Here is a 57671-nt window from a genome sequence, read left to right on the forward strand (position 1 = left end):
TTCCCTCTACCACGTCCCGTAGTGAGGCCTGTGTGTTTTTGGACACCTCTATCCATTTATAGGATTCTTTTTCTTCTATGGGCAGTTTACCGTACTGTCTTTCATGCTTTGATTTGAACTCTAAGGGCCTGTTCCAAACTTTAATATCAGAATAGCCGTAGGGGGTACCAGTCACGGCATCCAAGACCAAACTTGGATGAATAAAGAATCCCAATCCTTGGGAGCCCTTTGCATTGGTAGTGCCCACAAAGCTATCTTTATTGATCCTTTTACCATGGCTGCTTAAGTTGATTTCTGTGGTATCTTGGATACAGACAACGAATCTGCCGGCACATGCCGTCCGGCAATTATGAATCAGATTTTCTATAATATCTTTTTCACTGACCCTGTCGTTCTGCAAAAAACGGTAAACCGCTTTTGCCTCTGATTCATTCCTGCTAATCTGACGGATTGAATGGACGCTCTTACTGAATAAATCCGATAAAATCTTATTGCCTCTATAAACTAAACGTTTATCCTCTAGGTCTGTGAATCCCCTTTTCATTTTATTAGCAAAACTATTATTAGTCAGCTAAAATATTAAAAAATTGTGTCCACACGATAGGATGGTTCGGGAGGAAATTCTTTTAAAAATTCGAGGCAAGCCCGCCTGAATGAAATTCTTTTCGGGCAGGCCTCGGGGAATTGAACCCTCAATGAGGGATTAAACGAACATCGCCATTAAGCTACCACCAATAGCTCCAGAACTAACACCTGTAATAATTCCTAATACTGGAACACCAATTACATCTCCTAAAACATATCCTATGCATAATCCAAATATGCAGCCTATACACAAGCCAATAAAAATTCGAAGTTTATTCTTGTGAAACTTTTTCATAATCAATTAAATAATATAAATAAAGGGGTTGGTTAAACCTTTAATTAATACTATTAGATCACTTAATAAATCTTAGGGAACAATTTATTCTTAGGGAGACCTCAAAATATTAAACAAAAGCGAATTCCATAAATTCATCTTTTAAAAAATAATCTCGAAGGAAGGGCATTCGTGAATGGAAATTTAAAATTAGTTTATTTATTTTGACAAAAAAAATACATTTAATTATTTAAAGAGTTTTACAAAAACAAACACTGCTTTTTACTTCTGCGTACTGGCCGTAATTTTTAGAGATCTCATATCCATTTTTAAGATATAGCCCGACAGCCTCTTTAAAAGTTGTTCCCGTTTCTAAGATACATTTTTTGTAACCTAGCTCCTTTGACCATTGCTCCAACTCGGCTAACATGTTACTCGCTATCTTCTTTCCTCTTCCTTCGGGCAACACAAACATTCGTTTTATTTCTAGGGTCTCTTCATCATACTTCTTAAAAGCTCCACAACCAAGTGGTTCCTCACCATCATAAGCAACAATTACATGATTTATAGTATCAATTTTATTGAATTGAGCAAAAAACGCATGCTCATCTCCATCTCTTATCACCAGTTCTTTATCGAGCATTTTATTCAGGAAATTAAAGTCTACATTCTCTGAGTTGGTTCTTTTTAATTCTATCATAATTTGATCTTAAGCTCAAAAATACTTTTATCTAATTCTCTTCCGGTAAATTTTCATCTTTAAAAATTTCTCCAGAGATATCATGCAAAATGCAAGGTATTTTACTAGGACTAGCCAAATTGGCCATTAGTAATACAAGCATACATTTAAATAATAGCTTCTTCATACCAATTCGCTTTCCATTTATAAAGCAATAAGGGCTCCTTGCTATTTGGCAGGCTAATTTCTTCTAAATACTTAAAATCCAGTTTTTCGAGTAATTTTTGTAAACCCAGATTCATCCTATTTGTTATAGCACAAAGCCTTTCCAACTTAAACTCCAATAAAGCGATCTCTTTAATTTTAAAAGCACTTTCAAACGCATAACCTAGCTTTTCATATTCAGGTAAAAATGCGAATCCTATATCTATACCTTCCACCCCTTCCCTATCATACAATCCGCAACAACCAATCTTTATATTATCAGATTTTCTTGATACTGTAAAATTACAATAGCCATTTTTCTTGATCACGGGTAATATATCATTGTTAATATAGGTTTCAGCATCTTGTATATTACTAATATTTCTATCTCCAATAAATTTGCTCCATTTTGGAGTATTCAATAATTCGAAAATAAAAGCAGAATCATCCAAAGTGGTTTGTCTGAGTACTAACCGCTCAGTTTGGTAGGTTAAGTCTCGATTCATATAGATATTTTAATCAGCTAAAGATCGAAAATATATAGTTTAAATCACAACTTGTTTTTCTAAGACCTTTATATTCCAATTCGCAAGTTCTGCAGCGTTAGTATAGGTGCTATGTAAAAAAGCTAGTAACATTTTAGATAGATCTTCAGATTGTTGGACGTCTTTATAAGGCAAAATAAATTCTCCCATATCTTTAAAATAATAACCGCTCTTAGGTCTTATATGTGCGCTATTAAAACCTTTTGGTTCTGGATATATATTATTATAGATAGCGGCAAATGGCAACATTTCATTTCCAGGCCAAATTCCGCTAGTGCTTACTTCATGAGAGTATGCTTTATGGTTATCCCCATCTGGTAAATTAGGAATTCCTGCAGGATGTTTAGGGGTCTCCTTCCCAGAAAAACGGGAAACAGCTAGATCAAAACAGCGCCAAAAGAAATATACAGGACTTGATTTTCCAATAAATTCTGCACGAAACTAATTAAAAACCTCGGGGCAGGCCCACGAGGTATGTCCCGATGGTTCGGGAGGAAAATACTTTTAAAAATTCGAGGCAAGCCCGCCTGAATGAAATTCTTTTCGGGCAGGCCTCGGGGAACCTGCCCAGCCGGTCAGGCGGGTTAAACCCTCAATGAGGGATTAAAAACCTCATCTACATTTAACAACACGGTATACCAATTAGAAGCATGTACAGAATGAGATTCGTTATGCTTTTCATCTTTATCGAATGGGATGGGATCTACCATTTTATTAGGAGTCCTATTCATTTTCTCCTCGATCCCAAATTCCTTCAAAAATTCTGCTACATTTTTCCAACAATTAACAACGGACATATTCTTTAAACTGAAAGACCTATTTTCTCCTTTACTTGTTACAAAAGTCGCCAGTTTTATGGATATAATAAAAAACTAGAAATCAAGAACCTCGTGGCAGGCCCACGAGGTATGTCCCGATGGTTATGGAGGAAAATACTTTTAAAAATTCGGGGCAGGCCTTGGGGAATTAAACCCTCAATGAGGGATTAAATCAGTAAAAATTGAAATAATCGAGGATAAGAAACCTATTGAGTGATGTATTATCTACCTCTTAGCGTTTCTATTCTTTAGTCATCATAAATGCTGAAGAATAATTATAATAGTGTGAAACTGGGCAATTGTTTATAGCAATTCCTATGCATTGCCTTTTATAATCTGAAAAATCAAAAAAGGTTAAGGTGGCTGTTAATATTCGTTAAGCAGATAAATTATGTTTAAATTTTACTATAATTTTAATATAGAAAAAAATTAATGAACCCATAAAATACCGCACAGCGGAAAACGATATGAAAGCAAAAGACAAAAACTCAGAAAAGAAAGAAAATTTAAAATACAATCCAGAAATTACCGAGCACGATAAGGACGTTCTTAACCAAGACAACATCCACGGCGATGGAGGCGATGACCAGGAATTGAAAGACAGAAAAAGAAAAGTAGATTTTGCTGGTGAAGATCTAGATGTTCCTGGACGTAATCGAGCAAAAAAAGGAAACGGACCCGGAGGTATTAATGACGAGGAAAACAAACTCTTTAGCCAAGGTGGTGATTCTAAAGATAACTTAGAACGAGATGACGCTGCGAATCAAAAAAAGAAGTAATAGTTTAAAGAATTATTTTTGATACTTCTCAAAAAGACATAAATCTATAGGAAATTACCAAAGCAGTAAAAAACCATTTCTGTTTTATCAATTGGAAACTCTTGTTGGAAATGAATATAGGAGATAAAACTAGACCAATTATAAAAATGATTTAAACTATTAAATGGATAACAAAGCTAGATTAATTTATTTCAAGTTCTAATTGCTTGTTGTTTTCTAGTGATCTTTTATCCATTTCTGTACCAACAGCAAGACCTATTGCTAAGCCAATAGGAAGCCCTATTGCTATAGACGCTGTATTATCTAGGATTGCAGAGAGTATGATACCCAATGGAAGTCCAAATACAGACATTCCAAGAGCCGACCACAAATTGCGATAATAGTTCTTAGGTACGATCTCTAGATCGTTATGAAGTGTTTTTAAGACCTTCTTTTTAACCAGCCTAACATAGAAATTTAATTTAAGATCATGATCTGAAACAGCGTTTAGACGAAATATTTCCTCGTTTAATTCCACGACTACTTCGGGAGGTAGCTCTCTATTTTGTAATTCTTGAACAAGTTGTTCAAGCGATGAATAATCCTTATTTAACGCCTCTTTCTTTTCAGAAAAACTGCGGATCTTTAAGCCTTCTAGTTCCATGCTCTAAAATTTTATCACTGTACTTGCAAATAAATTGTAGGGAACTTATTACTGCTTTAATTATATAAGACGTTAGTTTTAATTTTTGTTACTGCTAAATTCACACTTTTTGTGAAAAGAATTGAAATCTATTTCTAAATCATTGTGGATCTTAAAACTACAGCAAAAAAAATTTGCCAGTTTATCCTTTTGGCGCGTAGGATTTACCATAAATACTTTTTCAAATAGAAGACATTTCGAAAGCTATGGGGAAGGGGAATTAAACCCTCAATATGGGCTATGCTTTTGCAACTTCTTTAATGTTCTTACTGATATAAAAGCTTAATAAATAATATGAGAATATCAAGATCAAGAACTCATAACTACTCTTCATCTCGAACGAATCCCCTGAATAAAATATAGCCGATAAGGAGTCAAAAATTACTACAACTACTCCAAAACCCAAAGATTCAATTAATTTTTTAGCTCTTATTTTTTGTATTCGTGGAGTTTCAATTTTCTCTTTAGAAAAAACGAAAACAATTAATGATAGCAGTATGAAGTCTTTTAAAATCCAATTTAGTCTGATAACCTCTAGATTAATATAGTCTGCTATAGGATCAGAAAAAACGAGCCCAATAATTAAAAATAGCAGAATGGCGAGCACAATTTTTCTCAAAGAATTAGGCAATAGTTTTTCGTTCATTTTTTTGTTTTAAAATATGAGTTCTTTAGGATTTCTTATGCTAAGGATATTATTAAGTAAGAAATTTATCTATTAATGGTTAAAGTAGTATAATGCTTCTCCCATGGCTTTGCCAAAAAAATAAATAGACCCAATACTAAATATCGAGGCATACATGCCTATAAATAATTTTCTAGCTCTTATTGATTTAGCATTTTTTATACTTGTATAAGCTGCAAATGCGAAGACAATGAAGAAAAAATAATTCATAATTATGTTTAATTATTATGAGAAAAACACCCGCTCTATTGGTAAGTATTTACTGATATTGTTACAAAAATATCCATTTTTGTTTCATCTATTAATTTCTTTATTGGAGTCATTTCACATAAGGGTCTAACTTAATAATAAGCACAAAGTCTAGAGGTGATTTACAATAGCCTATAGCCTATAATTAAATACTTGTTGATTCTTTGTTAGACTTAGAACTTATTTTGCCTATTAAATTGATAAAAAAGATAGCTCTTCTAATATCCTTGAAGTTTATAATCTGGTTGACTTCTTTTTATGTTCACTTTATCCTCCTAGAATATGAGATCCAATTGGGGTATTTTAAAAACTCAAACACTAGAATACAAAACACTTTAAATTAAAATAATAGCGGAAAATTTAGATAATCAAGATAATTAAGCAGGTAATATCCCTAGTCCATCTATAATAAAAACAAATAGAAACATCATTATAAAAGTTAATACTAATCCAAGTATAGAAATCCATATTATCCGTCCCCATCCAAACTCTTCACCCCCAGATTCGAGATGAGCCTCCATTCCGGGACCTTGGTAGTATTTTGAAAATAGATATGCGCCCATGCTATAAGTAAGCGGAATTAATAAGGATGGGAAATTTTCAAACTTTGGAATGATCAGGGCTAAAGAAAATATCAAAATAGTTATCGGGATGGTATACGTCCAGGTGGCTTTTGCATTTTCAGGATCGTTTAAGGCTTTATAATTCTCTGCTATAAAATACCCGGCAATTAATGGCCCGCCCAAAAAGGAACCTACCCAAATGGCTCTTTCCTTATAGATCTTATCTGTTGGTGTGGTAGTTTCTTTTAGCTTATCCATGTACGTAATTGAAAAAATTGAAGCTAACCGAATAATGCTCCTATTAAAGCGAGACCGGCAAACTGTAAAGCCGGCAAAAATAAGGAAAAATGATAGAAATCTATGCCAATAGCTTTAGCTAAACTTTTTAGATATTCCGGTAATTATAAGAACTCCGCCAGAGCCCATAAGGGCGCCTATCCAAAATCCATGTGTGTCTTTATCTATAAGATAATGTGCTGCAATTCCTGCAAGGAGGGTTATAATGCCAATTACTAATAGCTTATTCATTTTGTGCTTGAGATTAAAAAATTGATCAAAAACTGCTTCCAGCTCTATGTGGACTTAAATTGTATCCTATAAAACACAAACAGAAAGAAGAGGAAAAAGATAAGATCATTTATTCCATATACCGAATAGAACAATCCGGCAAATAGGTCTTTTTTATAAACCTTGCTCACATCATTATTTACGATCCACATAAGCCAAGCTATCACGTAGATCAACTTTTCCACTACAAATACGCCTACTACCCATTTAGCTTTACTATAATTAACAGCTAAAGCAATGTAAGCAAGACCCCAAACCATGATCATTAATAATCCGAAATTAGACATTACTGCAGGGTCTGTCTCGGGAATAACCTCATTGGTAAAAAACCTTGATAGTACTAAAACTGGGATAATATTCATGAGACCCGCAGCTATAAATCCATTGCGTAATGTTTTATCAGTCATAAATTCTACTACTTAAAATATAAATTTGCACTTATTCAATCTAAAAACTCCATCTAATAGGGAAAGATAAGCCGAAAATTTCCGCCGCCTCACACTTAATTAAGATTATATCTTGACTATTAGAATAATTAAAGTTAGAAAATTTCTAATTAATAATTTTCCTGAAACGTATAATCTGGCTGACTTCTTTTAATGATTTCCTTATCCTCCTTGAATATGTCTGAGACCCATTTTGGGATGATTTAGCTAATGCCGCTCCAATCTCACTCAAACTGTCTGCCAGTAAACTGGAGACATCCCTTTTCCAGACTAAAGCAAGAATAATCCCAACGGCTTTCACCTTATTATTTTGGCCAAATTACTTACAAGGTTTAGTCGTTGTTAGACGACCTTTCCGGAAAAACAAGGCAATATCCTAAAACCCATCAATATCTCATAGGTGAAGCGAGTCCCCACTGAACGAGTGATGAATACCTTTAGATCGTGTTTTCTTGTTCTATAAATTGTTTATAGTGTTCGTAGCGCAGAAATATATCCCTTACATAGTTGTATGGTTCTGTTCCCCTCACAAAACCATGTCTAACCACTTCATCAAGGTAGTATTTCTTATCTGCCAATTTCAATATATACTCTTCTACATTATCGTCCCATATATTGGGATCTTTGCCATTCTTTTCTGCCAAGCGCATAGCATCAAAAACATGTCCTGCTCCGCAGTTAAAGGCAGCTAAAGTGAATTTTACTTTCTGGATTGAATCTTCTACAGCTTCAAACTTATCGCGCATTCTATCTAAATACTCTACGCCCCCACTTACATTTTGTTCTGGATTGAAACTGTTGCTAACGCCAAGTTCTTTTGCCGTAGCTGGCATCAATTGTATCAGTCCGCCTGCTCCTGCCCAGGACTCTGCTTTAGGCTCAAACCTTGATTCTTGATACACTTGAGAACAAAGGAAACGCCAATCCCATCCTATTTTAGACGCATTTTCTTTAATAATATCGTCGTATTTACTAATCTTATTGCCGTTTTTGCTGTAAAAGTCGCTTTGGACTCTAACCTTATAAGACTTTGTGTTTTTAAAGTACTTATTGTAAATAACATAGTAATCGTCTGACTTCTTCTCTTTGGTTATCCACTTGTTTATTGCCGTAAGTAATTCAGGAGAATTCTGCCTTACCGCCCAGGCTATTCGTTGAGAAAACGAAATTCTGGTATCAATATGGAGTATAGGATAGTAGGTTTTATTGATAGCCGCAATATTATAATCAGCGATTGTTCTATCAATTTCGCCATCCACTACCATTCTAATTATTTCATCTGTAGGAATATTTCCTTCAATATGTTCTATCGGAATTTCAGCACCAATCTCACCCTGCAAATTTTTAAGCCTTTGGGCATAGGATGTGTTCTCTCTAACCCACACGGTATCGTTTATTAATTCTAGCGTATTTGAAATTACTTGTTTTTCAATTTTATAGCCGGGTAGCGAGCGCCAATTATCGGGCATTCGCTGTACTAAAGCCTGGTGTGTTACATAATGGTTTTCTGTAAAACTTACTAAGCTTTTTCTAGGCTTAGTTATCGTTAAACCAAAGGCAATTAAATCACCGTCGCCATTGTTCAACATATCGAAGAGATCATCAATATCTTCAGCTATTGTGATTTTTAGCTTTAAGCCTAAGTTATTGGCCAAGCGCGATAACAACTCGTACTCAAAGCCCATTGGCATTCCTTTGTATAAAAAATAGCTAGTAGAACTGTAAATGGTTATGGCATGTAAAACGCCGTCTTCTTTTATGGCTTCTAAATCTTTAGAAACTTTATAAGGTAAGGGCGCCTGATCGACGCTTGCATTACTTTTATTGCTTTGAGAACAGCTTGATAGAATTATTAAAACAGCAACAAAAAGGACATTTGTTTTTACATTCATAACGGTCAAAATACAAAGAAATGAATGACCTATACAATTATTTGTTAAAAAAATAAATATCTGATACTTTTTAGAAGAGCGAAATCGCTTCAGATAATTATACTTTTTAGTTATTTGCACCTAAAAAACCGGACTGATTTTACTGCTTTTTAAGATTAAAAACATTTAGTATTTTTTAGTTCCAACATCGATTTTTAGCTGAATAAAAGCCCGAAAATGAAGCAAATAAAGCTCTAAGGGTTTTAGTTAATTCAAGTAAGGTGAAGTGTGAACGAGTCCCAAAAGCTATCGGGATTGGTGACTTTGTTTTTTGTTACTTGGTATCTAAACCATCACTTTTAATCAATTGCGTGCTTTTCGCTGTTAACCGATGTTGTTATAAGTTTAATTTACTAATTATGTGGAGGAGGTGGAATCCTTTTCAATGGTTGGTCCCGAAACAGAATATTTAATGATAAGGTGTCTGGGTTTTGGTTAACTCAAAAGGTTGGGCTTAGGAATTTACTCATGTATGCGTAGTTAGTTTATTAGATGGTGTCTAAAACATCACTTTCCACTGGAATACCAGCTATTTGCTTGTAACCGATAGTGGTAAGTAGCTTTTCACGTTTAATATTACTAGATAATTATTTATCAGCGTATTAGTGAAAAATGCCCTTTAAAGGTTCTTCCATCACTTAAATTAACTATAAACCAGTAATCATTGGAAGGCATTAGATTTCCATTGAATGTACCATCCCACCCCGTACTGTGTGAAGCTAGTTCTTTTAATAATTTACCATATCTATCATAAATTAATATTTTTGATTCTGGTAATTTATCTACTCCATCTATTTGCCAGCTATCATTGTATCCATCATTATTGGGAGTAAAAACTTTGGGATAACCTATAACTGAGATATCAATAAGGCTAATACCACAGCCTTTTTTATCTCTAACATATAGTGTATGAATACCTGAACTTACATTTTCAAAAAATGGAATATCTTGATAATTTGAAAACTCACTATCTAAAGAAAATTCATAATCTCCTTGCCCAAGACTTGAAGTATTAATTGCTATAGTATTATTATTAGAATTGTCAACCACTGATATATCATTTTGATTAATTTGAGCCATTTCTGATGTATTCACAAAAATATCTCTTGTCCTAGAGCAACCTGATCCATCTGTTTTAGTTAATGTAATTGAATAAGTTCCTGGGGTAAAAACGGTTAAAGTTGGAGCATTAGATAAAATTGTGCCGTCTTGATATGCCCACTCGTAATCATAAACCTCTAAAAGGTTTGTTTCAATTGGATCTAAAACTACTGTAAATGTTGGATCAGAAGAACAAACTACCTGTGGAGTATCTATTGAAAAGTCTGGCAACGGGTCGACAATAAACACTATATCTGTTTTAGCAATACAAGACCTGTTCATTGGGTTTATAACTTCTACTGTAATAGTTTGTGTTCCAGAAGCAAATGGATTTGGCAGTGGACTTGGTAATTCTATATCTGATTCGCTATAATAATGTACTTCCATACCTGTTTGTCCATTTAAAACATCACTCTCAATTTGTGAAGTATCAAAGTCATGAAATCCATCGGTATCATCGGCACCATCATCGCAGGATATTTGATTTGCTACATGATTAGCTAAAGGTTGTTTATCTACAATAAATTCTAGAGCAGTTTCAGCAAAGCAACTTCCATCACTTATATTATTATTAGTTACTCTGACTGTCACAACTTGACTAGTTGTAAAAAAAGGGTTCGGCAAAGGATTCTGTAAAAGATTATTATTCTCATCTAAGTAGGTTAGCGTAACATTTGATAATGATTGCCCTCCAATAATAGTTGATTCTACAAGAGATACATCAAAAGGGAATTCCCCATCTTGATCATCATCACATTGTCTATCAATAGTAACTGGATTTGCTACTGGAATTGGCTCTACATATAAATTTATATATGCTCCTAAACCTAAACAATCATTATCTAGTCCCCCGTCTACTCTAATATATACTTGTTGCGTATTTGGATAGCCGATATTTCTGTGATTTGAAGTATCCATAATTGGATTCTCTTCTGCTAAAGCATCGGCTTCATTTCTGTAATAATTAATTATTAATTGTTGTCCTATAGGAAACATAGCTTCTATTTCAGCATGTATACTACTAAAATCAAATTGTGAAATCCCATCAGTATTATCATCACATACATAGAAGTTTTTGGTAAATGTATTAGGTATTTGTGTTGTAGTAACAATCAATTTAACCTGACTTGTTCTGTAACAAGCATTATTATTCTCTACTCTTGCCCAAACAATGTCTTTGCTAACAGTTTGATTGGTATAAACTGTTCTATTTGTAATAGGATTATTATTGTTTTCTGCATCTATTTGAGATTCAAAAAAAGAAATGGTTTCATTTGCTGAATTAGTTGTTATTTCTGGAATAACTTCATCTAGATTAAATGCACTAAACCCATCTAAATCATCATCACATTGTTTAAGTTCAACTATTGATGATATTTGTGGAAGATCATAAATTGTGACAGTCGTAGTTTCGATAGCAGTATCTGTACCAACTGTTGGAGTAACACTAACTTCATAAGTTCCTGGGTTAGAAAACACATGTGTTGGTTCTATATCTGTAGATTTATTATTTACTCCAGAAGAAAGGTCATCAAAATCCCAAACTGCTGAATCTACAACATCTGAAAGCAAAAATTTTGTAGTATCTCCAAAACAAGTATTCTCAAAAGTTATTCCTTCAATATAAAAAAGTGAAGACACAAAAGTTGGTAGTCCTAAACCACTTTTTCTTCCTTCGAGATACATTTCATTATATTTATAATTACAGCCAATTCCTAAAACATTAGGGTTTTCTATAATATCTATATACGATCTACCAGATTTGGCAACATAAATCTTAGCATCTGGACCAAGTTGTAAAGAAGAATATGGCTCTCGTGTTGAAGATTGTAATACTACACCTGAATTGTAAATATCAATTGGCGCACCTGCCAATAAATTATACTGACTAACCCCTGGGTAATATGAAACATATAACAAATCACTATTAGGAGAAAATTCAATTCCATATGGGTTTCCTGGCGGATTTAGATCAGTAATAAGACTTACAACTTTTCCTGTATTAATATTAAAATTCATTGTCGTCCGACAAAAGATATAAGATCGCTGCGCTGCTAGATTCAAGATGTAAGACTTCATTTCAACTAATTGAAAATCAATATTTTAATCTGCGTGAATTTTTCAAAAAGGAAAAAATAATTCTGTGTTCCAATAGCAAGCTCCTAAACATTGAAAACAGTCTTAATCCACGTTACTTCTAGCCTCACCGAAATCCAGAATTTTTTTTACCGGACAATACTAATTAAAATTAAAAACTTCAACACCAATCCCAGTCCAAGCGACCGCTAACTTTGTACCATCTGGGGATATTTTTATTTGCCCAGTAGTTCTCAAACTACGAATAAATCCAACGGAACTAACTATTGGAGTACTACTAATTCCAGAAGCTGAAACATTATATGTAATAAATTCATTACTATCATATTTGTGAGCAACAACCCAGTACTCATCTGAATTGGGCCTTTTTATAGCAGTTACTTTTTCGTTGACAGGTGTGTGTAATAATTTATTCTTAGATATTACTGCGCCAATACCTCCATTTAAAGACATATCAACTTCTGAGAATTGCAAACCGTTGACACCACCTCCATAAAGGTGAAGCGAATCAAGGGTGAAAACATAATAAATGTTTGTTGTCCCTGGTTTTGGTATTATAATAGCAGAATGAGTACTGGAAGAGTCTCCCTTTAAGCCAGTACCATTTTGCATAATGGAATGATTCTTATTATAAACAGTAATTCCATCTGTATAAAACAACAGATTCCCATCACTATCTGAAATGGAAGCACAACCTTCATTAGTCGACAATTGTCCGTCTAATAAAACAACTGGAGTACCACTATTAAAATCCAAACCTCCATTATACCCAAAATACCAAATATTTGCTTCATTCTGGGCAAAATTAGAAATAGTAAAACAAAAGAAAAAAAATGTCAACAAAATACTTTTCATAAAAGTTAGTATTTCAAAGGTTTTGATATTATTATTATTATTATTATGCTTACTAACAAGGTATTATATACTTATTCATAAATACTTCAAGCCTGAAAAATCTCAGGATAAAATATTCTTTCAATAAAAAAGGAGAAAATCTAAATAGGTACGGCATCTGGAATTTCTTAATTTCAAACTTACATTTTAAAATTCATTAAGACCAATGGTTTAGTTCTGTAATTATTAACAGTTATTAACACGGTTAAGGCTATTAATATATAGCAATCCAAAACCACCTCCCTCCTCTTTTCGTATATTCCAGTATGAAGTCAATTCTTTACCCATTCTTCTTTTTCCTTTTATTACCAAGCCTATCGCTAGGTCAAAAAATAGATAATCTAGCATCTTTTCGGGATATAAAGAGTGATTCCTATTTTAGATACCACTACGATAACGATTATTTCTCGGGCACCGATGAGAACTATACCCAAGGCTACAGCTTAGAATTAGTTGCTCCATTTTTAAAAAAGAATCCTGCCAATTACCTTTTCTACAAACCTAGAAAATCAGAAATTAAATTTGGTTTAGCTGTAGAGCATATCGGCTTTACACCACCTACTATTGGGAGTCCGGAAATTCAGTTTGGAGATCGTCCCTTTGCCGCAGCTATTATGCTAAAAAGTTTTCTGATCGCTACTGATACGATTGCTAAGTCCAGATTACTTTCTTCCCTTAACATCGGACTTATAGGTCCAGGTGCTTTTGGAAAGGAAATGCAGGTTGGCATCCATAAGATCACCGGAAATATTATTCCTCAAGGTTGGCGAAACCAGATCAAGAACGATGTTGTAATTAACTATGAAGTCAGCTATGAAAAACAACTTTATCGAGCTGGAAATTACTTCTCACTGCAAACAAATTCTACAGCACGAGTAGGTACATTACTCACCAACGCATCGGTTGGACTCAATACTACGGTGGGGCTTATAAACTCGCCATTTTCAGCAATAAATAAGAAGAAAAAATTTCAATTCTATGCGTATTCTCAGATTTTAGGAAATCTAATAGCTTATGATGCTACGCTGCGAGGTGGAGTTTTCAATAAAACGAGTCCGTATACAATTCCTTCCGAAGAGATAGAACGTTTTACCGGGCAATTCAACTATGGTCTGGTTTTAAAAACAAAGACTTTATATTTTGAATATTCCAGAACGGTACTTACCCGAGAATTTGAGTCTGGAACACCAACAAAATGGGGAGGAATTAGAATTGGGCTTACATTTTAAGTATCGGGTTTCAGATCTAATTTTTTTTTTAAAAGTCTCAAGTAGTTTTAAATACCCTTACCATTCAATAACGCGATTAAAGCTATAAATCCTAATAAAGCTCCTCCAATTACTAAAATGGGTAAAACAATATTTAATATAGCTCGGCCAATTGAGAAATTTTGAATAAAAGCTACTCCTATTACAAGAATTACAAGTGCCCATAAATCTAGGATAGAGGTTAGAACAGTAAATATTACCAGACCTGTGCTGCTCATGGAAAATCCGGTTTCCCAAACTGCATTATTAGAACCAGCTCCATAAATGAAGTATTGTGGTATCAATATAAATAATGAAATTATTACTGGAACTAAAGACCAAGCGAGTACTCTTTTATATTGAGACAAAGTTGCTTTTCCTTTTAATAGCCCGCCAGCAAATTCCAAAAACCAAGCAATTATATAATAGGAAATCCATCCTAAGGCACCACCTAATATAATTCTAATAGCTAATTGCCCAACATCAAAAGGATTATTTACAAGTTCCTTATCCAGTAATCTATCCACGGCTTTTGCAATACCCGCTAAAACGAAAAAGATAAATACACTTTCCTTAGATATATGTTCAAAAATATACTTGAAAGTTTCTTTGGGTTGAAACATTATATTCTTCCATAGCGTAGAGGAATCTATTTTGGTGATAGTTTCATAATTGTTTTCCAAATCTTTGAGTGTTTGAAGTTAAAGTTTGAATTATCTTTTAAATTTTCTCTAAAGTAAATAAAAAAAATCAAAACCAGATGGCGCGGAATTGCATTCCGTGCCCATAAAGTGACGCAAATACAAAAACTACTGTAGTGATATGTTAGTTTTTTATAACTTCAAATAAAAAGCATTACTATGTCAACAAAATATAAAGCTACAACAACTGAAGAAGCTTTTTTTATAACCATCACTACAGTAGGTTGGATTGATATTTTTACCAGATTAAATCAAAAACAGGTCATCATCAAAGCATTGCAGTATTGCCAACAGAACAAAGGTTTAGAAATATATGCCTATTGTATCATGTCTAGTCACATTCATTTGCTTTGTAAGGGTACAAAAGGCTTTGTTTTGTCGGATATCATTAGAGATTTTAAAAAATTCACATCCAAGAAAATTATTCAAACCATAAATGAAGAACCTGAAAGTCGACGCGAGTGGATGTTAGATTATTTTAAAAAATCCTGTGAACATCTAAAAAGAGAACAACAATACAAAGTTTGGCAAGATGGATATCATGCAGAAATTGTGGAAACCAATTGGTTTATAAAGCAAAAAGTAAATTATATCCACAATAATCCTGTAAAAGACAAAATTGTAGCTTTGCCAGAAGATTATTATTTCAGTTCCGCAAGAAATTATGCTGATTTAGAAAATGATCTAGCAGTTGTTTTGTTAGATTTATTTTGATAGTGGTTGCTAGCACGGATTGTAGGTCTGCGCTGTCGGGGCTGTCGTAGATGCACGCGCGGATTACAAATCCGCGTTGTCGGGAGGCAGGCACGATTGCAAACGCTGTAAGCACGGATTACAAATCCTCGCTGTCGGGTTTACAAATCCGCGCTGTCGGGAACCATGCACCTAGTATAAACCGACTTTCCCTTGCACCGATGAGAATAGTTTTTTAGAATCGAAACCGACTCCATCTTTAAAGACCAATTCCATTTTTCGAATATTCTTGATGTCTTCTCGTAGATCGCCATCTATTAAAATCAAATCTGCTTTCTTCCCTTTTTCTATGCTTCCTATCTCTTTTTGTCTGTTTAGGAATTGAGCACCATTCAACGTTCCTATCTTAATAGCATCTGGCAATGAGAATCCGGTTTCCACGAGAATTTCTATAGTCCGCTGATTGGCATATCCGGCTACGGTTCTCCCCGCACCTGTAGGATCTGTTCCTGCAACCAATTTCCCTCCTTTTTCATAAAAGCGCTTGGTCCATTCCAAATCTTTTTTAAATAAAACAATGGAAGTAGAATCATTATTTACAGATCGATCGTATTTATTTTGAAGGTCTTCTTGTAATTGTGGAATCATTGCGCTCAGTCCGCCACCAGGAACTACCTCATAACCCGTATATGGTTCAAAGACCACTGGTGTTGTGGTTAGGGTGGTATTATTTTTTATTAGTAGATCCATTAATTCTTCCATTTTTGGATCATCTTTATCTGTATCTATCAAACTTTTTCGTGCTTTAAAAGGATCGCATATTTCTTCCATTTTATCTGAAATAAAATCGCTGGAAGCCATAAATCCATGCTCCAGATTGTCTATTCCTAGATTTGAAGCTTCCGCATAGGTAAGAGAACATAAATGCCCTGTAACTTTGAGTCCGCGCTTATGAGCTTCTGCCACAGATATTCTAAGATCCTCTTTGGTAATATGGTTATATACTTTAAAAGAAGTCACTCCTTTATCGGCCCAGTAGTTCACCAATTTAGCAACCTCAGCAGTGCCATCTATAAAGCCAAGTTCTGGGATGTTATAGCCTTCTCGTTCTATAAAAGGTCCTGTAACATCAATTTTTGGACCTGTCATTTTTCCTTCTTCGATCCACTTTTTTACATTAAGATCTGTTTGTGGCTGAATACTACCGCCGGTTCGCATCGTAGTTACCCCACCGGCCAGGTATAATCTTGGAAAAGTAAAGGTCATTTGGCTCACACTAAACCAATTCTCAAACGGTTTGCTATAAAATAAATGTTCGTGTAACATGACCAACCCAGGAATCACCGTTTTGCCGGTTCCGTTAATGATCAAGGCATTTTTAGGGATTACTACAGAAATTGCATTTCCAATATCTTGAATAATTCCATTGCTTATCACAATAGTTTGCCCCTCTTTCACATCTCCACCAGTGCCATCTATCAAGGCAACATTTGTAATGGCGATGCTGGAAGTGTCTACGGCTATAAAGGCTTTTACTTGTGGGGTAAATTCTTGTGCAAAACTTCCAAAGCTAATTAGAAAAGTTAGTATCCATATATGTGAGGTTTTTATCATCTAATTTTATTTTTTTAAAGGTTTGTGGCTATAAACATTAAATTTAGAGGGGGTAAAATGACATCTCGACTACGCTCGATGTGACTTTAAATTGATAATAGCGAGATAACTCTAATTTACAAAAGGAATCCTTCGCACCAATTTGTGTACTATTAATTCTCTTGAGTTTTTTTCAGCATATCTTTCCCATTTTCATTATTAGGATCCATTTCTATGGATTTCTTATAATTAAGAATTGCTAATTCCTTATTTCCCGTTTCCATATAAGCTTCTCCCAAACTGTCGTACACATTAGAAGATTCTGGAAATTCAGCCACATTAAGTTTAAAAACGGCAATGGCTTCATTCATTTGTCCAGCCTGTAAAAATTGATATCCCAAGGCGTTCATGTCATTTTCCCTCAGGATATATTCCTTAGAACCTTTTTGTTTTTCAAATGACTTCAGGCCATTTTCCAATCCGTTTTTATTGATCTCATCCATCAGGAAATTTGCGAGCGTTTTCTGCGGAAGATCATAAGGCAGATCGTTCAGGATGTTGATAATGTTCCGGCTCATTTCTCCCAGATTCGTTCTGCCGGTATTATTAAGCAACACAACTAGTTCCTGATTGGCAGGTATTCTATTAATAAGGGTGTTAAAGCCATTTATTCCTCCTCCATGCCCGATTACAACTAAACTATCTCTTGAACCATTTGCCATCTTATTAGTTCCCCAGCCATAGCCATAGGTTCCACTTCCAGATTTAATGTGCGGTGCAAATAAAAGATCTTTATTTTCCTTGGAAAGTAATTTATTTTCTGCAAGTGCTCTATCCCATAGATAAAGATCTTCTACTGTAGAATAAAGAGACCCTGCCGCATACGGAATAGACATATCCAGATAAGGTGCATTGGAATATGAATTTCCGCGCTTTTCGTAACCAGAAGCTCTATTTTTAAGGATCACATCATGATTATCGAAGCCTGTATCTTTCATATTTAATGGCTGAAAGATCTTTTCTTGTAGGTTTTCTTCATAAGATTTACCAGTAACTTTTTCTATGATCACCCCCAATAAGAAATAGCCTGAATTGCTATAAGCGAATTTTTCTCCGGGAACAAATTCCAACTCCATATCCTTAAATAGAGAGATAAAATCGTTTGGCGTATATGGATTTCGACTGGTCTCCTCGAAAAATTTAGGAAAGGAAGTATAATTAGGAATTCCCGAGCTATGCGTGAGTAAATGATGCAACGTGATCTTATCTCCGGTAGCTTTAGGGTAGTTAGGAAGATATGTAGTGATAGGAACATCCAATTTCAAATTCCCTTTCTCAACCAATTGAAGGATCAACATGGCTGTAAATTGTTTGGTGATAGATCCAAGCCTGTGTTTTGTAGTTGGAGTATTAGGAATATCCCATTCCATATTTGCCTTTCCAAATCCGTTCTTATAGATAACTTCACCATCTTCGGCTACCAATAAAGAACCATTGAACTGCCCATATTCTGTATACAAGCTCATAAGGTCTTCTATTTGTGCCGCTTTAGATTGGGCATTTACTTGATTAGAGCTTATTAACCCAATAAAGTAGAAAACGAAAAGAGTTCTTAGTAAAAAGCTTGATTTTCGGAACATTACAAGAAGTTTTAGAACGATTAATTTAAATTATAATTGATTAACTATCAACAGACTAAAATAACGAATATTTAGATAGTCCTGCTTTTATCTTAATATTGAATGTAGATTTTTGATTTAATCCTATAAAAAAGCGACTCAAGTTTTTACTTGAGCTCAATGACTAATGCATGAGATTTTGAAATCACTTCTTTAATAATTCTAATTTAAGATGGCAACGATCCTCAAGGGAGCACCACTTCCCCCCTTTATTTTCATTGGTAAGGCTATAATTTGAAAATCTTTACTTGGTAATTTATCTAGATTCGTTAAATTTTCGAAAGCTGGGATGTTCTTGGACAGCAGAATAATATGACTTTCAAAAGTTTGAGATTGTCCATAATCTATACTGGGTGTATCTAAACCAATCGCATGAATATTTCTGTTTTCCACTAGCCAATTTGCAGCTTCCGGAGCTAATCCTGGAAAATGTAATTTTTTAATAGCTTCTTCTCCCCTCTCATTGGTTCCCAAATATTTCATTTTATCTGGATAAAATTTTGAGAAACCTGTTTCCAGCAATACGATAGCTCCTTGAGGAATCTCCATATTCTGCTCTTTCTCCCATTTTTTAAGGTCTTCTATACTAATAAGATAGTCAGGATTTTTTATGGCATTTTCTGAAACATCGATTTTAATAGCATTCCCAATTAAATTTTCTAAAGGTATTTCATCTACTGTTTGTTTGTTGTTTGCAAAATGGATGGGCGCATCTATATGCGTGCCCCCATGCTCTGCAGTTGCAAAATTATTAGCCGAGTAATAAAAGCCTTGATCTGTTTTGCCTTTTGAAACAACTTCCAATTCAAATTCTTTAGCAGTAACCCAGTAAATAGTTTCTTCTGAAAAAACATGGGTGAGATCTATAATTTTACCTTCTAAACCTTGACCTGTTTTACTTTCAAGGCCATCGTTAGATGTACTCGGATTGTTATTACATTCAACTAAGAATAAAAAGGAAACTAAAATTTTTAATACAGTACTTTTCATGATACTAATTTAGATTCATTTTTCAATTAAGAAGCTCTGTGCAACTCCACGAGATATATCCCAAGCTATCAGTAGGATTATAATTTCAAAACGCGACATTTCAATAGCTATTTGGTCGGGGAATTAGACCCTAATGATGGATTGAATTTTTCAAAAATTATATTTTTAGGGTTACTTTCATCAAATCTGTCTGTATTCAGAACAAACTCGTTCTTTCTCAATAATTTTGTTGAAGCCTCGTTATTTTTTTGCGTGAAGGCTTCAATTTTATTAAAACCCAAAACATTGAAACCAAATTTTAAAACTACTGTCATTGCTTCATTCATGATTCCCGTATTGTGAAATATTGGATCTAGATCGTAACCTATTTCAGCAGTTTTTCTATCTTCAGAAAAATTCCACAAGCAAATAGAACCAATCATTCCAAAATCATTTTTAAGAGAAATAGTCCACTGAATTGTTTCTGAATTTTTGATACCTAGTTTTGTTCTTTCTATAAAATCTATCGCTTTCTCCTTCGTATCTGCATTCGGCCGTTTTACAAATTGATTCACAATAGGATCTGTTCGCAAATAGGAAACTCGTTTCCAATCTGACTTCAATAATTCTCTTAAAACCAATCTTTCTGTTTTTAACTGAGGAAAAGGTTTAAACTTCATATTTGATCGAATTTTTTATTTCTTCTTCAAAAGTATATCAAAATAATTGATAGTTTTCTTAAAGGTCTTTAGGTATTATTTCTAAAGTTCTTTATTTGCTTGGTCTTTGCCAGAGTTATAGGGAAGATGTTGAACAATTTTAAATATCCAGGCATCCTCTAAAATGTTGCATTTATACAACTGTTATTATGCATAAATTTAAGCTTCTCCATCTTTCAACTTTAAAATAGTTTGTCGTTCTCGATTTACCATAAGCTGTGTGACATCTGGTCTTGAATAATGCCCGGAAGGATCAAAATTCTGGCGTTCCTCTAAAACCCGATTAAAATCTAATGTAGCTGTTAGAATTCCTTCTTTATCCACTACCGGTTCTAGTACCCATTCCCCATCTGGACCCGCAATACAAGAACCTCCATTAGCTAGAACCTCAGGAGCATTTTCTAGTATTTTCGAAATATGCGGAGTTGCTGCTGGAAAATCATTTTTGCTCATTAAGCTAGACACCGAGATTACATAAGACCTAGATTCTCTGGCTATAAAACGGGTGATATCTTTGGTGTTTTCAATGGTTCCCGGCCATACTGCAATATGTAAATTCTCTCCTTGTCCATATAATGCCGCGCGCGGTAATGGCATCCAATTTTCCCAGCAGTTTAAACCGCCCACAGTAAATTCCTTTAGTGAATGCACTTGCAATCCATTTCCGTCTCCGGGAGACCATGTTAAGCGTTCTTCATAAGTTGGCTGGAGTTTTCTATGCACAGAGCATATTTCTCCGTATTGATCTATATAGACCAAAGAACAATACAAACTATGTCCACCTCTATTCTTTGGGCGCTCAATAATTCCAAGATAGATAGCTATTTTGTTTTCCCTTGCGAGGGTACAAATCTCATTTAAATCTCCAGCTTCAATCTGAATTGCATTTCTAAGATAATGTGCATGGAGCTCTTTTTGAACTTTCGAATTAAATTCGGCTCCATTGGTTAACGATACCCAAAACGGATAACCGGGGAGCAAGCCCTCTCCAAACACCACTAATTCGCATTTTTTTGCTGCAGCATCGACTATAGAAGACTTAATCTTTTCAATAGTTTTCAGCTTATCCAGCCAAATTGGAGAAATTTGAGCCATTCCCACTTTTAATATATTAGTATTTTTCATGATATTTTTTTAAAATTAATTTTAGGTAAAAGCCAGAAGATCATATAAAAATGGACTTTTTAACTAGTTTAGAATTATGTTTTTTTCTTATAATGATCAGCGATCTGTTCTTTAAAAATTATATTTCAATCTCTGAAAATTCAGAGATAAAATTAGGGGAGTTGATTGCTGAAATTTTTGCACTAAAATGATATATAGTTTTTATAGGGGTCACCCTAAGGGTTTTATTAAATATCTATTGCGGTTAAGTCGCAAACATTTTTAAATAACTGCTCTGAAAGATAAGAAATATCTTGTTTCACGCTGTAATTACTAATATGGAGGTATGCTAATCTAAAGTGTTCTTCATATATAAATAGAGAATCACCTAATTTCGTTGATGTAAATTGCTGCTTAGACCCCAAGTCTGTATATTCAAAATAAGAGTTCATAGAGATGTATTTATTCTATTAAAGAGGTTAAAAATATTAAATATAACAAATAGGCTGTAGAATATACTTTCAGAATTTTAAAGAATAAAATCCTTAGATTTGAGTTTATAAAAGTTAAAGTTCCTAATTGTTAATATTGAAGCCTGATTCTTTATTTTAGAATCTTGCTAAATTGTATTTTTGCCCAAACTCCTTTGAGAATTTATGCCCAAGAAAAAAGCCTCAACCAGAAAAACTAAAAGTACGAAGATCAATAAACCGGTATTTAAGCTTAACAGGCAGCAAAAAGTGGTTTTAGGCAGCTTCCTAATGTTATTGGGGGTTGGCTTGCTAATTGCTTTTATTTCATTTTTATTTAACTGGCAAGCAGATCAAAGTACGCTTCAGGATTTTGGAAACCGTGAACTAGTTGCTAAAAACTGGATGAGCAAGTTTGGAGCAAGTATCAGTGATTTTTTTATATACAATGGTTTTGGGCTCGCTGCTTTTATATTAGCCAGTTTAGTAACACTTACCGGAGTTTATCTTTTCTTCGATTTTAAACTGAAAAATCTTTTCAAATTTTGGTTCTGGGGATTATTAATGATGATCTGGTGGGCAGTCTTCTTCGGTTTTTTCGCTGAAAAGAATGCAATGCTGGGAGGCCGTGTAGGTTTTGAGATCAATGATTATTTACAAGATTACATCGGGCTAATTGGAACAGCTTTATTGCTAACTTTTATGCTCATTTCATATCTGGTTTTTAGACTGAAGATCACTCCAGAACTTATAGGTTCGTTTATCAGTTCTAAAAAGAAGGAAATAAGAGATGACTTCGAGACGACTTCAACATCTTCAACAAATTCAACACCAGCGAATAAAACTTACGAAGAAGAAGATTGGGTTTCTGAAGTTGTACCGAAAAAAGGATCTTCCAATATTGAAGATAAATCCGCTCCTACTCCACTTACAATTAATAAAGATATTCCAAAGCCAACTCCAGTTGCAATAGAGGAAGATTTAAAAATGGAAGTAGAAACTGTAGAAGAGGAAGAAGTTGAAGACACTCTTAGTAGTAAGTTAGTCAAAGATTTTGGGGAATTCGACCCAACCTTAGAGCTTAAAAATTACAAATGGCCTACTATAGATCTACTGAAGGATTATAACGCAGGAGGTGGCGGAATAACTGTAGATCAAGAAGAGTTAGAAGAAAACAAAAATACCATTGTCTCTACTCTTAAGAATTATAAGATCGAAATAGCACACATAAAAGCCACAGTAGGACCAACTGTTACCTTATATGAGATAGTTCCCGAAGCGGGAATTCGTATCTCGAAAATCAAGAACTTAGAAGATGACATCGCACTTTCTCTTGCGGCCTTAGGTATTAGAATTATTGCGCCTATCCCAGGAAAAGGAACCATTGGTATTGAAGTGCCTAATAAGAATGCAACTATCGTATCTATGCGTTCTGTGATCGCTTCTCCAAAATTCCAAAATGCCGAAATGGAACTGCCAATGGCACTAGGAAAATCTATTTCCAATGAGACCTTTGTGGTAGATCTTGCCAAAATGCCTCACCTGCTAATGGCTGGTGCTACAGGACAAGGAAAATCTGTTGGTTTAAATGCAATTCTAACCTCCCTACTCTACTGCAAGCACCCGGCAGAAGTGAAGTTTGTGTTAGTAGATCCAAAGAAAGTAGAACTTACTCTTTTCAATAAGATTGAACGTCATTACCTGGCGAAACTTCCAGGCTCGGAAGATGCGATTATCACCGATAATTCTAAGGTAATTGCTACGCTTAATTCTCTATGTATAGAAATGGATGACCGTTATAACCTTTTAAAGGATGCAATGGTTAGAAACATTAAAGAATACAATGTAAAATTCAAAGCGAGAAAACTAAATCCGGAGAACGGACATAAGTTTCTTCCTTATATCGTACTAGTGATTGATGAATTCGCAGATCTTATTATGACGGCTGGAAAAGAAGTGGAAACCCCTATCGCGAGATTGGCTCAGTTAGCTCGTGCTATTGGTATTCATCTAATTATTGCAACCCAAAGACCTTCTGTAAACGTTATTACAGGGATCATCAAAGCTAACTTCCCTGCCAGAATTGCTTTTAGAGTAACTTCTAAAATAGATTCAAGAACAATTTTGGACTCCCAAGGAGCCGATCAGTTAATTGGTCGTGGAGATATGTTATTTACTCAAGGGAATGAACTGGTGCGTATTCAATGTGCATTTGTGGACACTCCAGAGGTAGATAAAATTACCGAATTCATTGGTTCTCAAAAAGCATATCCTGATGCTCATTTACTCCCAGAATATGACGATCCTGAGAGTGGCACAGGACTTGATATAGATGTAAGCGAGCGAGATAAATTGTTCCGGGAAGCTGCAGAAGTTATAGTGATTGCACAACAAGGTTCTGCATCTTTACTACAACGAAAATTGAAGTTAGGATATAACCGCGCCGGTAGAATTGTAGATCAATTAGAAGCCGCCGGAATTGTGGGTCCTTTTGAAGGAAGTAAAGCCCGCCAAGTTTTAGTGACAGATCTCGTCTCTTTAGACCAACTATTAAACAATTGAGACACAAAATTAAAAAACTAAAGATGAAAAGATTAAGTATTGTAATGATTGCCTTATTCAGCATTTTCGCTATGAATGCTCAGGAATCTACAAAAGCAAAAAAATTATTAAGCGAGGTATCTTCTAAGGTAAAAGCCTATGATAATATGGTGATCGACTTTAAATACTCTCTAGAAAACACTGCAGAGAGCGTAAGCCAGGAAACACGTGGTGATGTTAGTATTAACGGAGATAAGTATTTATTGAATTTAATGGGTACCACTCAGTTATTCGATGGTAAGAAAATTTACACCATCATCCCAGAGGATCAAGAAATCAATATATCTGATTATGTAGAAGAAGATGCTAATAATATTACACCTTCTAAAATGTTTTCTTTTTACGAAGAAGGATACACTTACAAATGGGATATTTCTCAGGATGTAAAAGGTAGACAGATCCAATATATTAAGTTAACACCAATGGATAGTAATGCCGATGTGAAAAATATTTTATTAGGTATAGATAGCCAGACCAAACATATCTACAACTTAATTCAAACGCAGGATAATGGAACAAAGATCACTATTACTGTAAAGAGTTTCAAAACTAATCAGCCATTAGCGAAGAATTTGTTCAGCTTTAATGAAGGACGATATAAAGATTTTTATATCAATAGATTAGACTAAATTGAGAATCCTAGACCGGTACATATTAGTAAGTTATTTAAAAACATTTTTAGTAGTTTTTATCATCTTGATGTTCATTTTTGTACTTCAAACCATTTGGTTGTACATAGGTGAACTTGCCGGAAAAGATATAGATGCAGGAATTATTCTAAAATTCCTGCTTTATTTTTCTCCAAAACTAGTACCGCTTGTTCTACCCCTTACCATTCTACTTACTTCTATAATGACCTTTGGAAGTTTTGCAGAAAATTACGAATTCGCCGCCATGAAATCAGCAGGAATTTCCCTGCAAAGAGCGATGCGAAGTCTTACTGTTTTTATTATTTTTATAAGCCTTGTTGCTTTTTTCTTTTCGAACAATGTGATTCCCGCTGCAGAATTTAAATCTATCAATCTAAGAAAGAACATTGCGCAGCTAAAGCCTACCATGGCAATTTCTGAAGGGGTCTTTAATGATATTCAAGATTTTAATATTAAGGTTGATGAAAAAACTGGTGACAATGACCAGTATCTAAAGAATGTGATTATTCATCAAAAATCTGCAAGAAGTGAAAATCTCACGGTCATAAAAGCTACTGAAGGAGAGTTAGTAGGAAGCACAGATTCTGAAGTACTTTCCCTTATACTGAAAGATGGAAATTATTATGATGAAATTCCGCAAAAAGATCCTTCCAAACGGGACGATAAACCTTTTACAAAGAGTTATTTCCAAGAATATATAATTAATATAGATATTTCTAATTTTAATAATGTAGACATGGATGACGAGAATTATAGAAATTCTCAAAACATGTTGAAGATTGGAGAGCTTTCGCAGAGTATAGATTCTTTCTCTACTTCCTACAACCAAGAATTAAATAAGTTTGCCGATGTTATTTATAGCCGTACCGGTGCAAGTTATTTTGCGTCTAATTACAAGGCTAAAGATTCCATTACCAATTTTGATGAATCTATTCTAGAATTATATGATAATAAGGATGCATTACAAATTGTAGATCTTTCCTTAGGGACTGTAAATGCAGCGCTTTCCAGCGTATCTATTAAAAAACAGGAATTCCAGAATAGCACAAGACAACTTAATAAATTTGAAATTGCCCTTCATGAAAAATATGTTTTAGGTGTTGCCTGTATCATTTTGTTCTTCGTGGGAGCCCCTTTGGGAGCCATAATAAGAAAAGGGGGGATGGGACTTCCTATGGTCGTTGCCATTTTAATCTTCCTTACCTATCACTTTATAGGGATCTTTGCTAAAAACAGTGCAGAAGATGGAAGTATGAGTCCGTTTCTGGCATCTTGGCTTTCCACTTTAATCATGTTGCCATTAGGAATCTTTTTCACATATAGAGCAACCACTGATCAAGGCCTATTGGCTTTCGGTAATTTTATGGCTCCAATCAATAAGCTTATTAAAAAACTCTTCAGGAGTAAGACGGAAACAAAATAGATTAAATATCTTTGCAGCCTGAAAAAGAAACTATTATTATGCCGCAAGCAATCCAAAATAAACAACAATTAAAATTACATTCTATCCAGGAAGCCATAGATGACATCCGGGCTGGTAAGATTATTATTGTTGTAGATGATATAGATAGAGAGAATGAAGGGGATTTTCTTGCTGCAGCAGAAGCTGTAACACCAGAAATGATCAATTTCATGGCCACTCACGGTCGTGGTCTTATTTGCGCTCCTATTACAGAGGAGCATTGTAAAGAATTGAAGTTGGATATGATGGTTGGTAATAATACCGATCCATTGGAAACGGCTTTTACAATCTCTGTAGATCTTAAAGGAAACGGAGTTACTACCGGGATCTCTGCAGCAGATAGAGCAAAAACTATTAAAGCATTAATAGATCCAGCTACAAAACCTATCGATCTTAGTAGACCTGGACATGTTTTCCCTTTAAAAGCTAAAGAAGGCGGAGTATTAAGAAGAACCGGACATACAGAAGCTGCTATAGATTTTGCTAGATTAGCAGGTTTTCAACCAGCAGGTGTGATCGTAGAGATCATGAATGAAGATGGAACTATGGCAAGATTACCTCAGCTAATTGAGGTGGCCAATAAATTCGATCTTAAGTTGGTTTCTATAGAAGATCTTATAGCTTATAGAATGCAACATGACTCTTTGATAGAGAAAAAAGAGGATTTCGATATTCAAACCAGGTTTGGAACTTTTAGAATGAGAGCCTATAAACAAACCACCAATAATCAGGTTCATATTGCACTTACAAAAGGTGTTTGGAAGACCAATGAAGATATCATGGTTAGAGTAAATTCTACACTTATCAATAACGACATCTTAGGAACTCTTACCAATAATGCCGATAAGAAATTGGACGATATGTTCAAAGCGATAAATGATGAAGGACGTGGAGCAATAGTCTTTATTAATCCTGCAAACCAATCCCTTAATTTGCTAAGCAGACTTTCAGAATTGAAGGAGCGTCAGAAAAAAGGAGAGGTAAAAGCACCGCCAATAATAATGGATTATAAAGATTTTGGAATTGGCGCACAAATTCTGCACGATCTTGATATTCACAAAATTAAATTATTATCTAACTCGAAACAAGCCAAGCGAGTGGGAATGATTGGTTATGGATTAGAGATCATGGAATATGTAAATTATTAAGCTATTATTCCAGCTCGATAATAACATCTGAAATAGGTCTTCGCACCTTTTTGAATTCAGAAAACATATCATCTTTTGCTCTAAAGCCAACAGGCAATACCAATACTGATTTAAGATTCAATTTATCTAATCCAAGGACCTCATCGTATTTTTCGGGTTCAAAACCTTCCATAGGGCACGCATCTATAGCTTCGGTTGCGGAAACTGTAAGCAAAGTTCCCAAAGCTAAAAATGCCTGGTTAGTGGCCCAAGATGTGATTTCATCTATATGTTTATTCTTAAAATCGTCTATTAAGAAATCTTTAAAAGGTGAAAGGATCTCGTTAGGGGTAGCACGGATCTTTTGAACATAGTTGAAGTAATTCTCTATAAAGTTTTTATCTATTTCCCGTTCTATACACAGTACCAATACATGAGACGCAGACCCAACCTGCTGCTGATTCATTGAATATTTCACGAGTTTAGATTGAAGCGCCTTATTACGAACAATTACCATTTTAATAGGCTGCAAACCGTAAGAAGTTGCAGTTAAATTAAAGGCATGCTTAAGGATCTCTATTTTATCTTCTGAAAGAATTCTGTTTTCATCAAATTTTTTAGTGGCATACCTCCACTTTAAGGCTTCAATATTATTCATTACTTCTCTTCAAATTAAGGATACAAATTTAGACATAACTATTTGCAAGAAAAAGTAACTATAGATGTTATTCTTATTTTGCAGAATTATGGACTAGCAATATACAAATCAATCAATGATAAAAATACTACATTTGTCAAGCATCAGTTATCATCACATTCTACAAACTATATAGATGAACAGGCTTAAGAAATATATAATTTACATACTAATTGTATTAGGAGGAGGTATCGCTTTTATTTGGGGACTTAGTTTCTACATAATCGACACTACTTCAGATGAAATTTATTCAAAAATATCTGATCTTCCAATATCCAATACTGTTATTGTTCTTGGTGCCAGTGTGCACTCAGATGGGAAACTATCACCAATATTAAGAGATCGTGTAGATACTGCACTGGATATTTATAGATCCGGGCGGGCGAAACAGTTTCTTTTAAGTGGTGACAATAGACGAAATGATTATGACGAGGTAAGTGCAATGAAGAATTATTTACTGGAAAGAGATGTGCCAGAGAATTTGATTTTTACAGATCCTGCAGGATTGGATACTTATGATAGCATGTATAGATCAGACTACATTTATAAAATCCCAAATGCTATTGTAGTTACTCAAAAATTTCATCTTCCTAGGACTCTCTTTATAGCTGAAAGCTTAGGCTTAAATTATATAGGCTTTCCTGCCAAGCACAAATATTATGAGACCGAAAATAATTTGATAAGACGTGAAAAACTTGCGAACCTAAAAGCAATGTGGGAAATTCTAACAAAACAAACGCCTGAAAATATGGGTGAGGAGAATCCTGTAAATCGCTTTTAAATTTTGATATACATATTTTCTATTATTGTAATAGATTTTACTATCAACTAAAACCAAAGCAGTATGTTACTTTGGTTACTACATATTATTATAGATGCGGGAGTTTTACTACTTGCTGCAAAATTTATGAGCAAGGTTGAGTTAAAAGGCTTCAAATCTGCCATAATCGTCGCATTAATTATTGGTGTGTTCAGTTTTCTTTTAAGCTGGTTATTAACCTCCTTGCTAAATATTGCAACCCTTGGTATCTTCTATTTCTTAGGATTAGGATTTATAACTAGAGTAATTGCGTATGCTATCATCATCGAACTGGCAGATCAAGTAAGTAAAGATTTTAAAACTATAGGTTTTATAACCTCGATCTGGCTTGCAATTATACTTGCGTTGGCTGGTGCGATAGTAGATGCTATTCTATTTTAAAAACTTAAACCCTCATTTAGGGTTCAATCCCAGTACCGATAGCTATAGGGCTGACTCGAACTTTAAAAAGTGTTTTTTTTCCGAAGTATCAGGACATACCTTTTGGGCTTGCTCCGAGGTTTGTGATTTTTCTTTTCAATATTGCAAAGCGCATCAGGTATATCTTGAAGCGCTTTTTAATTGATATTATTATTGTCTATCTCTAAAAAGTTAGAATTGATCTAATCTTAACTCTAACCGCGGGCATAAAGACTATATTTGGAGCTTTTATAAGCTACTATGATAAAATTGATTGTGACTGATATGGATGGAACTTTGCTCAATGATGAGCATCAAATACATCCAGATTTTTGGGATATTGAAAAGGAACTGTCCAATAAGGGAATTATGTTCTCTGTGGCCAGTGGAAGACAATTTTATAATCTGGAAAGTAAATTTGAAAGGATTAAAGATCGTATGCTGTTTTTTGCTGAAAATGGCACCTATGTAGTTTATAAAGGGAAAGAGGTCTATCTGAATCCTTTAAAAAGAGAAGATGCCAATAAGTTTATTGAAATTGGCAGAAACCTTGAACATACTCAATTAATATTGTGTGGAAAGAACGCGGCTTATATAGAAACTGAAGATAAAAACTTTTATAAAGAGATCAATAAATATTACGAGCGTTTAGAAATTGTAGAAGATCTTACCAAGGTAGATGATACTGTCCTAAAAGTAACGCTTTGCAATTTTAATGGTGTAGAAGAAAATACCTTTCACCATTTTAACGATTATAAAAATGACTTCAAGGTAGCCATCGCAGCAAGTGTTTTTATAGATATCACTTCACTTTCAGCAAATAAAGGGAATGCTATTATAGGGATACAGAAAGAGTTGAATATTACTCCCGAAGAAACCTTGGTTTTTGGCGATTATTTAAATGATCTGGAAATGATGCAGAATGCTAAGTTTAGTTATGCTATGAAAAATGCACATCCCGATATTAAAAGTGCCAGTAAGTTTATGACAAGCTTCGATAATAATGAAAATGGAGTACTCCGAACTATTGCAGAATTAGGGCTTCTCAAGAACTTAGAAATAAAAAATGGATTGTATTAAAGGTGATGATTTTAATTTATTCGAGGTCTCCTCTAATTATAAGTAACTATTGTTCCTTCATCTAAAGACAATTCCTTTTTCAAATCATTACGATCTATCGTTTTGATATATTCGTTGTATTTAGCAACGTAATCTTTTAAGGTATCCATTTCTTCATCTATCAGGTTGTTATTTAACCTGTCTGTAGCCAGTTGTAACCATGGAGATTCATTCTCATAATCGTAAGTACCAAATACCATAAATGGAGTTCCTTTTCTCAGGACTTTTCGACCATTAGAATTCAATTCCCATTGTTTTGCCCAGTCATAAATATATTGTGCATCATCCATATAAAGTCTAACGCAAGCATGACTGGCAGGATATCCTGGTAATGCATATTGGTGCACTCCTACTCCTTCAAAATTCATGAAATTAAAATAATATGGTAAGATCCAAGCTTCATCTACCGAGCTAATTTTCCTTTTGGCTTTATAATTTCCATAATGTAAGCCATTTGGTGTTGGTGTAGATTTCTTTCCAGAACTCAAAGGGCCCCATTTTATAAGTTTTCCATTTTCATATAAAGCAAATCCTTGCACACGTTGAGAGATTAGAACTGTTTTAGGTATATCCTTGAGTAGTTCCATATTCTTTGGGAAAGGTGAATAGTTAATTATATCATTGAACAACGTATCTGGTATCACAATACTTTTACCAATACTAACTTTGTTAGCTTCAATCCTATTAATAGCATAGATCACATTTTGATGAGCTTCAGAATATCTATTTTTAAAGCTATCTAATTCCACTGAAGTCTTTAGAGAATCTATTTTATAATTTATTACCAAAGGTGGATCTACCTTTTCTTCAGGAATCTCAAGGATACTATCCTTTTGTTTAGTCTTTTCATATGTATTTTCCGACTTGTTAGATTTTTTGTCTTCACAGGAAACAGTACTGAAGACGATACTCAATACAAAAACAAATAATAAAGTAGGAGTTTTAAATGGGGGTTTCATATTCATTTGGGCAAATTCGGTTTGCATAGAATTGTTGAACAAATTTCGTAGTATTGAGATTAAAGATCACGCTGTTTTTATATACTTTAACAAAAACTGAGGCCCACTTAATAATAAATTAATACTTGGATCTTTAATTTGTAAATGGCAAACCTCCAGATCACTAACATATTTTGGAGAAATATAAAGTTTTAGTAAAATAATTCTATCAAAGTGTGATTAGTCAATAAATAATCCTATATTTGCGTAAATTAAATTTATATATAATGAATAGAGGTACCGTAAAGTTCTTTAACGACACTAAAGGATTTGGATTTATCACAGACGAAGAGTCAAACAAAGAATATTTTGTACATGCAAATGGTCTTGTTGATGAAATTAGAGAAAACGACGAAGTAACGTTTGATCTTGAAGAAGGAAGAAAAGGATTAAATGCAGTAAATGTAAAACAAGCTTAGGCTTCGTTTATAGTATACTATACTTTGACAATTTTAAAGCTTCACACAATGTGTGAAGCTTTTTTTTGTTCTAAACTTTTCTAAAATCTTTCTTGGAACGGTTTTAGAACATTATCTTTAAATCACTAAATTCAAAAAAGCACTTTGTTCAATATAAAAGCCAAATTCATTCTTTTTGCATTCCTTTCTTTTCTGCAAATCGGTGTTTTTAGCTCTACTCTTAATATGAAAGATCTAGATACTTTTAAAGTTACCAATAAGATAATTCCAAAATCTATTGCCGAAGAAGTTGCTGTTGCATTATCTTATTACCCAGAATTAAAGGATACTCCCATAGAGTTTAGATTCAAGAAAAAGATAAAGAAATCTTTTATGCAGGCGCAGCCAAAGTTTTTAGGAATATTTAAAAATAAAAAAAATCGTGCTTATTTTGTAATGATAAGTGAAAGTTTTCATATTGAAAATGAATCATTCACCATTTCAGAAGTACCATCAGATGTCCTTATTGGTTGGATAGGTCATGAATTAGGACATATTATGGATTACCAGAAGCGTAGCGGTTTTAATCTCATCCAATTCGCGATAGGTTATCTAACTTCTCATAAATTCATTAAAAAGGCTGAAAGAGCTGCAGATACCTTTGCGGTAGGTCACGGAATGGGAGATTATATACTTGCTACTAAAGATTTTATTCTAAACCACGCGCATCTTTCTAAGGTGTATAAAGATCGTATTAGGAAGTTATACTTATCTCCAGAAGAAATTCTATTATTAGTAGAAGAATTAAAAGATTAGTTGGGTTTCAGTTATAAGCTACTAATAAACTCTTCCCATTCTCCGAACTTCTCTTCGTTCATTACACGTTCCATTTTCACTTGTCCACCTTTCTTTTTATTCAAGGCATTCCACTCATAAAAATAATTTGGAGGAATAGTAGTAACCTTTACACCTTTCAAGGCTTTAGATCTAGCCACCTTATAATTTTTATTAGCGTTTTTAAGAGACTCGTCTAAGGCCTCAGCAAGTTCTTCATTATTCAATTTAGCCTCTGTACCTAAATACCAAGAATGATGAAATTCACCATCGATGCGAACCGCAGCCAAAGTAAATTCCGGGATTTCGATATCATACTTTTTCTCTAACTCCTGGATAGCATCGTTCATTTTATTCACAGAAAGCTGAGAACCAACTACATTTAGAAAAAACTTAGTTCTTCCCGTAATTTTGATCTCATGTCTACTAACATCTGTAAATTTAATAGTATCACCTATCAAATACCTCCATGCTCCAGACACCGTACTAATAAGTAATATATAATCTTCCTCTTCTTTTACATCTTTAATTTGCACCACAGGTGCATTATCAGTAATAGAACCATCTTCATTTACGTACTCAGCTTTGAAAGGTACAAACTCAAAATAAATTCCATTATCCAAGACCAATTTCATAGAATGTGTTTCTGGACGCTGCTGATAGGCCATAAATCCTTCTGAAGCCAAATAGGTATCTATCACTGTCACCGGATGGGCCAATAATGCATTGAAGCTTTTCTCGTAAGGCTCAAATGCTACCCCACCAGAAGTATAAACTTGGAAATTTGGCCATATATCATGGATGTTATTTACATTATGATGCTCAATTACTTTTTTAAACATCAATTCTATCCAAGATGGAATTCCGGAAATAGCTCCAATATCCCAAGTTTTAGCATTTGCTGCAATCATCTCTACACGCTCATCCCAGTCTTCAATTTTTGCGATTTCATCACCCGGCTTATAATATCCTTTAAACCAAAATGGAATTTTGCTTGCAGAAATCCCACTTATCTCCCCTTCTTCATGATCGCCCTCCTTTTGTAGATCTGTAGAACTACCTAGCATCATGATCTCCTTTTCAAAAAAATCTGTGGGAAGATCAAAATTAGTTAACGCACCAACTTGTTTTATTCCTGAGGTCCGTATTGCTTCTACCATATCATTAGAAACAGGGATGCGCTTACTGGTTTTACCAGTTGTACCGGAACTTAAGGCAAAATAAGGCGGAGTTCCAGGCCAAACAACATCTGTTTCCCCTTCATGCATTTTGTACCACCATTCTTCATTGATCTTATTATAATCGAAATTTGGGATACGCTCTGCATAAGCCACACGGATATCCTCAGCTTCCAGAATCTCTTCAAAATTATAATGTTTCCCAAAAGCAGTATCTTTTGCTTTGTTCAATAAACCAGTCAGGACTTCCAATTGGGCTTCATCGGCATTCGGTTCAGAAACAATTTTATCTCTTAAATCTATTAAACCCTTTATAATTGATCCAACTATTGCCATAATGCCTTGATATTTAATTTAAACTTATAATTTTGAAGTTAGGCAAAAGTGAAAAATAGCCTCAAAACATGGGCTATAATTATATAATTTTTAACCTTTCTGAGAGTTTGAATTTAGGAATTCATCAACCTAATACAGCTCTCTACACACTTTTCACCATCTATAGCTGCAGAAATAATTCCACCCGCATAGCCAGCTCCTTCCCCACATGGAAATAAGCCTTTTATTTGAATATGCTCAAAGGTTTTTGGATCTCTTGGAATTCTTACAGGAGATGAAGTTCTAGATTCTGGGGCATGTATGATTGCCTCATTGGTATAATATCCGCGCATAGCTTTACCAAATTCTTTAAAACCCTGCTGAAGGGTTGAATGGATGAATTCTGGAAAAACATTTTTTAGATCTACGGAAGTTATTCCTGGTTTATACGAAGTTTCGGGTAAATTAGCTGAGATTCGACCTTCTACAAAATCTACCATTTTTTGAGCAGGAACACGTTGAGTTTTGCCACCATACAACCAAGCAGCTTGTTCTATGCTTTTCTGAAATTCCATTGCAGCCAGAGGAGAATCTCCGAAGGCTTTAAAATCATTCAGTCTTAATTCTACCACTATTCCAGAATTAGAAGTGGGCTGATCCCGTTTGCTTGGAGACCACCCATTCGTTACTACTTCTCCCGGGCTTGTGGCGCAAGGGGCAATCACACCTCCAGGACACATACAAAAAGAGTACATTCCTCTTCCTCCAATTTGCTTAACAATACTGTATGGAGACGGAGGTAAAAATTCTCCTCTGTCATCACATTTGTATTGTATCTTATCTATTAATTGTTGTGGATGTTCTATCCTAACCCCCAAAGCAAATGGCTTGGCTTCAATTTTAATTCTTTTTCTATGCAGTAATTCAAAGATATCCCTTGCAGAATGTCCAGTTGCAAGGATGATATTCTTCGCATTGAAATGCTCCCCTTTTAAAGTCTTTATTCCCTTGATCGTATCATTTTCAATTAAAATATCGGTTACTCTTGTTTCAAAAAGCACCTCCCCTCCCATTTCAATGATCTTTTCACGAATACTTGCAATTATTGCCGGTAGTTTATTGGTTCCTATATGAGGATGAGCATCAACTAAAATTTCACTGGTAGCACCAAAGGCTACTAATAATTCTAATACCCTATTTACATCTCCTCTTTTTTTAGATCGGGTGTATAATTTTCCGTCGCTATATGTTCCGGCTCCACCTTCTCCAAAGCAATAGTTGGAATCTTCATTAACAACATGTTCTATATTTAATGCCTTAAGGTCTCGTCTTCTATCACGAACATCCTTACCCCTTTCAATAATAACCGGCTTTTTACCTAATTCTATGCACCTGAGTGCTGCAAAAAGGCCAGCGGGTCCAGCGCCAATTATAAACACTTCTTCTTTATCGCGTACATTAGGATATTCCGGCAATTCCAGAGGTGTTTCCTTCATAGATTCATTCACGTACACGTCAACCTTCAAATTGATCTTCACAGCTTGCTGCCTGGCATCTATAGATCTTTTTAAAATTTCTATATGTCGAATTTCTTCCGTGGAAATTCCCGAATGCTTTGAAACCTCTCTCAATAAAAGTTCCTTCTTGGCTGCTTGTTCTGGGCTTACACGTAATTGATATTCGTATTTCATGACTCTAAATATGAGGCAAATTTAAGTATTTCTAAATTCTTATTAGTGCCACGTATTTTTAATCTTTCCTTGTGGTATTTATTATAAATTAAGAGCCTCGGGGGCAAGCATACCAGGTATGTCCCGATGGTTCTGGAGGAAAATACTTTTGAAAATTCGAGGCAAGCTTAAGGGAAAGAAACCCTCAATGAGGGATTATAAAGACTCAGCTCCATATCTATATACAAATATGAAGCTGAGTCTTTTAAAATTAAACTAATGTAAGCCGGATTAAATGAGGGTCTTTTTCTTATATAAAAATTAAAACTCTCTTTAATACCAAGGAGTTCAGCATTGCTTTTAATGGATTATACATTTTTTTCTTGCAACAATTCAGTTAATAACTCTTTGAAAACAGCAACTGGTTGGGCCCCGGTAACAGCACTTTTTTGGTTAAATACTATTGTTGGCACTGAGTTGACCCCTAAATTTTTCCAGTATGACTCTTCAGATTGAACCTGAAATCTAGCATCATCACTTTCTAATCTTGCCATCCCCTCATCTACATTTAGACCAACCTCTTTCAAGGCTAACTTTAGAATCTCTTTTGTAGAAACATCTTTTCTTTCACTAAAGAAAGATTCAACTAAACGCATTTTCAAATCTGTTTGTTTCCCATTTTCCTTTGCATAATCCAGCAAAATATGTGCATCCCTAGTATTAACCATTCTCATTTCTTCGAAATAGTCAAATTTAAACCCTAGTTCAGCTCCAACTTCCGTCATATTCTTTTGGGAGCGTTTTTGATCTTCTAAACTTGCGCCGTACTTATTTGCAATGTGCTCTTGCACATTTTCACCTTCTACCGGCATATTTGGATTAAGTTCAAAGGGATGCCATTCAATTTCTACTTTATTCTGAATTCCCATTTCAGAAATAGCCTTTTCTAAACGCTTGTATCCAATGGTACACCAAGGGCACACCACATCTGATACTATATCTATTTTGATTTTATCGCTCATGTTATTTTTTATAAGTTGTTTTATTCAGAATCAAAATTAGCTTACAATTTCACTAATTTGAAGTTCTCCTTCAACATTCGTATAGTTAGGAACATCCGCCGCAAATTTTTCAGCATGAGGTCCAAAAGACGATTGAAATGATTCTATTGAATCGAATGTTAAATGGGCTATTGCTACATAAGGTGCAAGTTCCCCAGGAACTCTTCCTCCAATCCCTATATTAAATTCAATCCCTTTTAGTGAATCTCCCAAGGTTTCAGCAATCATTGGTAAATGAGAGTTTTTATAATATTCTGAATCGAATTTTGTCTTTGGTCCGTTAGGATACATTACGCTTACTTTTATCATCTTTATTTTATTACAAAAATCATGTTATTATTTATTTATCATTGACGTCCGACAAAAGATATAAGACCGCTGCGCTGCTAGATTCAAGACGTAAGACTTTATTCCAACTAATTTGAAAATCACTATTTTAATATGTATAAATTTTTCAAAAAAGAAAAAATAATTCTGTGTTCCAATAGCAAGCTCCTAAACATTGAAAACAGTCCTAATCCAGGTTAATTCTAGCCTCACCGAAATCCTGAATTTTTTTACCGGACAATACTATTTATTTATTCTGAAAAATATGCCATAACAAACTTATCAGAAAAACTCTGATAAGTTCTTGCAACTTGCTAAGCCATTTCAACTGGAAACAAATTAAATTCGTTCGTATTAATTACCTTCCGAAGTAATTCCGGAAGGCTTATTGATCATTTTACAATCTAGCGTGTTAAACCGTTTCATTCTATTTTTTCCAAGCGAATTTTTGAAATGGAGCATCTACTGGAGTTTTTGCTATATGATTAGTATAATTACTGATTACCTTTTGAGATAAGCCTAATATGATTTCCAAAACTTGTTTTTCACCATATCCTGCAGCATAAAATGCTTGAATTTCATTATCATTTACATTCCCTCTATTGCGAACTATAGATAATGTCATTTCTCTTAAGGCTTCTAATTTTGGGTTTTCAAGTGGCGATCTGTTGCGCAAAGCTTCTGTGATTTTTTCATCTACCTTCATCATCGCTGCAATACCTGTATGTGCCGGTACACAATAATGACATTCATGTTCTACGTTGATACTTTGCCATACAACAGTTAATTCTTCATTGTTAAAGGAAGAATCTACAAATAATTGATGAATGGTCTGATAAGCTTCTAGGATCCCTGGCGCACCAGCTAATACACCATGCAAGCCTGGCACCATACCATATGCTTTTTGTGAGTTTTCTAATAATGATTTACTATCTGCTGGTGCAGATTCTATTGTGTAAACTTTTAATGTACTCATAGTTTAAAATATTTAATAAATAATTGTTTATTTTCTCTAAGCAAAAGCTTAGTCCTAATTAAAAAATGTAAGCTTTTATAAATTTTAATTAATAATTTCTATTCTAATTCTACCAATTTTCAATTAAATTTTGGATGTATGCATTAAATGTTCCCTTTCGAAATCTCTCATACAACAAATGCATTTCGTCATCTGAAAGAACTCTCAGGAACTTCGGATATGTATTCTCCAGTAATTCTTGAAATTCTTTATAGGTTCCCGATGATCTCGCACTTTTTCTTAGCAGTTTGGTAAGTTCTTTTTTAGTGAAAGTTTTACCATTTGAATAAAAATTAGCTTTCGAGGTTTTAGATTGCCTCAAAAAATCTCGATACTTAAACTCCTCGTTTAAAAGTATATCTGATGTAAATTGATTGAGTCCCTTTTCAATCTTAGATACTGTCCTGGAATTAGAATTCAAAGCTACCGCATAGTCTTGAGCAGAGAGCGATACTGAATAAACCAGTAAAGTAAATATTAGAATTAAATTTTTCATATCATTAAATTTTTAAAATTGTTATTAGTGCTTATCTAAGCAAACGCTTAGTTTAATAGTAAAAAAATATTACATTTTAATCAAGAACCTCGGGGAATTAAACCCTCAATGAGGGATTAAATATCATTTCAATGTAATCTTCAAGTTCAGATTCATTTTGGATCCTGGAACCTAATGAAAGACCTAACATAGATGTAGTTAAATAATTGGCTTGCTTCTCTACTATTTCTTGTGATCTATTTTTATCTTGTTTTAAATTATTTATAAATAAAGATCTTAGCTCCTCTGTAAATTTCATTAATTCCACCATAAGATCTGGTTCAGCTTTGTTCCCAAGTTCACTTACAGTATTACACACAAGACAACCTTTACCCTCTTCATTTTCTTTTGTGAATTCTAAAAAGTCATAGAAGAATTGCTTAATTCCAACAAGCCCATTATTAGAATTTTTTAAAATATTTCTAATACTATTTAACTCACTTTTATAGGCCTTAATACTTTCAACAAAAACCCCATGTTTATTTCCAAAACTTGAATAAATAGAAAATTGGTTGATGCCCATTTCCTTTTCCAACATACGTACCGAAGTTGCTTCAAAGCCATTACGCCAAAAAAGGTTCATCGCCTTTTGGATAACATCTTCTTCTTTATATTGTTTAGTTCTTGCCATTGTTTTTTATTCCTATGCAAAACTATGCAATTGCTTAGTTATAAAAAAATCCTTTAACTTTTCCTTAATAATACAACTGCTAAATCTTAATCCCAATATGTTTAAATCAAGAACCTCGGGGCAAGCCCACAAGGTATTTCCCGATGGTTCGGGAGGAAAATACTTTTAAAAATTCGAGGCAAGCCCGCCTGAATGAAATTCTTTTCGGGCAGGCTTTGGGGAATTAAACCCTCAATGAGGGATTAAAATTTTATTCTTTTTTGTATCTGTTATACTCGGCGTTAAAATAAGTTTTCAATAAAAAATAAAAACGAGTTCTCTAAAATTTTTAGTTCTTATTTTAGCAGCATGGAATTAAAGCCAGATAAAAAAGCGCTAATAGAATTAGCCTACGCTAAGATGTATTTTGGTAAATACAAAGGATTATTTTTATCTGAAATACCTGAATATTATCTTATCTGGTACAGGCAAAAAGGATTTCCAGAAGGAAAATTAGGAGATCAGCTTCAACAGGTCACTGAACTTAAAGTAAACGGGATGGAAAGCATACTTCGAAATATCCGCCTTAGATACCCTAATAATTAAGCATCCCAACCAATTATTGTATTGATTTCTCACCTAAAATATTAGGCTTAAAATTGCGAGCTTTTTTCTATTCTTCTTTGTAATTTAGCGCCCTGAATTAAGCAACACAACAAATACTTACAAAATGGCCGAAACCAAGTATATTTTTGTCACTGGCGGGGTTTCATCTTCTTTAGGAAAGGGAATTATCGCTGCATCTTTGGCAAAATTATTACAAGCTCGTGGCTTTAAAACCACAATTCAGAAATTAGATCCTTACATAAATGTAGATCCTGGAACTCTTAATCCTTACGAACATGGCGAATGCTATGTGACTGAAGATGGAGCAGAAACAGATTTGGATCTAGGTCACTATGAGCGTTTTTTAAATGTAAAAACATCACAGGCCAACAACGTTACTACCGGTAGAATTTATCAAAGCGTTATTGAAAAAGAGCGCCGAGGAGAATTTTTAGGAAAAACAGTACAGGTTGTACCACATATTACCAACGAGATCAAAGAACGTATCCAAATCCTTGGTAAAAGCGGTGAATATGATATCGTAATCACAGAGATAGGTGGAACGGTTGGTGACATAGAATCCTTACCTTATATTGAAGCTGTTAGACAACTTAAATGGGAGTTGGGAGATGTTAATGCCTTGGTAATTCATCTTACTCTTGTGCCCTACCTAGCGGCTGCTGGAGAACTTAAAACCAAACCAACCCAACACAGTGTAAAAACTTTGATGGAAAGTGGGATCAAGGCAGATATCTTGGTGTGTAGAACAGAGCATGAACTTTCTGACGATATTAGAAGAAAGCTTGCCATCTTTTGCAATGTTCGCCAAGAGGCTGTTATTCAATCTATAGATGCTTCAACAATTTATGACGTTCCTAATCTTATGTTAGAGGAAGGTTTAGATACTGTTGTACTCAAAAAATTGATGTTACCAGATGATACCATTCCTAATTTGGAACTTTGGAATCAGTTTTTACAACGCCATAAAAACCCTAAGTACGAAGTTAGAATCGGACTTATTGGGAAATATGTAGAACTTCAGGATTCCTATAAATCTATTTTAGAATCTTTTATTCATGCTGGTGCTGCAAATGAAGTAAAGGTAACGGTAGAGAGTATTCATTCAGAATTCATCAATGAGAATACCATCAAGAATAAGATCGCTCATTTAGATGGGATTTTGGTAGCTCCTGGTTTTGGAGAGCGAGGGGTTGAAGGTAAAATAGATGCAGTTCGCTATGCGCGTGAAAACAATATTCCTTTCTTAGGAATCTGTTTAGGAATGCAAATGGCAGTAATAGAATTCGCTAGAAATGTGCTTCAGCTAAAAAATGCCAATTCTACGGAAATGGATAACGAAACCAAGCATCCTGTTATAGATATTATGGAAGCTCAGAAAAAAGTTACTCATAAAGGGGGAACTATGAGATTGGGCGCCTGGACTTGTAAACTTTCTGAGGGATCACTTGTTAAAGACATCTACAAATCTGAAGAAATTTCAGAAAGACATAGACATAGATACGAATACAACAACAAGTATAAAAACGAGTTAGAAAACGCTGGATTAAAAAGCACAGGTATTAATCCCGAAACCGGTTTAGTGGAGATCGTGGAGTTAGAAGGCCATCCTTGGTATGTGGGAGTACAATATCACCCAGAATATAAAAGTACAGTTGCTAACCCACATCCTCTATTTGTCGGTTTTGTTAAAGCTGCCGTAACCTACTCAAAACTAAAAAAGAGTGTCAAATTGACACAAAATCAATAAACGGTCATTTTTTTGACTAACAATAACTCTAAGTGATAGAGAACACTTAGTTTACTTTATATTTTAACATGGAAGAAAAAAAATTTGACGTACAATCCTTAATAGGATTTTTCCTTATTGGTGGACTTTTAATATGGATGTTGTACAACAATTCCTTTGAGAATAACGAAGCTGAAGATAAACAAGATACTATAGAACAGGTTGAGACTGTTCCTCAAGAAACTAATACTTCACAAAAAGATGTTGCTATCCAGGAGATGGATTCTACAGCAAGAGCTAGAGTGCAGGAATCATTAGGAACTTTTGGTTATTCTGCAACATTAGCTTCAGCATCAAATGAAACTACTAAGTTAGCTAACGACGTTTTAGATTTAAACATCGATAATAAAGGTGGTTATATCTCTGAAGCAAGGATGACTCAGTTTAAAACCTACGATTCTATTCCTGTTTATCTTATAAAGGATGGAAATGCATCTTTAAACTTAAATTTTACCACTTCTGACGGTCGCGTGATCAATACAAAAGATATGTATTTTGAACCTACTTTATCAGAAAGTGGAAACAATCAGGTGCTTTCTATGAAACTAAAGGTTTCAGAATCTGAATATCTAGAATATGTATATGTGATGAAACCGGGAGAATATATGTTGGATTTCAGCATTCGTTCTCAAGGTTTAAGAGATGTTATAAGTAGTTCTAATGCTGTGAATCTAGACTGGCAACTAAAAGGATATCGACATTCTAAGAGTATTTCCTATGAAAACAGATATACCGAATTAGCATGGGAATATGAAGATGGGGACGATGACTATCTTGGACAAGGAGAATTGAAGGATGATGAAGCAGATGATATATCCTGGGTTGCTTATAAACAACACTTCTTTTCTTCAATTTTATTAACCGATACTCCTTTTGCCACAGGTAAATTCATTTCTAAAAATCTTGTTGAAGATGAAGAAATAGATACCGTTTACACCAAGGAATTTGCAACTACGTTGCCATTAGAATTAAAAGGCGGAGAACTTAATTATAATATGAATTGGTACTACGGACCAACAGATTATAAAATTTTAAACGATTACGATAGAAACCTAGACGAAGTTGTACCATTAGGTTGGGGAATTTTTGGTTGGATTAACAAATATGTATTTATTCCGTTTTTCGCGTTCTTATCAGGGTTTTTACCTAGTTATGGGATTGCAATTATTGTAATGACTATTGTAGTAAGAATTGTACTCTCACCAGTAACTTACAAGTCTTATTTATCTCAAGCTAAAATGAAGGTTTTAAAACCTGAAATTAATGAGCTTAACGAGAAATATAAGGACAATGCAATGAAAAAGCAGCAGGAAACCATGAAGCTTTATAGCAAGGCAGGAGCCAGCCCTATGAGTGGATGTTTGCCAGCATTAATGCAGATTCCGGTCTTTTATGCCTTATTTCAGTTCTTTCCTAGTGCCTTCCAATTGAGGCAAAAAGGATTCCTTTGGGCAGATGACCTTTCTAGCTACGATACTATAGCAGAATTGCCATTTACCATTCCATTCTATGGAGATCACGTGAGTTTATTCCCGATTTTGGCATCTATTGCTATCTTCATTTACATGATGATGACAACCGGTCAAACAATGCAGAACAATCAGCAACCAGGAATGCCTAACATGAAATTTATCATGTACTTATCTCCTATCATGATGTTGTTCTTCTTTAACAACTATGCCAGTGGACTTTCACTTTACTATTTTGTATCTAATTTAATTACAATCGGGATCATGCTTGTAATTAAGTATGCTATAATAGATGAAGAAAAGATCCATGCTAAAATCCAGGAGAATAAAAAGAAACCTAAGAAGCAAGGAAAGTTTGCTAAGAAAATGCAAGACATTATGGAGCAAGCAGAACAACAGAAAAATAAGAAATAAAAGATTTTAATATCATTTAAAAGGTTCGATAAATTATCGAACCTTTTTTTATTTAATCCCTCATTGAGGGTTTAATTCCCCGAGGCTTGCCTCGAATTTTTAAAAGTATTTTCCTCTCGAACCATCGGGACATACCTCATGGGCTTCCCCCGAGGTTCTTGATTTATTTAGTTCCCGAAAGTTGCCTTCATCATAATTTATAATAAAAACCTTTTTTCAAAGTTATATTTGAAATCCTATCTTTACAATCCAAATTAAAACCTATTGATATGAAAAAGATCTTTTTACTATTTTTTAGCTTAGCATTATTAACCTCTTGTAGTAGCGATGATGACGGAGGAACCTCGGGAGATGATAAAATTCTAGGTAAGTGGTTCGTTACAGAAATTAATAATACTGGTGCTTTCCCTATTGAAATAAATGATTGCAACAGACAATCATTTATCGATTTTAAATCCGATTTTACAGCTGACTCTGCATTATATGCTGAAGAAAATGGAGAATGTAATGTAGATAATTCAGAAAATGACGATTGGAGTAGTTTAGGGGATTCTAGATATAGGTTTGTAATACCTTTTGAAGGAATTGGTGCTCAAGCAGGAAGAGCAGATTTCAATGCCGATCTTACTGAATTTATATTTTATCCTGATTTCCTTGCTGGACAGAACACCAATATCGTATTCGAAAAAAGATAAAATTTAATAACATAGAATCAAAAGAGGGTAGTTTTTACTACCTTTTTTTGTTAGCTTAAATTAAGAACAAGGGCATCAAAAAAATCACGTTTTCGTCAAGCTGAGACCCGTGATAAATAAATTTATCTAACGTAGGAAATAGAGGTATGAAAGATGCTGAGCATGACGGAAGATAAAACCAGTATTGTCACCCTGAACTTGTTTCAGGGTCTCTTATTTCGGGCAACGAAAAATACGGTAATGTTAACTTGTTTCAGCTTCTAAGCTTTTAGACCCCAATCCGTTGAGATCCTGAAATAATTCCGATAGCTAATGGAACAGGATGACGAATCATTTACTATTTAGAAAACCACTTATAATTTCGTAATTTTGCAGACGGAAATCCGACAATTATAAGAATTATCAAACCTCCGATTTGTTGGAGTGAAGGAAGTTAAAATATGAAAAAAGTAGTGGTTGGTCTATCTGGAGGAGTAGATTCTAGTGTGACCGCATATTTATTGCAACAACAGGGATATGAAGTTATAGGCTTGTTCATGAAGAACTGGCACGATGATACCGTAACTATTTCTGATGAATGCCCATGGTTGGATGATAGCAATGATGCTATGATGGTTGCTGAAAAATTAGGGATTCCATTCCAAACAGTAGATTTAAGTGAGGAATACAAGGAGCGTATTGTAGATTATATGTTTCGTGAATATGAGTTAGGTCGTACTCCTAATCCAGATGTACTTTGCAATCGAGAAATAAAATTTGATGTCTTTATGAAGATCGCTCTTTCTTTGGGAGCAGATTATGTTGCCACAGGACATTATTGTAGAAAAGGTATTATAGAGAAAGATGGGGAAACTGTCTACCAACTTTTAGCAGGTAAAGATGATAATAAGGATCAGTCTTATTTCCTATGTCAGCTTACTCAAGAGCAGCTTTCTAAAACGCTTTTCCCAATTGGAGAGCTTCTAAAACCAGAGGTGCGAAAAATTGCTGCTGAACAAGATCTTATCACTGCCGATAAAAAAGACTCCCAAGGGCTTTGTTTTATTGGGAAGGTTAGATTACCAGAATTTCTTCAGCAAAAACTGAAAGCAAAAGAGGGAGTAATTGTAGAAATAGATTCTCATAGAGAACAATATCAAGATCTACCAGTTCATTTCAACTCTAAAGCGGAGGAATTGGAGCTTCTTTCTAAGAAGTTTCAGTATGAACTAGCAGATGGAAAAATAGTTGGAAAACACCAAGGAGCTCACTATTTCACTAAAGGACAACGAAAAGGTTTGGCAGTGGGTGGAACGCCGGAACCTTTATTTGTGATAGATACAGATGTAGATGAGAATATTATCTATACAGGTCAAGGAAAAGAACATCCGGGCTTATTTAGAAAAGCGTTGTTTGTTAAAAATGAAGAAGTACACTGGGTTCGTAAAGATCTAGCAATTGCGCCAGATTCTGAACTTAAAGTTCAGGCCCGAATTAGATATAGACAAGAATTACAGGAAGCTACCTTGCATCAAACCGAAAACGGACTCTATGTGCTGTTCGAAAAAGCGCAATCGGCAATAACAGGGGGACAATTTGTTGCTTGGTATTTAGAAGATGAATTGGTGGGGTCTGGAGTGATTTCATAAATTTGATTTTATTTTATTTTATTTTATTTGAAGATTGAAATTGATTGAGAAATATGGGATATCCGCAATTAATATCAACGCGGGCTTGGTCATGCTAAGACCCGTGATAAAAAAATTATCTAGCGGAGGAAATTGATTTATGTAAGATGCTGAAACTCCCGATGCTTCGGGACAGCATGACGGAAGTTAAAACCAGTATCGTCACCCTGAACTTGTTTCAGGGTCTCTTATTCAGAGTAATTTTGAAATACGTCAATGGTAACTTGATTCAGCATCTCATCTCAATAACTTTATTATGAGCCCCTGAATCTCCAGATATTTCGGGACAGAGTGACGATAACAATATGATGCTTTGCTGACAATCAAAAGAAATATAATGCTTTATTAAAAATTACCGCGAATTCACTAATTAGAAATCAATCAAGAACATCGAGGAATTAAACCCTCAATGAGGGATTATATTGGAGGATTCGTGGCTTTTAAATTATGTTAAACTTGGTCTAGATGTTCCTAAAATTTGAATAAACCTGAATCATAAAATATGCAGAATAGAATTACCGAACTTTTCAATATTAAATACCCATTAATTCAAGCAGGAATGATTTGGGCAAGCGGATGGAAACTTGCAAGCGCAGTAAGCAATAATGGTGGATTGGGAATAATTGGAGCAGGTTCTATGTATCCGGAAATTCTAAGAGAACATATTCAGAAATGCAAAAAAGCAACCGATTTCCCATTTGCGGTAAATGTTCCTATGCTCTATCCAGATATAGATAAGGTTATTGAGATCATTATTGAAGAAGGAGTCCAAATTGTTTTTACCTCTGCCGGAAACCCTAAAACTTGGACCAAGCATTTACAGAGCCATGGTATAAAAGTGGTTCACGTGGTGAGTAGCGTAAAATTTGCGTTGAAATCTCAAGAAGCAGGAGTAGATGCTGTTGTTGCTGAAGGTTTTGAAGCCGGAGGACATAATGGAAGAGATGAAACTACTACGTTCACCTTAATCCCAATGGTAAAGGAACAACTTAAAATACCACTTATCGCCGCCGGAGGAATTGCTACAGGCAGAGGCATGCTTGCAGCGATGGTATTGGGGGCAGATGCGGTACAAATTGGCTCGAGATTCGTTGCTAGTAACGAAGCATCTTCACATCAAAATTTTAAAAATAGGGTAGTTGAAGCAAAAGAAGGAGATACCCAATTAACTTTGAAAGAATTGGCTCCTGTGCGCATGATTAAAAATAAGTTCTTTAATGAAATACAAGAACTGTATCAGACTGTTCCAACCAAAGAAGAACTAATGACCTTACTAGGGCGTGCTCGTGCCAAAAAAGGGATGTTTGAAGGGGACATGGAAGATGGCGAATTAGAAATAGGCCAGATCTCAGGACTAATTCATGATATAAAACCGGCAAGAGAAATTATTCAGGAAATTATTGCTGAATTTGATATAGCTAAGTTAGAAGTGGCTAATTTTTAAGCCCTCATTGAGGGTTTAATTTCTTGTTCCGATCCTATCGGAATGCCTCAAATTTTTGAAATTATTTTCCTCCCGAGCCCTCGGGACATACCTCCTGGGCTTGTCCCGAAGTTCTTAGTTAACTAAATTCTTCAAGTTTAGTTAATTCGTCCTCAACAAATTTCTGCCATTTAAGTTCGGCTTCTGTGTTTAAGCTGTGATTGGATTCTTTATCGAAAGCTTTTTGCATAGCGCTTCGCTCTTTATCTATCTTCTCATAGAGTTTATTTAGATAGTCTCTGGAATCTTTATTTAATTTAGAACCGTCCACATTTGCCAATAACTTCCTCAATTTTCTGGCGTGCAACTCAGAAATATCAAAATGTAGCTGTTCATGCTTTAGCAAATATTCGCTTTTTGAAGCTGGCTGTACCCAACTTTGTTCAGGATAAAAAAAAGTTTCTACTTTATAGTCCAATTCCATTCTCTGTGAAGTTCCTTTCAAACCCCAAGAGTAAGAAAGTCCTGTATTCGTATTCGCGTGAAAAAGTGTTTTCTCTAGCGGAACTCCTTTAAAATCCTCCCATGTTAAATGAGTTTCTTCACTCCAATAAATTTTTAAGTCTTCAGATTGTGCAAATGCAAGGCTGGAAATAGATAGAACTAATAGGAAGAAAAGAGTCTTCACTATTTAATATTTAAAAATTATATTCTTGATAATATCCGGATGAATACTCTGGATCACCGGGCATGTTTTAGCAGAGTTTTCTAATACAGTTTTATCCCTATCGGTTAGTTCGCCTTTTACAGTTACAAGAACATCGATCTTAGAGATTCTTCGAGGATTAGCTTCCATGTGTTTTGTAACCTCAGCAAAGGTCCCTTTTATATCTAGATCGTTTTCATTGGCTTTAATTCCCATAATAGTAAGCATACAAGAGGCCAATGCAGTAGCTACTGTGTCTGTTGGAGAAAATGCTTCTCCCTTTCCGTTGTTGTCTAAAGGAGCATCCGTAATAAATTTATTACTACTCTGGATATGCTCACATTCTGTGCGGAGATCTCCTTTATAAATTACTTTTGAGGTCATGATTATTTATTTTGCAACACTAAGGGTAAGATCTTTATTAAGCTGCATAATATAAATAGCATCATTATAAAAACCACCATTGGTTTTAGGCTTATAAAGGAATTTATTTTCTACGTATTCTGTGATAATATTTGCTTTTACTGACTCTTCTATGGTTCCCATTGCAGCAAGTCTTAACAAAACATCTAAGGTAAGATCGTAACCACGTACTGTGTATTTATTAGGAATATAGCCATATTTGGTCTCGTAGGCTTCAATAAAACTATCTGTCACAGATTCGTCAAACTCCTTATATTCTGAAGGAAAATGGAAACGCAATTCCCCTAAATGTTCATTGACAACTGCATCACTTTCAAAAGTGCTGTTTTTGTAGGTTGTAAATAAGGTGATCCTGTTATTTCTAGCCATTCTATTTAATGCTGAAGTTGCACTTCCAAGCAAACCAATACTTTCAGATTCCAAGATCACCCAATTCTCACGAGATTTATCAAGTACAGAAGCTATAGTAGATTCGGTAATATTATTAGCTTGTGGATTTACGATTCTTGCTAAAGGCAAGGCACTTACCAACTTACTTTTTATTGCTGAAGAAGCTGCATCTGCTATTATAATTACATTTTTTCCTTGAGAATTGCTTTGAAGATACGCAATCATCCCTTCTCTCAACATATCATCACTTGGACGGGATTGGTACAAATTTGGGAGCGCTTTTAACTCTCTATTGGTCATCGGTGAGATCACAGGTACTTTTAAATTCATTAAGCTAGATGCCGCTTCCTCAGAAGTCGCTTGCAATAACGGACCTATAACGGCATCTACATTTCTGAAATCATTAGCTGCTATAGTTTGCGAGACTTTTCCAGAATTATTCTGAGTGTCATAAACACGAAGGTTTGTAGAGATCCCCAATTCTTTAGCTCGTTCAATTGCCATTAAAGCACCGCTATAAAAGTCTAAAGAGATACGCAAAACACGATCCTTCTGAATTAACTCTTTGGCATTAGAAATAGAATCCTTATTAATTTTGCTGAGATTATAAGGAAGCATCAAAACCAGATTTTTGGTCTCGAAGTTCTTTAGGTTCTTTGAAAGATCCATTTTAGATAATTCTGAAGTCGCTATTGGGTTTTCTGCTAAATCCTCTACTTCTTCCAGTTTATTTCCTTTAGAATCTTTGGTTGGTACTTTCAATATCATACCCCATTTTAACCCATCTTTTAAAGCAGGATTCAGTGCGACCAAAGAATCTTCAGCAACCTGAAATCTTCTGGTTAAACTGTACAGGGTCTCCTGTGGCTGCACTTCGTAAAATTCAAAAGCATCATCGGTAATTATCACCGGTTGGTCCAGAACATTAGTTCCAACTTTTAGCATTATTCCTGGTTGTAATACTCCAACCCTTGGGTTAAGAGCTTCCAATTCCTTTACCGTCATCCCATATTTACGGGCGATTCCATATTTTGTCTCTTTAGGAATAATAATATGCTCTCTCGTTTTTCCAATCTGAGAGGAAGGTTTGGAATTAAATACTTCAGGATTTCTTTCTTCTATTATCACTTTACCTGGAGCAGGTCTTTCTTTTTTTTCTGCAATTATAACTTTATCAGGAGCACTTTCATCTATAACAAAAACAGGGATCTGAATAATTTCTCCATTCTGAAGTTCTTTTGAATATAGCTGTTTATTATACTTTTTAATATCATCTACACTAACCCCATATTGCTTAGACAGACTATATAAGGTTTCCTTTTTCTGAACTTTATGTGAATTAAAACTCACTACTTTTTTAACAGAAGATTCACTTTGCTCCGAAGACATAGGAATAACCAACTTTGCATTTACTTGCAAACCTTCTTTGGCTTCGGGATTTAGTTTAAGTAGTGTTTCTTGGCTTATATCATATTTGTTAGAAATACTATATACTGTTTCCCCAGCGGCAACCGTATGGTATTGATATGCCTGACCAAAGGCGCTAGTAGTAAGAACTTGAAAGAACAAGCATATAATAATTACAAACCTCATCTGTTATTTTTTTTACTGATATTCAATTAGTGATCAATTATTATTCCCACTCTATAGTTGCAGGCGGTTTAGAACTAATATCGTACACTACTCTATTAACGCCTTTTACTTTATTTATTATGGTATTGGATATTTTTTGTAAGAATTCGTAAGGTAAATTTACCCAATCTGCCGTCATCCCATCGGTAGATTCTACCGCTCTTAATGCTACTACTTTTTCATAAGTTCTCTCATCACCCATTACTCCAACGGAATTTACGGGTAATAAAATCGCTCCCGCTTGCCAGACCTTATCGTACAACATCCATTCTTTAAGACCATTGATAAAAATGGCATCAACTTCCTGAAGGATCCTTACTTTTTCTGCGGTAACGTCTCCTAAGATACGTATTGCCAATCCAGGTCCTGGAAAAGGATGTCTTCCTAATAATTCCTTTGCAATCCCTAATTCTGCTCCTACCCTTCTTACTTCGTCTTTAAATAAGGCTCGTAAAGGCTCCACTATTTTAAGTTTCATGAAGTCTGGTAAACCACCTACATTATGATGTGATTTGATAGTTGCCGAAGGTCCTCCTGTAGCAGAAATAGATTCTATTACATCTGGATAGATAGTTCCCTGCGCCAAAAATTTCACATCCTGGATCTGGTGTGCTTCATCATCAAATACTTCAATAAAGGCATTTCCAATCTTTTTCCTTTTTTCTTCAGGATCACTTATTCCAGCCAAGGCATCCAAGAAACGTGCCGAAGCATCTACGCCTTTCACATTCAAGCCCATATCTTTATACTGGTCCAGAACACTATCGAATTCGTTTTTTCTTAGTAAACCATTATTTACAAATATGCAATATAGGTTCTTACCGATGGCCTGATGTAAAAGTACCGCAGCTACAGAAGAATCTACTCCTCCACTTAAACCAAGAACCACTTTATCGTCCCCAATCTTTTCTTTCAATTCTGAAACCGTCATATCAACAAATGCTTCAGAAGTCCAAGTTTGTTCTACCCCAGCGATCTTAACAAGGAAGTTTTCCAAAAGTTGTTTCCCATCTGAAGTGTGATATACTTCAGGGTGGAATTGAATAGCAAATGTTTCTTCGCCATCAATCCTATAAGCAGCATTAAGAACATCTGCAGTACTTGCTAAACGCACAGCATTGGTTGGCAATTCCTTAATGGTATCACTATGACTCATCCACACCTGAGAATTTTCTGTGATATCCTCAAACAATGCTTCCGCATCTTTTATAATAGAAAGATTTGCTCTACCATATTCTCTAGTTTCTGAAGGCTCTACTTTTCCACCATGAAAATGAGCGAGATATTGAGCGCCATAGCAAACGGCTAATAAAGGCATTTTTCCTCTGATTTCTGAAAGATCCGGATGAGGAGCATCTTCTGCTCTCACAGAGAAAGGGCTTCCAGAAAGAATAGTTGCCTTAAATCCTGAAATGTCTTTTGGAGGGTTGTTGTATGGGTGGATTTCGCAGTAGATGTTGAGCTCTCTAACTCGTCTTGCAATTAGTTGCGTATACTGGGAACCAAAGTCTAAAATAAGTACGTTTTGCTGCATGCGCAAAAGTAAGAATTTGAACTAATAATGTCCTAGCAGATCTATTATTTTATATCTTTAATTGCATATAAAATCACCTTTTATGAAATACCTAGTTGCTATTATTTTCTCTATTGCTATTGTTTTGGCTTCATTCCTTCTTGGAAATGCTTATATAAAAAGAGCACAGCCGGTTGGGGTGATCTCTGTAACCGGATCTGGAAGCGAGAATTTTACCTCAGATCTTATCGTCTGGGAAGGGCAATTTATTAGTGTCTTTCCAGTATTAAAACAAGCCTACGAGAATTTGAACTCAGATAAAGAAACCGTAAGAAACTATTTGGTTGAAAAAGGAATTCCTTCAGAAAATATTGTTTTTAATTCTGTACAAACCAATGAGCAGCGAGATAATCAATATCAAAACGGGAATTATGTTGGCAGCACTTTTAAAGCTTATGAATTGATCCAATCGGTTAAAATTGAATCTGCAAATGTAGAATTGATAGAATCTGTTTCCAGAGAGATTACTGAACTACTGAATAAAGGAGTACAATTCAATTCCACTCCTCCAAGATATTACTATACAAAAATAGCCGACCTTTAAATTGAAATGATATCCAAAGCTACAGAAGACGCCAGAGTGAGAGCAGAGAAAATTGCAGAAAACAGCGGCGGAAATCTGGGAGAGCTAAATAATGCTAGCATGGGTGTTTTTCAGATCACCGGCCAGAATAGTGGCGAAGATTATAGCTGGAGTGGCGCCTATAACACGCAGGATAAAAAGAAAACCGCCTCTATTACTATGCGTTTGAAATATAAAATTGATTGAGTTAATCTTGGGATGTTTGCACTTGCTTAATAGTAGCATCCAGTTGTTCAAAAGGAACAAAGCCTTGCGCAATTAAATAATATTTATTTTCCTTTTTAAGAATTACTGAAGGAAATCCTGTAACTCCGAAATTGGTAGCTAGTTTAAAATCTTCTAAAGCTTTTTCTTTATAAATAGGGTCTTCAAATTTTCTTCTGAACTCTTCTTGGTCAATGCCATATGTTTCTAAATATGGGAAATATGCCTCAACTATGTTCCAATTGAAACCATCAAAATAAATAGCTTCTTGTATGGTGGCAGCAAAATTAAGTGCTTCTTTTGGCCTTAGATCCTTAACTATGGATAAAGCTATCGAAGGTGGAATAGAATCTAGGATTCTCTCTCCATCTTCTAAAACCTTCATGAATTTATCGCCAAATTCCACCCCGGTTCGCTGAGTCACATCTTTGTAAGCCCCTTTTAAGTAATCTCGGATCGCACTTACAGGTTGTTTGCGCTCACCCGATTGCATCCCGCCTGAAATCACTTGGAAATCGAATTGGTCTTTATAAGTGGATTTTAACTTTTTTATTACCGGAGAGAACCCATAACACCAACTACAAAGTGGATCGTAAACGTAATATATCGTATCTTTAATCATCCTTTTTGTTTAAAAGGCAAAGATACTTTTTCATTTCTAAAATTGAATTAAGCTTATGTTAAACGACTTGTTTCAAGAGGCTTGGAAGTCTCTAAATGATGCGGCATCTGGGAAAGAGCACCCCTTTAATTTTTGCACTCTGGCAACCATTGGAAAAAATGCATCCGTGCGACAACGCACTGTTATTTTAAGAGGTGTTACCGAAAATAAAAGTTTGCTGTTTTATACCGATCTAAGATCTAAAAAGATCAAACAGATCGAACATAATTCAAACGCAAATGGACTGTTTTATGATCCTAAAATTCAACTTCAATTAGTATTTAAGGGAAATATTTTAGTACATACCGATGATGAGGCCTGGGAGGAACATAAAGATAAAATAGATGGGAAGGCGGTGAACAACTACAATACCTTATTAGCTCCCGGGAAACCAATTAAGAATCCATTCTCTGTGGAACGCACCAAAAATTTAAATTTTGGACTATTGGAATTTAAACCTGTGAAAATCGAGTTTTTAAAGCTCAAAGAAGATTCCAATCATCTCCGAGCTAGATACAAGATAGAGGAAGGGATTTGGAAACAGACCTTTTTGGTTCCTTAATTTATCTTGATTAGATTTCTCTAGTCTAAAAATTCCGCGACTCGTTGCAATAGTAAAAGATTCTTCACTTCGCTGTTATTCGATTAGAATGGCACTTTTTGTTGTCATTCCGACGAAAGTAGGGATCTGGTTTATCTATTTCAATAAGAAGATCCTTCGACAGGCTACCATTGACGTAATTTCAAGAATCTGGAATACTCTCCCTCTGGTCGGTAAAGATCTGTTTAATTTTTAAGATTGTTCATTTTTTTGCGTGTCCAAAAAAACGAACCAAAAAAAGGACACTTTTTTGTAGGTGTTTCCAATTATGCTAACGCATAATTAGAACCGTACTTCCACGGCTAAATTTTCTCCAAGGCTTCGAAAATTTTACGCCGTGGAACTACTACACTTGCAAAAAAGAAGTTCTTAAGAAGATAAATCAGCTAGAAACAATTATACGTCAAAAACCTACGCTAGATAATTTTTTTTATCACGGGTCTCAGGATGACGAACTAAAGTAATACAATAGAAATTCTTTACTGTGCTGTTCTTCGATTAGAATGGCACTTTTTGTTGTCATTCCGACGACAGTAGGGATCTGGTTTATCTATTTCAATAAGAAGATCCTTCGACAGGCTACCATTGACGTAATTTCAAGAATCTGGAATACTCTCCCTCTGGTCGGTAAAGATCTGTTTAATTTTTAAGATTGTTCATTTTTTTGCGTGTCCAAAAAAACGAACCAAAAAAAGGACACTTTTTTGTAGGTGTTTCCAATTATGCTAACGCATAATTAGAACCGTACTTCCACGGCTAAATTTTCTCCAAGGCTTCGAAAATTTTACGCCGTGGAACTACTACACTTGCAAAAAAGAAGTTCTTAAGAAGATAAATCAGCTAGAAACAATTATACGTCAAAAACCTACGCTAGATAATTTTTTTTATCACGGGTCTCAGGATGACGAATAAAAATGAAATAAAAGGGAGTCTTCACTGCGCTATTATTCGATTAGAATGACACTTTTTGCTGTCATTCCGACGAAGGAGGAATCTCAATGAAACTAATCAGTTTTAAACAGAGATACCTCACTTTATTCGGAATGACAATTTTATAAAAATTTTAAACTAGCCAAAAACCTAAAACAAAAAAAACTCCTTAGTTTCCTAAGGAGTTTAAAAAAGGGTGGAAGACCGGGTTCGAACCGGCGACCCTCGGTACCACAAACCGATGCTCTAACCAGCTGAGCTACAACCACCATTTATTCGCGGATGCAAATGTATATTTTTTCTGTAATTCTGCAAAGAAAAAAATGAAATTAAATTAGGTCAAAAATAGAATCCACTGCAGGATAACGTTCTACGGTAAAACCTTCTGCATGTTCAGTTCCAATAAGTCTTCCCAAGTCTCTTGCGCGATAGGTAATACTATCAAAAAAGTTGTCGCTAGAGATAGGTGTTGCAGGTTCGCTACTATCTTTATCAAAAAACTGTGTCTTATAAGCCTTCACAGAATTCATCTTTATATCCATATAACCAGTAATATCTACTGCAATATCCGGAGTGATATTTTTCCATTGAATATAATGATATACATGCTTTGGCCTCCAAGGCTCCTGCACTACCCCATTATCTTTAGTTTCAATTTTTAAAAGTCCGCTCAAAAAGCAGGCATCGCTCACTAATTTAGAGCCTTTCCCATGATCTATATGCCTGTCATCTATCGCGTTGCAAAACACAATCTCTGGCTTATATTTCCTAATAATTCTTATAACCTCTAACTGATGTTCTTCATTATTGATAAAGAAGCCATCTTTGAATCCTAAATTTTCTCTTATTTTTAAGCCAAGTATCTTGGCCGCATCTGCAGCTTCTTGGTCTCGGGTTTCAGCAGTTCCCCGAGTACCCAGTTCTCCACGAGTAAGATCTAGAACTCCGACTTTTTTACCTTTATCTACTTCCTTAGCGATTGTTCCTGCACAACTCAACTCAATATCATCTGGATGTGAGCCAATAGCCAAAATATCTAATTTCATATATGTAATATTGTCTCTATTATTTTTTAAGCCTTTAATTCTTTAACAGCCTCCAAAGCCTGCTCTAAATCTGCAATAAGATCTTCTTTCTCTTCAATCCCAACAGAAAAGCGCATCAGGTTATCTTTGATTCCCTCTGCCTCTCTTTCTTCGGCGCTTAACAATGCGTGAGAAGTTAATGTTGGTAAAAGAATGGTAGACTCAACTCCTGCAAGACTCATTGAAGGCTTTATCATCTTTAATTGCTTCTGAAATAAAGAAGCATTTATACCTTCTTTCAATTCGAAAGAAAGCATTCCTCCAAAACCTCGCATTTGAGATTTCGCTAGCTCATGATCTGGATGCGATTTTAATCCTGGATAGTATACTCGTTCCACATCCTCATGCTTTTCCAGGTACTTAGCCAGTTTTTTAGCATTCTTATTCTGAGCTTTAACTCGTAAGCCCATTGTTTTAATACTTCTTTCCAAAAGCCAAACGGTATAATCGCTTAAATTACCTCCAAAATTCTTAGCTAACTGAAAAATGGTATCAATATGTTCTTCCGTAGAAATAACAGTACCAGCCAGTATATCACTATGACCACCCATGTATTTAGTAGCAGAATGAATAACAACATCTATCCCGAAATCTATAGGATTCTGATTCACTGGAGAAGCAAACGTATTATCTATCATACTTACAAGGCCGTGCTCCTTAGCGATTTTTGATATCGCTTTAAGATCTGTAATTGTAAGTAACGGATTGGAAG

General features: G+C 34.8%; 53 protein-coding genes, 1 tRNA gene and 4 pseudogenes (1 of these 58 running past the window's edge). 20 read left to right on the plus strand and 38 right to left on the minus strand.

The window, feature by feature from the left end:
* From ES724_RS16715 to ES724_RS06270, 7 genes and pseudogenes are all read right to left on the minus strand, one after another.
* Positions 1 to 247: pseudogene (locus tag ES724_RS16715) on the minus strand (hypothetical protein); the annotation flags it as partial.
* Between the two features lie 147 nt (positions 248 to 394).
* Positions 395 to 544, minus strand: a pseudogene (locus ES724_RS17000) (transposase DNA-binding-containing protein); the annotation flags it as partial.
* Between the two features lie 159 nt (positions 545 to 703).
* Positions 704 to 880, minus strand: coding sequence for a hypothetical protein (locus ES724_RS16455; RefSeq protein ID WP_170249852.1), 177 nt, complete (start codon positions 878 to 880; stop codon positions 704 to 706).
* Between the two features lie 229 nt (positions 881 to 1109).
* Entirely contained in the window at positions 1110 to 1559 is a 450-nt protein-coding gene (locus tag ES724_RS06255; RefSeq protein WP_146931047.1) for a GNAT family N-acetyltransferase, read from the minus strand.
* Between the two features lie 146 nt (positions 1560 to 1705).
* Positions 1706 to 2248, minus strand: a complete 543-nt coding sequence (locus ES724_RS06260; protein WP_146931049.1) for a GNAT family N-acetyltransferase — start codon at positions 2246 to 2248, stop codon at positions 1706 to 1708.
* A 39-nt stretch (positions 2249 to 2287) separates the two neighbouring features.
* A pseudogene (locus tag ES724_RS16720) lies at positions 2288 to 2716 on the minus strand (DUF5996 family protein); the annotation flags it as partial.
* A gap of 155 nt (positions 2717 to 2871) precedes the next feature.
* Complete coding sequence (locus ES724_RS06270; RefSeq protein WP_317129753.1) at positions 2872 to 3153, minus strand: DUF5996 family protein; 282 nt, start codon at positions 3151 to 3153, stop codon at positions 2872 to 2874.
* A 419-nt stretch (positions 3154 to 3572) separates the two neighbouring features.
* Here ES724_RS06270 and ES724_RS06275 point away from each other — a divergent pair, with 419 nt between their 5' ends.
* Positions 3573 to 3884, plus strand: a complete 312-nt coding sequence (locus ES724_RS06275) for a hypothetical protein (RefSeq protein ID WP_146931055.1) — start codon at positions 3573 to 3575, stop codon at positions 3882 to 3884.
* Between the two features lie 181 nt (positions 3885 to 4065).
* Here the strand turns inward: ES724_RS06275 and ES724_RS06280 are convergent, their stop codons facing one another.
* From ES724_RS06280 to ES724_RS06310, 8 genes are all read right to left on the minus strand, one after another.
* Positions 4066 to 4527, minus strand: coding sequence for a hypothetical protein (locus tag ES724_RS06280; protein WP_146931058.1), 462 nt, complete (start codon positions 4525 to 4527; stop codon positions 4066 to 4068).
* Between the two features lie 277 nt (positions 4528 to 4804).
* On the minus strand, positions 4805 to 5212 hold the full coding sequence (locus ES724_RS06285; protein ID WP_146931061.1) for a hypothetical protein: 408 nt from the start codon (positions 5210 to 5212) through the stop codon (positions 4805 to 4807).
* 665 nt (positions 5213 to 5877) lie between these two features.
* On the minus strand, positions 5878 to 6321 hold the full coding sequence (locus ES724_RS06290; RefSeq protein ID WP_146931064.1) for a hypothetical protein: 444 nt from the start codon (positions 6319 to 6321) through the stop codon (positions 5878 to 5880).
* A gap of 114 nt (positions 6322 to 6435) precedes the next feature.
* Complete coding sequence (locus ES724_RS16460; RefSeq protein ID WP_170249853.1) at positions 6436 to 6591, minus strand: hypothetical protein; 156 nt, start codon at positions 6589 to 6591, stop codon at positions 6436 to 6438.
* Between the two features lie 44 nt (positions 6592 to 6635).
* Complete coding sequence (locus ES724_RS06295; RefSeq protein WP_146931067.1) at positions 6636 to 7037, minus strand: hypothetical protein; 402 nt, start codon at positions 7035 to 7037, stop codon at positions 6636 to 6638.
* A 476-nt stretch (positions 7038 to 7513) separates the two neighbouring features.
* The gene (locus ES724_RS06300; protein ID WP_146931070.1) at positions 7514 to 8968 is read right to left on the minus strand and encodes an MltF family protein; all 1455 of its coding nucleotides are present in this window, start codon (positions 8966 to 8968) and stop codon (positions 7514 to 7516) included.
* 633 nt (positions 8969 to 9601) lie between these two features.
* Positions 9602 to 12127 carry a T9SS type B sorting domain-containing protein gene (locus tag ES724_RS06305; protein WP_170249854.1) on the minus strand — a complete coding sequence of 842 codons (2526 nt, stop codon included), beginning with the start codon at positions 12125 to 12127 and terminating at the stop codon, positions 9602 to 9604.
* 219 nt (positions 12128 to 12346) lie between these two features.
* Entirely contained in the window at positions 12347 to 13060 is a 714-nt protein-coding gene (locus ES724_RS06310) for a hypothetical protein (protein ID WP_146931076.1), read from the minus strand.
* 305 nt (positions 13061 to 13365) lie between these two features.
* Here ES724_RS06310 and ES724_RS06315 point away from each other — a divergent pair, with 305 nt between their 5' ends.
* Entirely contained in the window at positions 13366 to 14328 is a 963-nt protein-coding gene (locus ES724_RS06315; protein ID WP_146931079.1) for a lipid A deacylase LpxR family protein, read from the plus strand.
* Between the two features lie 47 nt (positions 14329 to 14375).
* Here the strand turns inward: ES724_RS06315 and ES724_RS06320 are convergent, their stop codons facing one another.
* Positions 14376 to 15029, minus strand: coding sequence for a Yip1 family protein (locus ES724_RS06320; RefSeq protein WP_146931082.1), 654 nt, complete (start codon positions 15027 to 15029; stop codon positions 14376 to 14378).
* 177 nt (positions 15030 to 15206) lie between these two features.
* On the opposite strand from ES724_RS06320, the gene ES724_RS06325 reads away from it, so the two are divergent.
* Positions 15207 to 15761, plus strand: coding sequence for an REP-associated tyrosine transposase (locus ES724_RS06325; protein ID WP_146931085.1), 555 nt, complete (start codon positions 15207 to 15209; stop codon positions 15759 to 15761).
* Between the two features lie 171 nt (positions 15762 to 15932).
* Here the strand turns inward: ES724_RS06325 and ES724_RS06330 are convergent, their stop codons facing one another.
* The 5 genes from ES724_RS06330 to ES724_RS06350 all read right to left on the minus strand — a co-directional run bounded on the left by ES724_RS06330 (position 15933) and on the right by ES724_RS06350 (position 21825).
* Positions 15933 to 17354, minus strand: coding sequence for an amidohydrolase family protein (locus ES724_RS06330; RefSeq protein WP_146931087.1), 1422 nt, complete (start codon positions 17352 to 17354; stop codon positions 15933 to 15935).
* A gap of 152 nt (positions 17355 to 17506) precedes the next feature.
* A complete protein-coding gene (locus ES724_RS06335) occupies positions 17507 to 18973 on the minus strand; it encodes a serine hydrolase domain-containing protein (RefSeq protein ID WP_146931090.1) in 1467 nt (488 codons plus the stop codon).
* A 201-nt stretch (positions 18974 to 19174) separates the two neighbouring features.
* Complete coding sequence (locus ES724_RS06340) at positions 19175 to 20002, minus strand: cyclase family protein (protein ID WP_146931093.1); 828 nt, start codon at positions 20000 to 20002, stop codon at positions 19175 to 19177.
* 107 nt (positions 20003 to 20109) lie between these two features.
* On the minus strand, positions 20110 to 20661 hold the full coding sequence (locus ES724_RS06345; RefSeq protein ID WP_146931096.1) for a GNAT family N-acetyltransferase: 552 nt from the start codon (positions 20659 to 20661) through the stop codon (positions 20110 to 20112).
* A 198-nt stretch (positions 20662 to 20859) separates the two neighbouring features.
* Entirely contained in the window at positions 20860 to 21825 is a 966-nt protein-coding gene (locus ES724_RS06350) for a carbon-nitrogen hydrolase family protein (RefSeq protein ID WP_146931099.1), read from the minus strand.
* Between the two features lie 635 nt (positions 21826 to 22460).
* Here ES724_RS06350 and ES724_RS06355 point away from each other — a divergent pair.
* Genes ES724_RS06355 through ribB form a run of 4 tightly spaced genes read left to right on the plus strand, consistent with a single transcriptional unit; the run spans position 22461 to position 28135 of the window.
* A complete protein-coding gene (locus ES724_RS06355) occupies positions 22461 to 24836 on the plus strand; it encodes a DNA translocase FtsK (protein ID WP_146931102.1) in 2376 nt (791 codons plus the stop codon).
* A 23-nt stretch (positions 24837 to 24859) separates the two neighbouring features.
* Positions 24860 to 25504 (plus strand): LolA family protein, encoded by a 645-nt coding sequence (locus tag ES724_RS06360; RefSeq protein WP_146931105.1) that lies wholly within the window; start codon positions 24860 to 24862, stop codon positions 25502 to 25504.
* Between the two features lies 1 nt (position 25505).
* Complete coding sequence (locus ES724_RS06365; protein WP_146931108.1) at positions 25506 to 26948, plus strand: LptF/LptG family permease; 1443 nt, start codon at positions 25506 to 25508, stop codon at positions 26946 to 26948.
* A 38-nt stretch (positions 26949 to 26986) separates the two neighbouring features.
* Positions 26987 to 28135 (plus strand): 3,4-dihydroxy-2-butanone-4-phosphate synthase, encoded by a 1149-nt coding sequence (gene ribB, locus ES724_RS06370; RefSeq protein WP_146931111.1) that lies wholly within the window; start codon positions 26987 to 26989, stop codon positions 28133 to 28135.
* Positions 28136 to 28139: 4 nt separating this feature from the next.
* On the opposite strand, the gene ES724_RS06375 is transcribed toward ribB, so the two are convergent.
* Entirely contained in the window at positions 28140 to 28772 is a 633-nt protein-coding gene (locus tag ES724_RS06375; RefSeq protein ID WP_146931114.1) for an NAD(P)H-dependent oxidoreductase, read from the minus strand.
* 175 nt (positions 28773 to 28947) lie between these two features.
* Here ES724_RS06375 and ES724_RS06380 point away from each other — a divergent pair, with 175 nt between their 5' ends.
* The 3 genes from ES724_RS06380 to ES724_RS06390 all read left to right on the plus strand — a co-directional run bounded on the left by ES724_RS06380 (position 28948) and on the right by ES724_RS06390 (position 31110).
* Positions 28948 to 29592 carry a SanA/YdcF family protein gene (locus ES724_RS06380; RefSeq protein ID WP_146931117.1) on the plus strand — a complete coding sequence of 215 codons (645 nt, stop codon included), beginning with the start codon at positions 28948 to 28950 and terminating at the stop codon, positions 29590 to 29592.
* 63 nt (positions 29593 to 29655) lie between these two features.
* On the plus strand, positions 29656 to 30012 hold the full coding sequence (locus ES724_RS06385; protein WP_146931120.1) for a phage holin family protein: 357 nt from the start codon (positions 29656 to 29658) through the stop codon (positions 30010 to 30012).
* A 279-nt stretch (positions 30013 to 30291) separates the two neighbouring features.
* Positions 30292 to 31110, plus strand: a complete 819-nt coding sequence (locus ES724_RS06390) for a Cof-type HAD-IIB family hydrolase (RefSeq protein ID WP_146931123.1) — start codon at positions 30292 to 30294, stop codon at positions 31108 to 31110.
* 32 nt (positions 31111 to 31142) lie between these two features.
* On the opposite strand, the gene ES724_RS06395 is transcribed toward ES724_RS06390, so the two are convergent.
* On the minus strand, positions 31143 to 32108 hold the full coding sequence (locus ES724_RS06395) for a L,D-transpeptidase (RefSeq protein WP_146931476.1): 966 nt from the start codon (positions 32106 to 32108) through the stop codon (positions 31143 to 31145).
* 266 nt (positions 32109 to 32374) lie between these two features.
* Between ES724_RS06395 and ES724_RS06400 the strand changes: the two genes are divergently transcribed.
* Together ES724_RS06400 and ES724_RS06405 are read left to right on the plus strand one after the other, a co-directional pair.
* A complete protein-coding gene (locus ES724_RS06400) occupies positions 32375 to 32566 on the plus strand; it encodes a cold-shock protein (RefSeq protein WP_010229690.1) in 192 nt (63 codons plus the stop codon).
* A gap of 144 nt (positions 32567 to 32710) precedes the next feature.
* Entirely contained in the window at positions 32711 to 33361 is a 651-nt protein-coding gene (locus ES724_RS06405; RefSeq protein ID WP_146931126.1) for a hypothetical protein, read from the plus strand.
* 11 nt (positions 33362 to 33372) lie between these two features.
* Here the strand turns inward: ES724_RS06405 and ES724_RS06410 are convergent, their stop codons facing one another.
* From ES724_RS06410 to ES724_RS06440, 7 genes are all read right to left on the minus strand, one after another.
* Complete coding sequence (locus ES724_RS06410) at positions 33373 to 34893, minus strand: GH3 family domain-containing protein (RefSeq protein ID WP_146931129.1); 1521 nt, start codon at positions 34891 to 34893, stop codon at positions 33373 to 33375.
* Positions 34894 to 35006: 113 nt separating this feature from the next.
* Positions 35007 to 36563: an NAD(P)/FAD-dependent oxidoreductase gene (locus ES724_RS06415; protein ID WP_146931132.1), complete on the minus strand. Its 1557-nt coding sequence runs from the start codon at positions 36561 to 36563 to the stop codon at positions 35007 to 35009.
* A gap of 347 nt (positions 36564 to 36910) precedes the next feature.
* On the minus strand, positions 36911 to 37564 hold the full coding sequence (locus ES724_RS06420) for a DsbA family oxidoreductase (RefSeq protein ID WP_146931135.1): 654 nt from the start codon (positions 37562 to 37564) through the stop codon (positions 36911 to 36913).
* 36 nt (positions 37565 to 37600) lie between these two features.
* Positions 37601 to 37912 carry an EthD family reductase gene (locus tag ES724_RS06425; protein WP_026839090.1) on the minus strand — a complete coding sequence of 104 codons (312 nt, stop codon included), beginning with the start codon at positions 37910 to 37912 and terminating at the stop codon, positions 37601 to 37603.
* 445 nt (positions 37913 to 38357) lie between these two features.
* Positions 38358 to 38906 (minus strand): carboxymuconolactone decarboxylase family protein, encoded by a 549-nt coding sequence (locus tag ES724_RS06430; RefSeq protein WP_146931137.1) that lies wholly within the window; start codon positions 38904 to 38906, stop codon positions 38358 to 38360.
* 109 nt (positions 38907 to 39015) lie between these two features.
* Complete coding sequence (locus ES724_RS06435) at positions 39016 to 39441, minus strand: hypothetical protein (RefSeq protein ID WP_146931140.1); 426 nt, start codon at positions 39439 to 39441, stop codon at positions 39016 to 39018.
* A 97-nt stretch (positions 39442 to 39538) separates the two neighbouring features.
* Positions 39539 to 40111, minus strand: coding sequence for a TetR/AcrR family transcriptional regulator (locus tag ES724_RS06440; RefSeq protein WP_146931143.1), 573 nt, complete (start codon positions 40109 to 40111; stop codon positions 39539 to 39541).
* Between the two features lie 348 nt (positions 40112 to 40459).
* Here ES724_RS06440 and ES724_RS06445 point away from each other — a divergent pair, with 348 nt between their 5' ends.
* From ES724_RS06445 to ES724_RS06470, 6 genes are all read left to right on the plus strand, one after another.
* Positions 40460 to 40696, plus strand: a complete 237-nt coding sequence (locus ES724_RS06445; protein WP_146931146.1) for a DUF3820 family protein — start codon at positions 40460 to 40462, stop codon at positions 40694 to 40696.
* Positions 40697 to 40820: 124 nt separating this feature from the next.
* Positions 40821 to 42464: a CTP synthase gene (locus tag ES724_RS06450; protein ID WP_146931149.1), complete on the plus strand. Its 1644-nt coding sequence runs from the start codon at positions 40821 to 40823 to the stop codon at positions 42462 to 42464.
* Between the two features lie 68 nt (positions 42465 to 42532).
* Positions 42533 to 44386: a membrane protein insertase YidC gene (gene yidC, locus ES724_RS06455; protein WP_146931152.1), complete on the plus strand. Its 1854-nt coding sequence runs from the start codon at positions 42533 to 42535 to the stop codon at positions 44384 to 44386.
* 269 nt (positions 44387 to 44655) lie between these two features.
* Positions 44656 to 45081: a lipocalin-like domain-containing protein gene (locus ES724_RS06460; protein WP_146931155.1), complete on the plus strand. Its 426-nt coding sequence runs from the start codon at positions 44656 to 44658 to the stop codon at positions 45079 to 45081.
* Between the two features lie 440 nt (positions 45082 to 45521).
* Entirely contained in the window at positions 45522 to 46709 is a 1188-nt protein-coding gene (gene mnmA, locus ES724_RS06465) for a tRNA 2-thiouridine(34) synthase MnmA (protein ID WP_146931157.1), read from the plus strand.
* A 541-nt stretch (positions 46710 to 47250) separates the two neighbouring features.
* Positions 47251 to 48192 carry an NAD(P)H-dependent flavin oxidoreductase gene (locus ES724_RS06470; protein WP_146931160.1) on the plus strand — a complete coding sequence of 314 codons (942 nt, stop codon included), beginning with the start codon at positions 47251 to 47253 and terminating at the stop codon, positions 48190 to 48192.
* A 118-nt stretch (positions 48193 to 48310) separates the two neighbouring features.
* Here the strand turns inward: ES724_RS06470 and ES724_RS06475 are convergent, their stop codons facing one another.
* Genes ES724_RS06475 through guaA form a run of 4 tightly spaced genes read right to left on the minus strand, consistent with a single transcriptional unit; the run spans position 48311 to position 52856 of the window.
* Positions 48311 to 48859 (minus strand): DUF922 domain-containing protein, encoded by a 549-nt coding sequence (locus ES724_RS06475; protein ID WP_146931163.1) that lies wholly within the window; start codon positions 48857 to 48859, stop codon positions 48311 to 48313.
* A gap of 3 nt (positions 48860 to 48862) precedes the next feature.
* Complete coding sequence (locus tag ES724_RS06480) at positions 48863 to 49261, minus strand: OsmC family protein (RefSeq protein ID WP_146931165.1); 399 nt, start codon at positions 49259 to 49261, stop codon at positions 48863 to 48865.
* 6 nt (positions 49262 to 49267) lie between these two features.
* The gene (locus tag ES724_RS06485; RefSeq protein ID WP_146931168.1) at positions 49268 to 51283 is read right to left on the minus strand and encodes a LysM peptidoglycan-binding domain-containing protein; all 2016 of its coding nucleotides are present in this window, start codon (positions 51281 to 51283) and stop codon (positions 49268 to 49270) included.
* A gap of 40 nt (positions 51284 to 51323) precedes the next feature.
* Positions 51324 to 52856: a glutamine-hydrolyzing GMP synthase gene (gene guaA, locus ES724_RS06490; protein ID WP_026839103.1), complete on the minus strand. Its 1533-nt coding sequence runs from the start codon at positions 52854 to 52856 to the stop codon at positions 51324 to 51326.
* An 82-nt stretch (positions 52857 to 52938) separates the two neighbouring features.
* Here guaA and ES724_RS06495 point away from each other — a divergent pair.
* A pseudogene (locus ES724_RS06495) lies at positions 52939 to 53664 on the plus strand (SIMPL domain-containing protein).
* A gap of 1 nt (position 53665) precedes the next feature.
* Here ES724_RS06495 and ES724_RS06500 read toward each other — a convergent pair.
* The gene (locus ES724_RS06500) at positions 53666 to 54304 is read right to left on the minus strand and encodes a DsbA family protein (protein WP_146931171.1); all 639 of its coding nucleotides are present in this window, start codon (positions 54302 to 54304) and stop codon (positions 53666 to 53668) included.
* 55 nt (positions 54305 to 54359) lie between these two features.
* Between ES724_RS06500 and ES724_RS06505 the strand changes: the two genes are divergently transcribed.
* A complete protein-coding gene (locus ES724_RS06505) occupies positions 54360 to 54905 on the plus strand; it encodes a pyridoxamine 5'-phosphate oxidase family protein (RefSeq protein ID WP_146931174.1) in 546 nt (181 codons plus the stop codon).
* Positions 54906 to 56068: 1163 nt separating this feature from the next.
* Here the strand turns inward: ES724_RS06505 and ES724_RS06510 are convergent.
* The 3 genes from ES724_RS06510 to ES724_RS06520 all read right to left on the minus strand — a co-directional run.
* Positions 56069 to 56144, minus strand: a tRNA-His gene (locus tag ES724_RS06510).
* Between the two features lie 59 nt (positions 56145 to 56203).
* Complete coding sequence (gene bshB1 / locus ES724_RS06515; RefSeq protein WP_146931177.1) at positions 56204 to 56920, minus strand: bacillithiol biosynthesis deacetylase BshB1; 717 nt, start codon at positions 56918 to 56920, stop codon at positions 56204 to 56206.
* A gap of 26 nt (positions 56921 to 56946) precedes the next feature.
* Positions 56947 to 57671, minus strand: partial view of a trans-sulfuration enzyme family protein gene (locus ES724_RS06520; protein WP_146931180.1) — the 3' portion only. It continues 439 nt past the right edge of the window; 725 of the gene's 1164 nt are visible here — the last part of the coding sequence; its start codon lies off the right edge, out of view; its stop codon occupies positions 56947 to 56949.

The organism is Gillisia hiemivivida, from assembly GCF_007997295.1.
Lineage (GTDB): Bacteria > Bacteroidota > Bacteroidia > Flavobacteriales > Flavobacteriaceae > Gillisia > Gillisia hiemivivida.

Bases quoted from the DNA above. Each gene is read 5' to 3' on its own strand.
- ES724_RS16455 (WP_170249852.1), bottom strand. From the start codon at position 880: ATGAAAAAGTTTCACAAGAATAAACTTCGAATTTTTATTGGCTTGTGT.
- ES724_RS06255 (WP_146931047.1), bottom strand. From the start codon at position 1,559: ATGATAGAATTAAAAAGAACCAACTCAGAGAATGTAGACTTTAATTTC.
- ES724_RS06260 (WP_146931049.1), bottom strand. From the start codon at position 2,248: ATGAATCGAGACTTAACCTACCAAACTGAGCGGTTAGTACTCAGACAA.
- ES724_RS06275 (WP_146931055.1), top strand. From the start codon at position 3,573: ATGAAAGCAAAAGACAAAAACTCAGAAAAGAAAGAAAATTTAAAATAC.
- ES724_RS06280 (WP_146931058.1), bottom strand. From the start codon at position 4,527: ATGGAACTAGAAGGCTTAAAGATCCGCAGTTTTTCTGAAAAGAAAGAG.
- ES724_RS06285 (WP_146931061.1), bottom strand. From the start codon at position 5,212: ATGAACGAAAAACTATTGCCTAATTCTTTGAGAAAAATTGTGCTCGCC.
- ES724_RS06290 (WP_146931064.1), bottom strand. From the start codon at position 6,321: ATGGATAAGCTAAAAGAAACTACCACACCAACAGATAAGATCTATAAG.
- ES724_RS16460 (WP_170249853.1), bottom strand. From the start codon at position 6,591: ATGAATAAGCTATTAGTAATTGGCATTATAACCCTCCTTGCAGGAATT.
- ES724_RS06295 (WP_146931067.1), bottom strand. From the start codon at position 7,037: ATGACTGATAAAACATTACGCAATGGATTTATAGCTGCGGGTCTCATG.
- ES724_RS06300 (WP_146931070.1), bottom strand. From the start codon at position 8,968: ATGAATGTAAAAACAAATGTCCTTTTTGTTGCTGTTTTAATAATTCTA.
- ES724_RS06305 (WP_170249854.1), bottom strand. From the start codon at position 12,127: ATGAATTTTAATATTAATACAGGAAAAGTTGTAAGTCTTATTACTGAT.
- ES724_RS06310 (WP_146931076.1), bottom strand. From the start codon at position 13,060: ATGAAAAGTATTTTGTTGACATTTTTTTTCTTTTGTTTTACTATTTCT.
- ES724_RS06315 (WP_146931079.1), top strand. From the start codon at position 13,366: ATGAAGTCAATTCTTTACCCATTCTTCTTTTTCCTTTTATTACCAAGC.
- ES724_RS06325 (WP_146931085.1), top strand. From the start codon at position 15,207: ATGTCAACAAAATATAAAGCTACAACAACTGAAGAAGCTTTTTTTATA.
- ES724_RS06330 (WP_146931087.1), bottom strand. From the start codon at position 17,354: ATGATAAAAACCTCACATATATGGATACTAACTTTTCTAATTAGCTTT.
- ES724_RS06335 (WP_146931090.1), bottom strand. From the start codon at position 18,973: ATGTTCCGAAAATCAAGCTTTTTACTAAGAACTCTTTTCGTTTTCTAC.
- ES724_RS06340 (WP_146931093.1), bottom strand. From the start codon at position 20,002: ATGAAAAGTACTGTATTAAAAATTTTAGTTTCCTTTTTATTCTTAGTT.
- ES724_RS06345 (WP_146931096.1), bottom strand. From the start codon at position 20,661: ATGAAGTTTAAACCTTTTCCTCAGTTAAAAACAGAAAGATTGGTTTTA.
- ES724_RS06350 (WP_146931099.1), bottom strand. From the start codon at position 21,825: ATGAAAAATACTAATATATTAAAAGTGGGAATGGCTCAAATTTCTCCA.
- ES724_RS06355 (WP_146931102.1), top strand. From the start codon at position 22,461: ATGCCCAAGAAAAAAGCCTCAACCAGAAAAACTAAAAGTACGAAGATC.
- ES724_RS06360 (WP_146931105.1), top strand. From the start codon at position 24,860: ATGAAAAGATTAAGTATTGTAATGATTGCCTTATTCAGCATTTTCGCT.
- ribB (WP_146931111.1), top strand. From the start codon at position 26,987: ATGCCGCAAGCAATCCAAAATAAACAACAATTAAAATTACATTCTATC.
- ES724_RS06375 (WP_146931114.1), bottom strand. From the start codon at position 28,772: ATGAATAATATTGAAGCCTTAAAGTGGAGGTATGCCACTAAAAAATTT.
- ES724_RS06380 (WP_146931117.1), top strand. From the start codon at position 28,948: ATGAACAGGCTTAAGAAATATATAATTTACATACTAATTGTATTAGGA.
- ES724_RS06385 (WP_146931120.1), top strand. From the start codon at position 29,656: ATGTTACTTTGGTTACTACATATTATTATAGATGCGGGAGTTTTACTA.
- ES724_RS06390 (WP_146931123.1), top strand. From the start codon at position 30,292: ATGATAAAATTGATTGTGACTGATATGGATGGAACTTTGCTCAATGAT.
- ES724_RS06395 (WP_146931476.1), bottom strand. From the start codon at position 32,108: ATGAAACCCCCATTTAAAACTCCTACTTTATTATTTGTTTTTGTATTG.
- ES724_RS06400 (WP_010229690.1), top strand. From the start codon at position 32,375: ATGAATAGAGGTACCGTAAAGTTCTTTAACGACACTAAAGGATTTGGA.
- ES724_RS06410 (WP_146931129.1), bottom strand. From the start codon at position 34,893: ATGGCAATAGTTGGATCAATTATAAAGGGTTTAATAGATTTAAGAGAT.
- ES724_RS06415 (WP_146931132.1), bottom strand. From the start codon at position 36,563: ATGAAATACGAATATCAATTACGTGTAAGCCCAGAACAAGCAGCCAAG.
- ES724_RS06420 (WP_146931135.1), bottom strand. From the start codon at position 37,564: ATGAGCGATAAAATCAAAATAGATATAGTATCAGATGTGGTGTGCCCT.
- ES724_RS06425 (WP_026839090.1), bottom strand. From the start codon at position 37,912: ATGATAAAAGTAAGCGTAATGTATCCTAACGGACCAAAGACAAAATTC.
- ES724_RS06430 (WP_146931137.1), bottom strand. From the start codon at position 38,906: ATGAGTACATTAAAAGTTTACACAATAGAATCTGCACCAGCAGATAGT.
- ES724_RS06435 (WP_146931140.1), bottom strand. From the start codon at position 39,441: ATGAAAAATTTAATTCTAATATTTACTTTACTGGTTTATTCAGTATCG.
- ES724_RS06440 (WP_146931143.1), bottom strand. From the start codon at position 40,111: ATGGCAAGAACTAAACAATATAAAGAAGAAGATGTTATCCAAAAGGCG.
- ES724_RS06445 (WP_146931146.1), top strand. From the start codon at position 40,460: ATGGAATTAAAGCCAGATAAAAAAGCGCTAATAGAATTAGCCTACGCT.
- ES724_RS06450 (WP_146931149.1), top strand. From the start codon at position 40,821: ATGGCCGAAACCAAGTATATTTTTGTCACTGGCGGGGTTTCATCTTCT.
- yidC (WP_146931152.1), top strand. From the start codon at position 42,533: ATGGAAGAAAAAAAATTTGACGTACAATCCTTAATAGGATTTTTCCTT.
- ES724_RS06460 (WP_146931155.1), top strand. From the start codon at position 44,656: ATGAAAAAGATCTTTTTACTATTTTTTAGCTTAGCATTATTAACCTCT.
- mnmA (WP_146931157.1), top strand. From the start codon at position 45,522: ATGAAAAAAGTAGTGGTTGGTCTATCTGGAGGAGTAGATTCTAGTGTG.
- ES724_RS06470 (WP_146931160.1), top strand. From the start codon at position 47,251: ATGCAGAATAGAATTACCGAACTTTTCAATATTAAATACCCATTAATT.
- ES724_RS06480 (WP_146931165.1), bottom strand. From the start codon at position 49,261: ATGACCTCAAAAGTAATTTATAAAGGAGATCTCCGCACAGAATGTGAG.
- ES724_RS06485 (WP_146931168.1), bottom strand. From the start codon at position 51,283: ATGAGGTTTGTAATTATTATATGCTTGTTCTTTCAAGTTCTTACTACT.
- guaA (WP_026839103.1), bottom strand. From the start codon at position 52,856: ATGCAGCAAAACGTACTTATTTTAGACTTTGGTTCCCAGTATACGCAA.
- ES724_RS06500 (WP_146931171.1), bottom strand. From the start codon at position 54,304: ATGATTAAAGATACGATATATTACGTTTACGATCCACTTTGTAGTTGG.
- ES724_RS06505 (WP_146931174.1), top strand. From the start codon at position 54,360: ATGTTAAACGACTTGTTTCAAGAGGCTTGGAAGTCTCTAAATGATGCG.
- bshB1 (WP_146931177.1), bottom strand. From the start codon at position 56,920: ATGAAATTAGATATTTTGGCTATTGGCTCACATCCAGATGATATTGAG.